Raw genomic sequence first — 56841 nt, 5'->3', positions numbered from 1 at the left:
ATCGATGCATTAGAAACGGCAACCTTTCTTCGATTTCGATTTGGATTTCGATTGGAACTGCTTCATGGACGTTGCGGAACCTCGCACCGGATGACGGCGCGGGCCGGACCGTGTACAAGGCCCGGCCATGCACGACCCGACTCCCCGCCGTCCCAGACTGATCGTCCTCGGCCTGGACGGCCTCCCGTACTCCACGGCCTGCCGCCTGTGCCGAGCCGGACATCTGCCCAACTTGGCCCGCATCGCCCTGACTCCCCAAGCCCGCCCCATCCTGGCCGAGCTGCCGGAACTCTCGCCGGTGAATTGGACCTCCTTTTTCACCGCCGCCGGGCCGGAGGAGCACGGCATTTTCGGCTTCACCCGGCTTGATCCCCAGGACTACGCGATAAGGTTCGCGGACTTCTCCCAGGTCCGGGCCCGGACCCTGTTCGACCGCCTGGGCGACCACGGCCTGACCAGCCGGGTGATCAACCTGCCCAACACCTATCCGGCCCGGCCCATCAAGGGCATGCTGGTGTCCGGCTTCGTGGCCCACGACCTGAACCTGGCGGTTTTTCCGCCCTTTCTGGCCCACCAGTTGCGCTGCGCCGGGTACGTCCTGGAAGCGGACACCACCCGAAGCGGTCCGGACCCGGGCTATCTGCTGTCGGAGCTTGACCGCGCCCTGCGCGGCAGGCGGGCCGCCCTGAACCTGCTTTGGCCCGACCTGGCCTGGGACCTGTTCGTCTTCGTGCTCACGGAAACAGACCGTCTGGGACACTTTCTTTTCCCGGCCCTGGAAGACCCCGCGCACCCCTGGCACGGCCCCAGCCTGGATTTCTTGCGCCGCTGGGACGAACTGGTGGGGGACGTGCTGGAGCGCTTTGCCGCGCTTCCGGAGCCCAAGCGGCTGCTGGTCCTGGCGGACCACGGCTTCACCGCCCTGACCATGGAGGCGGACCTGAACGCCTGGCTGCGGGAACAGGGCCTGCTGGTCACCGACGGACCGCCGCGCCACGAACTGGACGCCGGGATCATCTCCGCCCAAAGCCGGGCCTTTGCCCTGGACCCTGGCCGGATTTATCTGCATACTTCCCGCTTCGGCCGCGGCCGGGTCGGGCCGGACGAGGCCGCGAGCCTGGAAGAGCGGATCAGGGCCGGACTGACGCGCCTGGAGTGGCAGGGCCGACCGGTGATCCGCGACGTGCTTTCCTGGCGGGAAGCCTATCCGGAATGCGCTCCCGAAAGTCTTTCGGGCGTGACGACGCGAGGAGCGTCCCCGTCCGACCCGGCGGTTCCGGACCTGATCTGCGTCCCCCACCGGGGCTTTTCCCTCCGGGCCAAGTTCGACCAGACCCGCGTCTTCGGCAAGGAGGACCGCCAGGGCTGCCATACGCCGGACGATGCGTTTTTCTACGATTCCGACCCGCCCGAAATACAGCCCGGCGACGAGCCCGATACTCATTCCGGCCCAAAACGGGTCCGGGACGTGGGCCGGCTGGTCCTGGAGCACTTTGACGTAAGCCGCAAACTGATTCTTTCCCGGTGACAGTCCGTTGAAAAACCCTCAATTGCTGCGTCGCTGCAAAAAGTTCAAGCTCTCACGTATGAATAAATACGCTTCGACCTTGCACTTTTCTTGCTTCTTGCACTTGGGGTTTTTGAACGGACTGTGGATAAGGACATTTTCAACACTCAGCTGAGCCGGGACGCCAACCATGACCATCGACTTTCAAAAGCAGCTTAATCCGGCCCAGTGGCAGGCCGTGCACTCCAGCCAGGGGCCGCTCCTGGTCATCGCCGGGGCGGGCAGCGGCAAAACCCGGACCATCGCCTACCGCCTAGCCTACCTGGTCCGGCAGGGCGTGGCCCCGGAGAACATCCTGCTGCTCACCTTCACCCGCAAGGCGGCCCAGGAAATGCTGCACCGGGCCGCCCGGCTGATCGGGCGGGAACTGGGGGGCGTGGCCGGAGGCACCTTCCACTCCTTCGCCAGCTCGGTCCTGCGCCGCTACGCCCCGGCCCTGGGGTATCCGGACCGGTTCACGATCATGGATTCCCCGGACATGCGCGAGGTTCTCGGCCAAGTCCGCAACGATCTGAACCTGGGCAAGGGCGACAAGGCTTTTCCCAAAAAAGCGACCATTCTCGGGCTGATCAGCAAATCCCGGAACAAGGAAGTGGACCTCGCCCAGCTTCTGGAGCAGGAGTCGCCGCATCTGCTGCCCTATGCCGGGGACGTCCGGCTCATCGCCGAGGCCTATGCCGCGTTCAAGCCGCGCCACGGGCTGATGGACTACGACGACCTGCTCTTCAACCTGGAACGCCTGCTCCGGGAGCGGGAGGACCTGGCCGAATTCCTGCGCATGCGCCACGGCCATGTGATGGTGGACGAGTTCCAGGACACCAACAGGGTCCAGGCCCGGCTGGTCCAATTGCTGGCCGGGGACGGGCGGGGGATGATGGTCGTGGGCGACGACGCCCAGTCCATCTACGCCTTTCGCGGGGCCGAGGTGCGCAACATTCTGGCCTTCCCCAAGACCTATCCGGACACGACCATCGTCCGGCTGGAAGAGAACTACCGCTCGGCCCAGCCCATTCTGGATCTGACCAACGCCCTACTTAAAAACGCGACCACCAGATTTGAGAAGAACCTCTTCTCCCGGCGCGCCGAGGGCCCCAAGCCCCAATTGATCCACACCATCAGCGACCAGACCCAGGCCAAGGCCGTGGTGGACAAGATTCTGGAATTGTCCAGGGATTGCCGGCTGCGGGACATTGCCGTGCTCTTCCGGGCCGGCTTCCAATCCTATCCCGTGGAAATGCTCCTGAACAGGATCGGCCTGCGGTTTCGCAAGTTCGGGGGGCTGAAGTTCACCGAGGCCGCGCACATCAAGGACGTGCTGGCCTATTTGCGCCTGGTCGCCAACCCGGCGGACCTGCCCGCCTGGCAGCGGGCCGTGGTCCACGTCAAGGGCCTGGGCCCCAAGACCTGTACCGGGTTCTGCAAGGCCCTGCTGGAAGGCGACCAGAAGAAGGTCGCCCAGGTGGAGAAGAAGTTTCCGGACGTGGCCGCGGCCTTCGCCCTGATCAATGACCTGCGCCGGGAAAAGCCCGCTCCGGACGCGGCCCTGGAGCGGATCCTGGAATTCTACCGCCCCCTGTTTCAGGAGCGCTATCCGGACGACTACCCCCGCCGCCAGGCCGGGCTGGACCAACTCCAGCAGATAGCGGCGGGTTTCGACGACCTGGACGCCTTCCTGGCCGAACTGACCCTGGAAAGCCCGGAGGAGGGCGGCGAAGTGGATTCCGAGCAGGAGGATTACGTGGTTTTGTCCACGGTCCATTCGGCCAAGGGGCTGGAATGGAAGTCCGTGCTGATCATCGACCTGGTCAACGGCCGCTTCCCGTCCCGGCATGCCCTGGACAAGGCCGACGACCTGGAAGAGGAACGCCGCCTGCTCTACGTGGCCTGCACCCGAGCCCGGGACTATCTCGGCCTGTTCGTGCCCTCGTCGGTCTACAACCGCTTCCAGGGCGGCAGCGAACCGGCCATGCCGAGCCTCTTCGTCAGCGAACTGCCTCGGGAGTGCTATGAGGAATGGCGCGAAGACTACCTTGGAACCCTTAACCCCCGCGACGCAGCCAAGGCCGGCCGGTCCGGATCCCGCTTAGCCGCGCCCGAAACGTTCTCGCGGTCGGCTCCATCGGATCGTGGCGACGGCGAGGCTCAACCTTCCCATGCCCCCAAAGATCCCAAGACCTTCGGCTACTGCCGACACAAGATCTTCGGCCGCGGCAAAATCGTCGAATTCCTCCCCCCCAACCGCTACCGCGTCAACTTCACCGGCTTCGGCCTGAAGACCATCATGGCCGACTTCCTGACCATGGATGATTGAGGCGGGAAGCTTACCCGTTCTCCCCGCTCCGGTTCGCGCCCGAGGACGCCGGCTGCTCCATGGGCCGCAGCTTGGCCTTTTCCTTCCAGGCCATGATCGGAGTCAACGGCGCATCACCCACCAGGTCATACCGCACCCCGGCATACGCGCCGACAAAAGGCGGCCAGAGCCGGCAATTCAGCTTGCGCCAGCACGATTTGGCCGACCAGGTCCGCTGCGGGCCGATGAGCACGGATTGCGAAATCATGGGCCGCGGTCCGGCCTGTTTCCGAAGCAGGGCGCTGATTTCCCACCAGGAAAACCAGCGGGCATTGCGGAGAAAGCCGTTCCTTTTCCGCCGCAGTCCGCTGCGCCGGGCCAGGGCGTACAGGGAGTGCTTGTTCAGAAAGGTGACCAGGACGGCCTTCCGGGCCACGCGCAGGGCCTCTTGCAGCACCGGTTCCGGGTCTGGGCAGAATTCCAGCAAGGTCAGCAGGGCCACCACGTCGAATTCCTTGTCCTGAAACGGCAAATGCTCCGCCTGCCCCAGATGCAGCTCGGCCCGGTTCCCCAGTCGCTCCCGAGCCAGCTCCAGCATGGCCGGGGAAGCATCCAGCCCGGAGACGTCGAACCCGCTCTCCCAGAAAAACTGCAAAAACCGCCCCGGCCCGCACCCCACCTCCAACAGCTTCTGCTGTCTCCTGGTCCAGGGCGCCATGAAATGCTGCAACAGCCGTTTCTCCTGGGCCAGGGCAAAGGTCCCGGTCTCGGTCTCATGCCACCGGTCGTAAACCGCGGCCTGTTCCTTGTTGATGCGCTCGGTCAATACGAGGCTCCTTTCAGCTTGCACGGGTTATCGAGGGCACAAACCTCACCGCTCGGACACCGCCAACTGCGCTCCCAGCCCGGCGAACGCCGCCGCGAAACCCCGACGCAGCCAAGCCTGAACGCGCGGCGATTCGATGACCGCGCGGCGGAACAGGTGAGCCAGCAATCCATACACGACAAAAACCACGAAGGTCATTGCCATGAACACGGCGCTGAGGCCGAGCAGCTGCAACAGGGGCGCGCCCGCGCTGGCGTTGATGAACTGAGGCAGGAACGCCAAAAAGAAGATGGTCAGCTTGGGGTTGAGGATGTTCAGGAGAAACGCCTTGACGACCAAACCCAGCGATCCGCACCTTGCTCCAAGGGGCTGCGCGGCCAGGTCCGAGCGGTCGCGCCATGTGGCCACGGCAAGGTACAGCAAGTAGGCGACTCCGGCGTACTTGAGCAGTTGGAACGCCAGCGCACTGGTATGCATGACCGCGGCCAGACCGAACACGGTGGCCAGCAAGTGGGGCACGATGCCCAGAGTGCAGCCTACCGAAGCAAAGAAACTCGCCCGGCACCCGCGCGCAAGCCCCGTGGAGACCGTGAACACGACGCCGGTTCCGGGAATGAGGATGACGATCAATGATGTGATGAGGAATTCAGGGGTGAACATGTGAAGTGGTCTCCTTGACTCGCTGAGCACGGAACTGGACGCCACGCGGCGAACGCACCCGGCAGCCTACGGCCAGGATGGCGTCGAGCTTTTCCGAGTGCGCGGTGATCGGTGTATAAACCAATACGTCACCAAGCAGCCTGTCCGGGACTTCCTGAACCCAGATCAACCATTTTCCCGACTTCGGCAAAATGGTCCCCGATGGCATGACCGGATATCTCGCAGGCGGTCTTGGCCTTGGAGATCACGCTCTGGAAATTGTCCCATTTGCCGTAGCACAAGAGATGTTGCAGGTCACGGGCCAGCCAGCACTCCACGCCGTTATCCGTCTCTTAAGCGTGGCCCTCGAAGCTCTCGGTCATGGCGTGGATCAGGTCATTTTTCATTTCGCCGCCCTCCTTTGTCACTCATACGCCTTCAACACCGAAACCTTCCGCCGCCCGCTGGCCTACGCCGCATTCAGCGGCTTGTCCGCTGCAATGCTTTGTTATGTGATTTTTCATCTATGTATGTGCGCAACGAAGTCTCTTAAATCGGCTAGACGTGAATCCAACAAGGGTATATCAGTTAGCAGCTTGGTAACGAACTTAGGACCATGTGACCCAATTTCCGGACAGAATTTTTCTATTTCTCCCACTGGTATGACAAATATACCTAAATTCTCTAAAGCAGACTTGAGAGCTTTGTAGTCCGTTTGCGCTTGACCATTAGGAATCGCAATTTCACCAAATTTTTTAACCTCATTCCAAGCAGTGCCTTGCTTCATCAGTGCTGTTATATCGCCTTTCGGTAATTTTTCATTGCCTGCATTCTGCAACGTTTGGATTATTTCGGACTTTATGGTTTCTACTGATTTTGGCTTAATTCCACCTCTTACAGCAGAGTCGACTCTTTCCCACAAAACTTCGATATCAATCCAGTTTCCACCAAACGCTGAAACAGTGTTCTTGACTAAATCTCGCTCAGATAAGAAATCTATATCGAAAACGGCTTTGATTGGAACACCTATCTTTCTTAATACGTCGGCTACTTTAGGTATCCCATGTTTGCCGCCGGTGGGTACATATGAGGTATCTTTGAAAGGAGCTGCGCTGTTGCTATTAATGTAATCAGCAGCAGAATTAATTAGACGGCAATCACTATCATCTTCACATATAATTGTTTGCTCATGAAATATACCCTCTAGAGCATTGGAATATCTCAACTCTGGCTTTTCCCAAAGCTCTTTTATAGTCTCAGATGCAGCTTCGTATACAACATTAATATCACCTTCTCGTTGAATTCTTAATATTCGAACTCTACCTTTGGTTCCTTCTAAGAACCCCCGGAGAATATCACTGCTATGTGTTGCAACAATTAATTGCCCCTTAACTTCAGATGATAATGTCTCTCCCAGCTTTCTCATTTGAGGAGGATGCAAGAATGCTTCCGGCTCATCCAGAAGGGTAATATCTCTCTCTGAAGCAACTGTCTCAAATAGAATTCCAGCATAACTCTTTATGCCGTCGCCTTGCTTATCTAAAAGAGGGTTTCCACGAACTTTTGATACATAATCATTTCCTACGCGATCCACTATGTTTTCGTCATTCGGGATCTGCCCTACGTGGATTGGAAGCTTACTACCACCACGAAAATCAAACATCAAATCTCTTGAGAAAGCCTTTCTAAATAGGTCACTGACCCGCTTCATCAGTTCTTCGTCATCATAAAGAACATGCTGCGGCTTCGTTTTATGTTGACCTGGCGAAAGGCTATTTTGCTGATTGCAAATATTTAGTCGATCATTAGCAGCAATATTTTTTATACTACCAGCATGCAGACCATTAATTAGGTACGGATTGTTATCCCAGAAGCGAACGTGTGACCTGTGTATTAAGTAGTCGGACACCTGAAATTGCTCATTAATTAAATCTGCGTTTTTATTAAGGTACTCAAGAAGCTCTTTAGAGCTACCATTTTTATTGAGCTTTAAATCCTTAACAACCAGACACTGCTCCGCATTGCCGGATTGGCAGATTTGTACTACTTCTCTCAACGATTGAGATTTTCCGCTATTGTTCGGGCCTACCAGTATTACCTTTTCGTTTTCACTAAGCTCAACTTTATCTCCACCAGAGAAAGTGATTTCTGCTAATGTCGCCTTGGGCTTAATTGGCTCCAATTCTTCTTTTTCTGACACTACTTTTAAATCAGTCATCACTATCCCTTTCTTAACTTTCAGATTGCATCGACTCGCTGAACCACATAACAAGTGATTCTACAGTTTCCGGATAACCCCAAGATTCAGGTGCTGGGGGCTACCCGTGGTTTTCCAGAAATCGTTGAATCCGGTTCACCGAGGACCTCAACTTCCAATTAACCAACTGACAATTCAGATAAAACGATTGATATGATTGTCGCAACCATTTTTTACCTTCTTCCGCATATCATGTAAAAAAGAAGGTTATCCGGAAGACGGGAGATTCCAGATGGAGGCGATTCCTGCCGTGGCACGGGGGCAAGTTTGCTCTTGGTTCGCGCACCGTTCAAGCGACTGTCTCACCTTTAATGACCCAGAGGAACCCCGCTGCCCAAAGCACCATCGCCGCGCTGCGCGGCGATGATCAGATGCGCGCCGACCGTTCCATGCCTTCGATGATCTGCTGCACCAGGGCAGCCTTGGGGCGTTGGCAGACATTCTGCGTTTTGCGCGTCATGTTGAGTAATTTTACTCAATGCGATGCGCGATTCAAGTGACGATGCGGTCAAAATCTGCCATCACTTCCGCCCCTTCAGCAAATACCAGCGACGTTTATCCTCGGAAAATTTCTCGATAGCGTAGCGGAGCATGGTTCTGGGCATGTGCTGGTGGTGACGTCGCAGGAACTCCTCTTCTACTTCCGAATCCCGCTTGCCGATTTCCCTTAGCATCCAGCCCACGGCCTTGTGGATCAGGTCGTGGGCGTCGGAAAGGAGCATTTCGGCGATCTTCAACGTGTCGTCGAATTGGTGCTTCTTGATGAAGTGAAAGGTGGCCATGACCGCGATGCGCCGTTCCCAGAGGTCGGCGGAGCGGGCCAGATTGATGAGAGGATCGCGATTTTTGTCCCAGAGGTGGGCGCCGACCACGTGTTCGGCTGAGACGTCGACGAGGTCCCAGTTATTGATGTGGCGGGTATTGGCGAGATACAGGTCGAAGATTTCCTGTTTCTGGTCGGCGGTTCCGCGTTGATAATGGCCGATCAGGATGAGCAGGGCCAGGAGGCGCTCCTCATGGATTTCCGAGGTCAGGAGGGTTTGCGCGTCGGCCGGGGGCATGGCCCGGAACATCCGGGCGACCTTGCGGGTCGCGGGAACCCGGACCCCGATGAACCGATCCCCTTCCCCGTACTCGCCGGGACCGGTCTTGAAGAACCGTTGCAGATGCCTCGCGTCCGCTTCGCTGGAGAACTTTCGGAGTGCATCGCGGGCTTCATAAAGCATGTTTGTACCATTTCCCTGCTCTTCTCGTCCCACGTTGCGCGCCATGTTCAACGTCACATCAGACTACATGACGACATCGACACCGTATTCCTTGAAAACGGAGTCGTGGGTGACCACGGAGCGACGGCCCATGAGTGCCGTCGCGATAATCATTCTGTCGCAGGGGTCATTGTGGATCTGAGGGAGTTCAGTGGCCCGGATGCACGCTTCCAGGCCAAGGGGTAAAACGCTCAGGTCGTGGTGGTCGATAATCGCCGCAAACCACGTATCCAGGGAGGCCGGCAGGGTCAGCTTGCCCTTGCGTTGCTTGATCCCGATCTCGAACCCGGAAATCGCGCTGACATGCACGACGGGCTCGGCCTGAATTCGTTTCAGGGCGGATGCGGACAGCTTGCCTCCCCCTGAGCCAACCAAAGCAGGGCGCAGGTATCCAGGATCACCGCTGCTGCTCCGGCCATTCGTCGGGCGACAACGGCTCCACGGGATCGTAATCCAGGGTCAGGCTTCCCATGATCGGATGGGGGTGGGTCCGATCCCGATGCCGGTGCGGTACGAGGTCGGCCACGGCCTTGCCGTTGCGGCAGATCCTCACGGTTTGCCCTGTTTTTTCCACGTCCGCCAGCAACGCGGAAAGCTTGGTCTTGGCCTCATGGATGTTGACAATCAGCATTGAGTCACCTCCCAGAGCGAACGCCCCCCCATTAGTCCACCAGACTAACCTTGTCAATTTTGTCTTTATCGAGAAGGTGTTGTGGTAGCCGCGCCCGTTTTCTCCCCCCGCGCCGCCTGATGCTGCGCGGCCTGGTACATGAAGGTTCGAATGGCCACTTCGCGGTTGGGTTGGATGGCTCCGTCGTAGGAGGCGTCCAGGTAGGGGACGTTCATTTTCAGGAGCAGGGGCTTGAGGATGGCCGAGGTGATGGTGCTGGGCATGCAGGTGAAGGGGAAGACGTTGACCACGCCGTCGAAGTTGTCGTGCACGTATTCCAGCGCCCCGCCGATGCTCAGGGCCGCCTCGGTGCCGATGTCGAAGGTGAACAGGCTGTCGTTGTCCAGCTTGTCCTCCACCGTGGTGATGGCGTGATCGCCCTGGATGTCCAGGTGTTCCAGGGCCTTCTTGTAAACCTGATTCTGCCGCCAGCCCTGCCAGGCCATCTCGATCCGGCTGTCCGCCCACTTCCGAGTGGCGTCCACCAGAGCCCCGACGTCCATCCGCTTCCAGGCCTGCCGCCAGTCCTTGCGAATGTTCCGGTGTTGCTCAAAGGTCACGTAGTTCACCCATTCGCCCAGGGAGGCATCCACGACCTCCGCGCCGAAGCGCTCCAGCTCGCCGACGATGTTCTGGTTGGAATCCGGATGGGTGCGCAGGTAGATTTCGCCGACAATGCCGATCTTCGGCTTGCGGGGCTTGGACGGATCGATAAGCTCCTTGGCCCCGGCGGCGATTTTGCCCAGCAGCTCGTACAGGGCGTTGAAGTCCCGGGCCTCGCCGCGGCGCTCAATCAATTCGATCATCTCTTCCAGGGCCTTGGCCATGTAGGCGTCGGTTAAACCGGGTTCGCGCTCGTAGGGCCGTACCCGCCAGGTGATCCGGTCCAGAACGTCGGCCAGGATCGTGGCCACGTAGGCCAGGCGGCGAAACAGCTTGGCCTTGTCCCCGGGCAGGACCCCCGTGGAGGCGTAGCCGTCCGCCGTGGACATGTAGAGAATGGGGATGTCCTTGAACTCCGGGAAGCGGTCCAGAACCAGGCGGTGCATCTTGTTGTACATCCCGAAGCGACAGGGACCGTCGGCTTCGGGCATGAAGTAGACGTACTGGGTAACGTCGAAGGCCTCGCCCAACCGCTTCTTCTCCTCCTCCAGGAACCCGAGAATGTCCCCCAGGGTGACCTGACAGGGAAAGCACTCCTTGCCGGAGGTGAACTCCTTGCCCAGGTGCAAATGGGTGTAAGTGGGCATGACCACGGCCGGAACCCCGAAGGCCCGAAAGCTGGCGGCCAGCAGCCGGGAGCCGATGGGGGCCATGTCCGGGACCAGCAGGGTCCTGCCGGTGACGTCGAAGCGGCCGACCTTCTGGGTCATCCGTTCCGCGAAGGAGGAAGTCGGTTTTTCGGGGGGCATTTCCATGGTGGTGTCCGTTGTTGACTGATTGTTGAAATACTTTGATCTTCGGAAAAGAGGTTCACGTCGGGGAGATAATGCAATAGACTCTTGAGTAACTACATATTTATTTCGATACGTTTCAACACATCTTCGAGAGATATTTCAAAACTTTCCTCTACGTGATTATCCTTATGCCGGTGATGCGGAAATGAGGTGAGATGTGAATGATGCGGAGCGTTATCCCAGCGAGCAATCAGCGTTCCGTGTTCATCCTGCCAGTGATACGAATAATTTCGCTCTCTTTCATCACTGTATTCACGAACATGCAGAACGCTTTGATCATTAAAAACGATCCTCATTTTGAGATATGATCCCGTTGGCCATGTTTTGAAATCAAGAACAGTGTATGAAAAAATAAATTGAAGAGAATCAAGCAATTTGAAAATTGCCATCTTTTATCTCATTGATTTTTCTGTTTATATCTTTCAAGGAATTAACATAAGCCTTCCATTCAAGATAGTCGTCATAATACTCGAAATTTTCATCACCCTCAAAAACTTGACTTTTAAATGAGGAGATATCCGTTTTGTATTTCTTCTTATAAAACTCGATTCGCTCCTCCGTCTTGTGTTTCTCAGAAAACAAATCCCCTAACAGCAACATGGACACGTAATCTTTTTGTATCACCACCATTGCAAGCCTCCTTGGCGTTGCCACGCCTCACGATCTATCGTGCCGCTCGTACGTTCTTAACCACGTTCCGGAACGCCTCGATCCGGGTGAGCATGCCGGCTACGGCGCTGTGTTCGTCCAGTTCCAGGATCAGGAAGGGTTTGTCGCTGAGCACGTGGCCGTAGAAGTGTTCGATGAACGAGTCCGGGCCGCAGGAGAAGTTGGTCAGGTGCACCCCGAACCAGTTGGGGTTGCGGGCGATCTTTTTGGTGGCCCGCAGGATGCGGGCTCCCAGGCCCCAGTACATCCGGGGGAAGTCCTCCAGGGATTCGTCATCCACGTCCAGGAAGTCCAGGGGCAGGGCCTTGATGCCCAGCTTGGCCATCTGCCGACCCATTTGCAGGTTCAACCGCTCGTCGTACAGATTGTAGGGCCGCCCGGTGACGATCCAGACGGCCTCGTCGTCGGTGACCTGACTGAGTATTTCGCGGCCCCGGCGGCGCAGGTCGGCCTTGAACTTGTGCTGCTCGTCCCAGGCCCGGTGCAGGGCCCGGGTCACAACCGGCTTGGATGGGCGCAAAGACGGAGGCAGGCTGTCGTAGACCGCGTCCACCAGCATTTCCGGACCGTCCTTGAGGAACAGGGTGGGCCGGATGATCCGCTCGTTGTCGATGCGCAGGGCGGCCCGGACCAGGTACTGGGAGCTTTCCACCAGGGGGCAGAACTGGCCCTTTTCCTCTGGGTCCGCGGTGGCCATGTTGATCACGTTGGGCAGGAAGAGATAGTCCGCGTGCTCCAGAAGGTGATGCACATGGCCGTGGAACACCTTGACCGGAAAGCACATTTCCGCGGTCATGCTCTCCACCCCGGCCATGGCCATGGCCTGGGTGGTGGGCGGGCTAAAGACCGGGCGCAGGCCCATGCCTGTCAATAAATGGGCCCAAAACACCCCCCAGTCCAGGGAATGCAGGCTCAAGGGCACGCCGATCACCGGGCGGTCGTCCTTTTGCGTCCGCCCTTCTCCCAGATGCGCCCCGGCAGCCTGGACGGCGTCCCGGAACAGGTTCCAGCGCAACTGGAAATAGTCCGTCTCCTTACGCACCGCGGCCAGCGTGGTTTCGTATCGGCCGCAATCCCCGCCCCAGACGCTCTTGCGCCCGCCGAAATTGTAGATCTTCAGCTTGCACTCATTGTGGCAGTTCTTGTCCGCCCGACAGATGCTCTCCTTGAAGGCCACTTCCAGCCCGGCCAGGTGCTCCAAATCGCGCTGCTTTTCCTCCACCTTGCCGGCCTGGGCCAGTTCGCGTACGGCCAGGGCCGCGCCAAAGGCCCCCATGACCTCCCGGTGTTTGGGCACCAGGATGGGCTTGCCAGCCACCTTTTCAAAGGCTGCGACAATGCCCTTGTTCAGGGACGGCCCGCCCAGGAACATGATCCGCTGGCCGATGCGCCGGTTTTCCACCACCCGGTGCAGGTAGTTGCGAACAATGGCGTAGCACAGCCCGGCGATGAGGTCCTCCCGTCCCGCGCCCTTCTGGGCGTAGGCGGTCAAGTCGGATTCCATGAACACGGTGCAGCGTTCGGCCAGATTCACCGGGTTCTTGGCCGCCAGGGCCACCTCCTGGAACTCGCCGATGATGTTGATGTTCATCTTGTTGGCCAACTCGTGCAGGAAGCTTCCCGTGCCCGCGGCGCAGACCTTGTTCATCATGAAGTCCGTGGGGTGGGTCTTGTCGATGGCGATATACTTGGAATCCTGGCCCCCGATCTCAAAGATGGTGTCGATTTCCGGGTCCACGGCCACCGCGCCCCGGGCATGGGCCGTGATCTCGTCGATGACCAGATCCGCGCTGATGAAGTCACCGACCACGTTGCGGCCCGAGCCGGTGGTGGCCACGGCCTTGAGCTGGACGCGCGGGCCGACCTCGCCCTGGAGATGGCGCAACAGCCCCTGGGCCACCTCGATGGGTTTGCCCTGGGTGGGCACGTAGCGCTTGTGAATGATCCGGCCCTGATCGTCGATCAGGGCGTACTTGGTGGAGGTGGAGCCGATGTCCACGCCGAGATAGGCGTCAATGACTTCGTCGCCCTCGGGCAGGGGCGGCAGGGTGTTGTCCGGGTCAAAGTCGGTATATTCCAGGGAAAGCGGCTTGGCCCGACCAATGGCGTCCACCTTGGAAGCCGCCGGGGAGCGCAGCAGTCCGAGATCGACGCTGCTCTTGATCTTGCCGCGCAGGGATTGCAGGGCCGTGCCCAGGGCGCCCAGGGAAGCGTGGTGCTCCGGAACCGTCAGATTGGGGTAGTATTTGCGAAAAGCCTCAACCTGAAGCCGGTTGGAGGCCATGCCGCCGATGAAGACCACCGGCTCCACCAGTTCCCGGTTGGCCACGATGGTGCTCATATAGTTGGCCGCGGTGCCGTGGTGCAAACCGGCGATGATGTTCGGCAGAGTCTCGCCCTTGTTCTGGAGATGGATCATGTCCGACTTGGTGAACACGGTGCAGCGGCAGGCCACCGGGGCCGGATAGGTGCTGGTCGCGCCCAGGGCGATGAAGTCTTCCAGAACCTTTTGCAGCTTTTCCTGGTTCATGTCGAACTGTTCGCCGTACATGGCAAAGGTCAGCCGTTCGGCCTGCTGGTCGATGAACGAGCCGGTGCCCGAGGCGCAGGGACCGTTGACGTTGAAGGCGGCCAACCGCCACTGGCCCTGCTGATCGTAGTCCAACTCGAACAGGGCCGCGTCCTGCCCTCCGATGCTGATGATGCTGCGCACGCCGGGAGCGACCTTGGTCGTGCCGAGCACCTGGGCGATGGTCTCCACCTCGAAAGGCGCTCCCAGCAGCTCGCCGATGGCTTGGCCCTGGTTGCCGGTGAAAGAAATAGAGTGAATATCTTCCCGGGGAAAACGGCCGAGAACATCTTCCAGGACCCTGGCCGTTTCATCGAGAACCAGGCCGAAATGACGGCGGTACGGGGCTTCGTGAACAAGGGTTTCGGAATCGTCGAGAACAACGCAGTTGACGCTGACGGAACCGACGTCAACGCCGATATGATAAGCCATGGACGGGGTGCTCCTTGCAGGATTTGCGACATTCGGACAGAGGGCGACCATCACCCCCGAAGCCTTGATCTATAACCACGTCCCATGCTCCGGGCAAGTGCGAGGTGGAGTCAGGCGCACGAACATGGGACGAAAAGCCCCCGGCCTTGAAAAAGCTGGACAAGGGCGAGGAATCTCTTTTACAGCCGAGTAGGAGCGGAAACGGGGTTGACGAGAGGAAGGCGTCGCGCGTCAAAGCAAAGGACGAGAGGGGCAAAATGCAAGAAGAGGCTTTAGGATACCTGGATTATTTCGAGCTGGAACTGACCGGGGAGGGCATGCGAATCACGCTCGCGGAAGACGCTCCCCGTAAATTGCTGGACCTAGCCCGCGAGGTGTGCGGCTCGGACGAAGAAGGACTGCTGGTCTGCCTCTACGAGGCCCTGACCTGTATCGCCGAAGCCGAAACCGCGGAATATTGCGCCATCGACGAAAAGGTCTGTCCCGCGGACACGTTCCAGACCGTTGTGGAGGCGCTGCGGCGGGAGCGCTGAACTCCTCGTCTCGATCCTACGAGTGAACGGCGTCCCGTGGCCGAATCCGGGCCGCCAGGTACATGAACGGAGTGTCCAAAAGCCCGACCAGCAGCTTGATCAGGTACGTGCTGATCACGATCTGAATCCAGACGTCCATGGGGAAAATGCCCAGAAAGGCGATGGAGCAGAAGATCACGGTGTCCAGAAGCTGACTGACCAGGGTGCTGGCGTTGTTGCGCAGCCAGAGGTGCTTGCCGCCGGTGCGCGCCTTCCAGAAATGAAAGGCCCAGATGTCGTGCCACTGGGAGACGATGTAGGCGACCATGCTGGCCAGGACGATCCGGGGCAAGACGCCGAAAATGGCTTCCAGGTGAGGTTGGGCGAAGTCCGAGACGGCCGGGGTGAAGAACAGGGCGATCTGCATGTAGGTCACGGCCAGGATCAGGCTCAGGAAACCCAGCAACACGGCCTTTTTGGCCTCTTCCCGCCCGTAATGCTCGCCCAGCAGGTCCGTGGAGAAAAACACGCTGGCATACAGAATATTGCCCAGCGTGGTGGTCAGGCCGAACAGCTCGATGGTCTTGAGCACTTGAATGTTGCACAGGATCAGATTGAAGACGATCATGGCGAACAAGCCCTGCTTGCCGAAAAAGCGGAAGACCACCACGACCATGACCAAATCCAGAAAGGCGAATCCCAGCCAAAGTGCTTCGTTCATCGTATCCGTCCGTGTTCGCTTGGAATGCGCGGCATGACCGCTGAAAAAAAAGCACGAAAAAAAAGCACGGATGCGGCCATCCGTGCTTTCAAGGAAGCCAGGCACCCACAAGCAACTGTTACCGCTGCTCCCTCTCGGGCCTGACGGGGTTGGCAGCGCTTATGCCACCCGGCTTCCTTTCAAAATTTGAGCAAGCCCAAAAAAGTAATTTAGCAAACGCCGCTTCACCTGTCCACCTTCGATTTTTCGGCGTAACCGCCAATACAAGTTCGCCCTGCGCAGACATACTCAAGGAATTGACCCTAGACTGAACCCGGCTTAGGTTGCATTTTTTTCCAAGTCGGCGACGACTTGGAAACATCTTCCCCGACGATCGTTGCGAGAGACAACGTAAATACGGAGGCAAAAAACAATGCATGACGCGGATTTTGAAGCTCGGGTGGTGACCCGGGGGCGGCAGTTTTTCGGTTCCATCCAGGGCGAAGCGCCCAGCGTTTTCAACAAAGGATTCTGGACCGGCAAGGTCATGGACTGGGCCATGCAGAACGAGGACTTCAAGGTCCAGTTGTTCCGGTTCGTGGACGTGCTGCCGTATCTGAACACTTCCGAATCCTTGCAGCGTCATATTGAGGAATACTTCTCCGGTCAGGGGAGCGGGGACATTCCCGCTGTCCTGAAGTGGGGCGCGGAAAAGTCCGGTGGCTTGTTCGGGGCCTTCGCGGCCAAGGCCATGGGCAAGATCATCCGCTCCAATATTGAGGGCATGGCCCGTCAGTTCATTATCGGCCAGAACACCAAGGAAGCCGTTTCCAGCTTGCAAAAAATCCGCAAGGACGGCTTCGCCTTCACCGTGGACCTGCTGGGCGAGGCCACGGTCAGTGAGGAAGAGGCCCAGGCCTATATGGACGGGTACATGGAACTGCTGGACGCCCTGGCCAAAGTCCAATCTTCCTGGAAGCCCCTCACGTCCCCCGGCGGCGCGTCCCCGGACTTGGACTGGGGCCACACCCCCCGGCTGAACGTCTCTATCAAGCCCTCGGCACTGTACTCCCAGGCCAAGGCCGTGGATGTGGAAGACACTGTGCGGGGCATCCTCTCCCGGCTGCGGCCCATCTACGCCCGGGTCAAGGATCTGGGCGGCGCGCTGTGCATCGACATGGAATCCCTCAAGTTCAAGGAAGCCACCCTGGAGCTGTTCAAGAGGCTGCGCACCGAGCCGGAGTTCCGGGACTATCCGCATCTGAGCATCGTTCTCCAGTCCTATTTGCGCTGCACGGACGAGGACCTCAAAGACCTGATCGACTGGGCCAAGGCCCGGAACCTGCCCATCGGCATCCGCCTGGTCAAAGGAGCCTACTGGGACCAGGAAACCATCGTCGCGGTCCAAAACGGCTGGCCCGTCCCGGTCTGGACCAAAAAGCCGGAGACCGACGCGGCCTTCGAGCGCCACGCCCGGATGATTCTGGAGCAGCGGGATCTGATTTATTTTCAGTGCGGTTCCCACAACATCCGCTCCATTTCCATGGTCATGGAAACGGCCAAGGACCTCGGAGTGGCCCCGGATCGCTTCGAGTTCCAGGTGCTCTACGGCATGGCCGAACCCGTGCGCAAAGGCCTGAAGAACGTGGCCGACCGGGTCCGGCTGTACTGCCCCTACGGCGAGCTGCTGCCGGGCATGGCGTATCTGGTCCGCAGGCTGCTGGAAAACACGGCCAACGAGTCTTTCCTGAAGCAGAGCTTCGCGGACCAGGCGGACATGGACCGGCTGCTGGAAAACCCCCTCAAAACCCTGGAGCGGGACAAAGCCAGGGCCTTCACGCCGGAACCCGCCATGCCCGGCACGTCCACCGGCAAGCCCCTGGGCGTTTCCGTCTTCAAGAACATGCCCCTGGTGGATTTTACAGTGCCCGAGGCCCGAAGCGCCTTCCCCGAGGCCATTGCCAAGGTCCGCGCCCAAAAGGGAAAAAACTGGCCGGTGTTCATCGGCGGCAAGGAGATCTTCACCCAGGACCTCATTGCCTCCTACAACCCGGCGGACCCGGATGAAGTCCTGGGCCAAGTCTGCCAGGCCGGCCGGGAAGAAGTGGACCAGGCCCTGGATGCGGCCCGCAAGGCCCTGCCGGGCTGGCGGGACTCCTCCCCCGAAGAGCGGGCCGGGTATCTATTCAAAGCCGCGGACGTCTGCCGTCGCCGGGTCTATGAGCTATCCGCCTGGCAGGTGCTGGAGGTGGGCAAGCAGTGGGACCAAGCCTACAACGACGTGGCCGAGGCCGTGGACTTTCTGGAATACTACGCCCGGGAGATGATCCGCCTGGGCGTGCCCCGGAGGATGGGCAACGCTCCGGGCGAGGTCAACGAACTCTTCTACCAGCCCAAGGGCATCGCCGCTGTCATCGCGCCCTGGAACTTTCCCTTCGCCATTTCCATGGGCATGGTCTCCGCGGCCATCGTCACCGGCAACCCGTTGATCTACAAGCCCTCCTCCCTGTCCTCCCTGGTGGGCTACGGCCTGGTGGAGGTGTTCCGGGAGATCGGCCTGCCGGAGGGCGTCTTCAACTACTGCCCGGGCCGCAGCCGGGTCATGGGCGACTATCTGGTGGAGCACCCGGACGTGAGCGTCATCGCCTTCACCGGTTCCGTGGAAGTGGGACTGAGGATCATCGAAAAGGCGGCCAAGGTTCATCCGGGTCAGGACCAGTGCAAGCGGGTCATCGCTGAAATGGGCGGCAAGAACGCCATCATCATCGACGACGACGCGGACCTGGACGAGGCCGTGCCCCAGGTGATGTACTCGGCCTTCGGCTTCCAGGGCCAGAAATGCTCGGCATGTTCCCGGGTCATTGTCCTGGACGCCATCTATGACCGGTTCATGACCCGGCTCCGCGAAGCGGCCCTGGCCGTGAAGATCGGCCCCAGCGAACATCCCGGGAACTTCATGGGCGCGGTGGTGGATACGGGACAGCAGAACAATGTTTGGGCGGCCATCGAGACGGCCAAACAGGAAGGCCGGATCGTGGTCCAGCGCGAGGTCCCGGAAAAGGGCTGCTTCGTGCCCCTGACCATCGTCGAAGGCATCCGGCCCGAACACCGCACGGCCCAGGAAGAGATTTTCGGGCCGGTGCTGGCCGTAATGCGGGCCAAGGACTTCACCGAGGCCCTGGACATGGCCAACAACTCCCGCTTCGCCCTGACCGGCGGCGTGTTCTCCCGCAGCCCGAAACGCCTGGAACAGGCCAAACGGGAATTCCGTGTGGGCAACCTGTACCTGAACCGGAACAACACCGGCGCCCTAGTCTACCGCCAGCCCTTCGGCGGCTTCAAGATGTCCGGCGTGGGCTCCAAGGCCGGCGGACCGGACTATCTGATCCAGTTCCTGGACCCGCGAGTGGTCACCGAAAACACCATGCGCCGAGGGTTCGCGCCCATTGCTGGCGACGATGAATGGGTGGGATGAATATATGCCTAATCATACGAAAAAAATGATGATCGCCGTTTTCGGCCAGGACCGTCCGGGGATCGTGGCCCGGGTTTCCGGGCTGTTGGCCGAAATGGGCTGCAATATCGAAGACGCCACGCAAACCATTCTGCATGGCCGGTTTGCCGGAATGTTCGTGGTCCAGCCGGTTCAGGAGAGCCAGGGTCGGGAACAGGTTCTTCGAGCACTGGAGGATGGTTTTCAGGGGGAGGAGCTGACCTTCTGGGTTTCGCTCATGGAAGAAGCGACCCCGACCAAACCGGCCCAGGAAGCGACGGACCCGTTCGTTCTCACCACCATCGGCCCGGACCAGCTTGGCCTGGTGGCCGGGGTGACCGGAGTTCTGTCCCTGTTCGGCGTGAACATCACGGCCTTGCGGGCCAACGTCAAAACCGAGGATGTTTCACAGTGGGTAATGATCTACGAAGTGGACGTGCCCAAATCAGTGGATCGGCAGAAGTTCAGGGAAGCGCTCTACGGCAAGGCCCAGGAACTCGACCAACGCCTCAGCCTCCAGCACCGTGATATTTTTGAAACGGTGCATCGGGTTTGAACAATCCCTTATTCAGCCTATAGGAATCTCATCTCATGCTGACGGAAAAAGAAGTTTTGACCACGTTGGAAATGCTGCGCAACGAACATCTGGACGTGCGCACGGTGACTTTGGGGTTGAGCCTGTTTGATCTGGCTACCCATGACGCGGCCCGGTTTCAGGATCGGTTGCTGTCCCGGATCACCGGCATGGCCGCTTCGCTTGTGGACGTGTGCGACGAGGTGGGGGATATTTACGGGATTCCCGTGGTCAACAAACGCATTTCCGTCAGCCCCATGGCCGTGGTCGGCGCGCCGTTTTCCTCCCGGGAACTGGTCCAGATTGCCATGACCCTGGACCAGGCGGCCCAGGAAGTGGGCGTGGACTTCATCGGCGGGTTCAGCGCCCTGGTGGAGAAAGGCTTGGCCCGGGGCGACCTGAGCCTGATCGAGGCGGTTCCGGAAGCCCTGACCGCCACCTCACGGCTGTGCGCTTCCTTCAACGTGGCCACCACCGCCGCGGGGATCAACATGGACGCAGTGCTCTTGCTGGCCAAGACCATCAAGGCCGCGGCGGCCAGGACCGCGGACCAGGACGGCCTGGCTTGCGCCAAGATGGGCGTCTTCGCGAACATTCCCCAGGACGTGCCCTTCATGGCCGGAGCCTATCTGGGCGTGGGCGAGCCCAATGCGGTGATCAACGTGGGCGTGAGCGGGCCGGGCGTGGTCAAGCGGGCCTTGGAACGGGCCATGGAGGCCGACGACCATCTGGCCCTGGACGAGATTTCCGAGGTCATCAAACGCACGGCCTTCAAGGTGACCCGGATCGGTGAACTCATCGGCCGGGAGGTGGCCAAGCGATTGAACGTGCCCTTCGGCGTGGTGGATCTGTCCTTGGCTCCCACGCCCAACGTCGGGGATTCCGTCGGGGAGATCTTTCAGGTGCTCGGTCTGGCCCACATCGGGGCCCCCGGCTCCACCGCGGCTCTGGCCATGCTCAACGACGCGGTGAAAAAGGGCGGGGCCTTTGCCAGTTCTTCGGTGGGCGGATTCAGCGGGGCCTTCATCCCGGTCAGCGAAGACCTGAACATAGCAGAAGCCGCGGCCCAGGGACACCTGACCCTGCCCAAGCTGGAGGCCCTGACCAGCGTCTGCTCCGTGGGCCTGGACATGGTCGCCCTGCCCGGCGACACCTCGGCCGAAACCCTGGCCGCGATCATTGCCGACGAGATGGCCATCGGCGTGATCAACCGCAAGACCACCGCGGCCCGGCTGATCCCGGTTCCCGGCAAGAAGGCCGGGGAAAAAGCCTTTTTCGGCGGCCTGCTGGGCGAAGCCGTGATCATCCCCGTCCCCGGCTCCGGCGGCTCGGACCGGTTCATCAACCTGGGCGGACGGGTACCGGCGCCGTTGCAAAGCTTGGGGAACTAAACTTTCCTATTCAAAACGAATGCGGACCAGATTCACCCGTCACGCGGCGGGATGGGGCGCTGAACTCTGCCAGCGAGCCCAGGCTTCCCGGGCCCGCTGGGCCCGGAGGGCCTTGCGAAGGGCCTTTTTGCCGCGGGCTTTGAGTTCGGGCATCAGGCCGAAGTTGACGTTGGAGGGCTGGAAGTTCTTGGCCGGGGTGCGCAAGTGTCCCAGGAGCGCGCCCAGGGCGGTTTCCGGGGGCGGAGGCGGCAGAGCGCGGCCCTGGAGCTTGGCGGCCAGGGCGTGGCCCAGCCAGAGGCCGCAGGCCGCGGATTCCACGTAGCCTTCCACGCCGGTGATCTGGCCGGCCAGGAAGATTCCCGGACGGGAGCGAAGTTCCAGGTCCGGGGTCAAGGCCGAGGGGGCTTCGACGTAGGTGTTGCGGTGCATGCTGCCCAGGCGGAGGAATTCCGCCCGTTCCAGGCCGGGGATCAGGCGAAAGACGCGCTCCTGTTCCGGATAGGCCAGCTTGGTCTGAAACCCGACCAGGTTGAAGGCGGTCTTGTCCCGGTTTTCAGCCCGCAGTTGGACCACGGCGAAGGATTGGGCCCCCGTGCGCGGGTCGATCAGCCCCACGGGCTTGAGCGGGCCGAAGGCCATGGTCATCTCCCCGCGCTCGGCCAGGGTTTCGATGGGCAGGCAGGCCTCGAAATGCAGGGCCTTTTCGAAATCCCGGGCCGCGACCTTGCGCGCGGTCAGCAGTTCGGCGTGAAGTCGCCGGTACGTCTCCTCGTCCATGGGACAGTTCAGATAGTCGTGCTCCTCGGGATTGTATCGCGATCCCCAAAAAGCCACGTTCATGTCAATGGAATCCGCCGCCACGATGGGGGCGATGGCGTCGTAGAAATAGAGGTGGTCCGCCCCCACCGTCCGGCGCAAATCTTCCGCCAACTCTTCCCCGGCCAGGGGGCCGGCGGCGACGACCACGGCGTCCGCTTCCTTCAGCTTCGGATCATCCAAAGTCCGGACTTCCTCCCGAACCAGCGTGATCAACGGCTCGTCCTGGATGCACCGGGTGACCCACTCCGCGAACAGCTCCCGGTCCACGGCCAGGGCCTTGCCCGCCGGAACCCGGGTGGCCCGGGCAGCGGCCATGATCAGGCTGTCCAGATCGGTCATTTCCAGCTTGAGTAGTCCCACCGCGGATTCCGGCTCATCGGAGCGCAGGGAGTTGGAGCAGACCAGTTCGGCCAGATCCGGGCTGGAGTGGGCCGGGGAAAAGCGGTCCGGCTTCATCTCGAACAGGCGCACGGCAATCCCGGAGCGGGCCAGTCGCCAGGCGCACTCGCATCCGGCCAGCCCGCCGCCGACCACGGCCACGGTTCGCGGCTCGCTCCTCATGTCTTTTTCAGTCATTCGATACTCGCTTGCATCCTTTCAACAGGGCAAAATCCCATACCTTTCCCACCTTCGCACCTTCTCATTTTTTAACACTACAGCGACACTTCCATTTCCATCGTCTGACCAGATTTTTTTACCACAGGGCACACGGGGAACACAGGGAAAAGAGTTTTGGTTTGACGGAATATGTTCCCCGTGCCCCCCGTGTGCCCCGTGGTTAAACCATCTGCGGGTCGATTGGTGCATCAAAATGTCGTTGTAGTATTAACCTTCCCCCCGCTATTCATGGTGATAGCGTTCCAGCGCGCCGTCCGGGTTCACTTCCTTGCAGGTCCAGGAACCGGGTTGGAGGCTGTAGCGTCGAAGGGTCCAGTTCTCGTGGTCGATGCAGTCCACATACCCCTGGCCGCCATCCGCCAGGGCCGCGACAATCTCGTCCAGGTCCGGCTCGATGTCCAGGTACGAACCTTCGTATTCCACGTCCAGGCCGTCGCCTCCAGACGGAGAAAAGACGTCGGCGTTCAGCAGGCCATGCAACCTGGGCAATTTATTCGGGGCGATGCCGCGGATTTCGCCGAAAATGCGCAGGGGAAATTTCATGTGAGCCTCGTTTATTTTGCCTTGAAAACGGATAGGTCTTTTTCTAGATCTTCGTGGTCATCCGCCAAATTTATTTCCGAAAGTGAATCTGTCACCAACTCACCGGCAACCGGACCAGCTTGCGGGCCTTGTTCTGGAACAGGACGTAGCCCTTGTCCCGTCCGTGCAGGTAGAGGTCTCGAGTGATGGCCACATCATGGCGGCAATAGGCGATGATCTTGTCGATTTGTCCTTGCTTCCACCATTTTAGGGCATCCAGTCCGCTGCCCGATTTCGGAGCGTTCAAGGTGTGTCTGGCCAAGTGGTCCAGGGAAAGGCGGTAGCCCAGCCGCTCGTGGACCACCTTGAGCATGTCCAGGGTGGGCAGGGAGTAAAAGTCGGCGTCCAGGACGCCGCGGAGCACCTTATAGTCGAAATTCAGGATGTTGAAGCCTACCACCAGGTCGAATGTCCGCAGCTTTTCAGCCAGCCGGGGAATATCTTCCTGGAGATAGTCCAGAAAAGCGTCCTCCCTGGAGTCGTACAGCACGGCGCAGCTCACGCCCATCAAGTCCGTATGGTTCCAGCCGCCCACCTCCTGGGCCGAGTAACGGGTTTCGACGTCCAGCACGGCGAAATGGGCGGGCGAAGCTGGGGGGGGCGCGATCATGGTGTTTTTCCTCGGGGAGTTGGCGGATGGGTCAGGGGCCGCGGCGGGAACGGCGGCGTTGGGAAATTGGACTCCGGTAACGGCCCGCATCCCGGCCTTGACCGCGTTCCAAAGCCCTCCGGATCGTCCACTGGCCTCGGTACTGCCTGAAGAGACCCTTTCGTACCCAGCCCTTTGTTCCGAGGCCACGGACGTGGAGGGCGACGCCACGGCGTATCCGCCTTGATCAATCGAGACGGCTGCTCCCTGGTGAACCTGGGACGTCGATTGACGAGGCATTGTCGCAGCCCTTCCAGCTTGCCCGCCCAGGGCCTCCAGCACGGCCAGAGCGGCCTGTTTGTCGATGGGGCGGTTACCGGAGCCGCATTTCGGGGAGTGGACGCAGGCCGGGCAGCCGGTTTCGCAGGAACAGCCGCCCACGGCCTCCAGGGTACGTTGGAGCATGACCTCGGCCCGGGCGTAAGCCTGCCGGGTCAGACCAATGCCGCCGGGGGTGCCGTCGTAGACAAACACCGCGGCCCGGTCCAGGTCTTCGTGCAGGGGCGTGGAAATTCCGCCCAGGTCATTGCGATCCGTGAGAATCAGCAGGGGCAATATCCCGATGCAGGCGTGCTCCAGGGCGTGGATCCCGCCCATGAAATGCATCTGGCGGTCTTCCAGGGAGCGGCGCACCGTTTCCGGTATGACCAGCCAGATGCCCTCGGTCTCGAAAACCTGCTCCGGCAGGTCCAGGTCCACCACTGCCAGCAGTTTATGGCCGCGCAAGGCCCGGCGCTCGAAGGCCGGGTAGCGCTGGGTGATTTCCAGTCTCCCCAGGTGGATGGTTGTGTTCCAGAGCGGCCTGGAGGCCTGGGTGTCCAGAATGCGGGTGCGCTTCTCGCCCCGGACCCGGGTGAAGTAGTTTACCTTGGCCGGAAGGACGAACACCGAGCCGGTTTGCAGGTCCAGGCGCTCCACCAGATAGGTCCGGCCCTGATGCAGGTAGACCGCGCCTGGGTGGGCATCAGTGCAGACCCGGTGCCAGTCCATCAGCCCGATCTGTTCGCCGGTCTCGCCATGAAAGATCAGCAGGCTCCGGCCGCTGCCGCGAAGGCCGACCTCCCGATGCGGGTTCTCGTCCGGGCAGATCATCCTGCGCCGGTCTGCTGTGAGCAGCAGTTTGCCCCGGCTGACCAATGCGTCGACGCGCTCGCGGACGTGTTCCGCCAGTACCAGGGGTTCGTCCAGGTCCAGGGGCAGGTCCGCCGCGGCGCAGAGCAGATGCTGTTCCATGATCGCCGGGTTGGCCGGGTTGAGCACCGCGGCTTCCGGCGGACTGGCGAAGAAGACGTCCGGATGACGGATGAAAAACTTGTCCAAGGGATTTTCGTAGGCCAACAGGGCCACGGCGGATTCCTGGCCACCACGCCCCACCCGCCCGGCCCGCTGCCAGGTGGCCATGATCGAGCCGGGGTAACCCACCAGCAGGCACAGATCCAGATCCCCGATGTCGATGCCTAACTCCAGAGCACTGGTGGAAATCACCGCCAGAATCCGACCCGAGGCCAGGTCCGCCTCGATCCGGCGGCGCTCCTTAGGCAGGAATCCGGCCCGGTACACGCCGATCCGATCCCGAAATTCCTTCAGCCGCTGGGCCGACCAGATGCCCAGAAGCTCGGTCATCTTCCGCGATCCCGTGTAGACTATTGTCCGCAAGCCCTGGACCAAAGCCTGCTCCAGGAGCGTCAGGGCGGTCCGGGACGGCCCCTCGGCCGCGTCCAGAAAAAGCACGTGCTTGCGGCCCTGGGGCGCGGAACTGTCGGCGATCAGCTCCGCGACCCGTCCGGTCAGTTCACTGGTCAGCTCCACGGGGTTGTGGATGGTGGCGGAGCAGCAGACATAGGTCGGCCTGGTTCCGTAATGAGCGCAAATCCGCTCCAGGCGGCGAAACACCCAGGCCATGTGCGAGCCCATCACCCCTCGGTAGACGTGGACCTCGTCAATGACCACGAAACGCAGGTTCCGGAACAAATCCCGCCAGAGATGATGGTGGGCCAACAGGCCCAGGTGAAGCATGTCCGGGTTGGTGATCAGGATACGGGGCGGTTCCCGGCGGATCCGGGCGCGATCCTGGTTGTCCGTGTCTCCGTCGTACACGGCCATGGATGGCCGGCGTTCCCGGGGCCAGCCGCCGACCATCTCCCGCAGCCCGGCGTGTTGGTCTTGGGCCAGGGCCTTGAGCGGAAACAGGTACAGGGCCCGGGCCGCTGGGTCGCGGTAAAGAGCCTCCAGCACCGGCAGGTTGTAGATCAGGCTCTTGCCGCTGGCCGTGGGCGTGGCCACCACCACGTCCCGCCCGGCCCGGATCCGGCCCACGGCCTCGGCCTGATGGGCGTACAGCCGGGTCACGCCCAGCCCGGCCAGGCAGTCCGAAAACCCATCCGGCAGATCCTCGGGCAACGGCGCGAACCGGCCCGCCCGCTCCGGCAGCACCTCATGGTGGACCAGGCAGTTGGCGGGCAGGCTCTGGGCATGTTCAATGCCCTGGATGAACGTGAAAATGGGCGAGGGAGAGGTCACGTCAAGGTCGGACTTTACTCGTCCGCTCGGCTCTCATCCAGCGGGATCGAATCGTCGTACAATGTTTCCGGAGCGACATCGATTTCACCTGGCCAGACGAGAGTTCCGTAGTCGACGCGGACACGCCGGAAAACAGCCGGAGAAGCAATCCGGTTCCAGGGCTTCATTCTCAGCAGAGGACGCATATCGAAACGGCGGCATTCGCCGTTACTGAACTTCAAGTCCAGAACATACCCGGGTCGAGGCTCGACGGAGAGGACATCGAAAAGCATGGCGGACCTCACTGTAATGGAGGAATACGAAAAGGTTGCTCACCGCTGACAGCCAACTCCCAATTGACCATCAGCGCTTCCTTGTGGATCTCGATCCACGCCTGAACCATTCTGAGCTGCTTGTTCGGCAATGCGCCTTCGATAATCATCCCTTCTTCAATTGAGACAGCCGCCTCATCCCCCTGGTAGCGGACATGGACATGCGGAAGGTGATGACGTCGATTGTCCCGATAGTACATCAACACCAGGATGCCGTAAAACATGCTGATCGTGGGCATGGTTTCTCCTTCGCGCCAGCCAAGCACCACTCACGGAATAGTGGACAGCCCGGCGAATTTGGGTTCGTGCAGGGGCAGGAGGATGTCGGCCAGGCCCTTGACCCGGACCATCTGGTCGTAGGCCAGGCAAGGGTTGATATTCGTGCCGGGCGGGATGACTTCCATTTCCATGGCCTTCACGGACTGGGGAGGATTCAGGTTTTCGTCGATGACGCAAAATCCGGTGATGGCCGCCCGTCCGGATGGCGTGTCCACCAGCACGGTCAGGCCGCCTTCGGTGTGGGCAGGGGTGTGGATCACGGAAATACCGGGCAGGATTTCCTGGTCTTCGGTGACGACCCGGAACCTGTCGGCATCCTCAACGTCCTCGATGAACTCCTCGTTGTATCTATAATCCAGGGGATGGGGGTCGTGGATGCGCTCCAGCTCCTTGGCGTGGACGTGAAATACGGCGTTCGTGCACTTGAAGTCGTTTTCGCAGTGGTCGTTGTGCAGGTGGGTGTGGATGACCACGTCCACGTCCTCCGGCTTCATCCCGTACAGGGCCAGCCCTTCCTCGAAGGTGTGAATTTTCCCGCCGATGGCCTGCTCCCTGTCCGCGGACTGAACCGGGCTCATTTCTCCGGTATCCACCAAAACCTTGGGCTGGGACGGGTCATCCACCGGCTCCAGGTACCAAACGTAGATCGGGATGGTGTAGGGTCGGCCATGGGCGTGCTGATAGGTCATCATGCCCTGGTCAAAAACCTTGCTGCCCACGACGATGGGGTGAATGCGCCAGGATTGTCGATTGCTCATGCTTGCATCTCCCGTGATCTGAGTAGGTTGAAAACCGAGACGGATTCGAGGGAAGCCGCCCGCCGTCCGCTCGTTTTATTACTCCGGAAGGAGAGGCGGGGCAAACAGGCGGCCCGCGGCCTTGCGGCGGCGGGCAAAGCGCTTATACTCTCCGGCATGCAAGAGCAAAACGCAACCAACTTCGGGCAAGGCCATGGCGAGGGCGCTTCGGAAGGGCTGTTTCGCCACGAGGAGCTGGAACGCTATGCCGACGTGCTGCTTTGGGCCGTGGAACGCTCCCGGGGCAGGCCTCTGCAGAACTCGGAAACCGTGCTCATCGAATACGACGGCTTGGCCAGGAAGCTGGTCGAGGTACTCTACACCCGCATTCTGGAGCGTGGCCTGGTCCCGGTGCAGCATCAACGGTCCACCCCGGCCATGGAACTCAGCTATCTGCGCCTGGCGAACAACAAGCGGTTGAGCATGGTCGCCCCCGGCGAATCGGAACGCCGGAGCGGAGTGAACGGCCTGATCCGGATTCTGGCCCCGGAATCCCTGACCCACCTGGAGGGCGTGACCCCGGAAATTTTGGTCCGCCGGGACGCGGCCCGGGACCCGCTCCGGGAAGTGCTCTACTTCCGCGAACTTGGCGGGCAAATCGGGCGGACCGTGGCCGTGTACCCCACCCCGGCTCTGGCCGAGGCGGCGGGTCTGACGCTTCAGGAGTACGCGTCCCGGGTGCGCAAAGCCTGCATGCTGGGCAGCGACGATCCGGTGCGGGACTGGAAGCGGTTCGCGCGGCAGCAGGCGACGGTTCTGGAATGGTTGAACGGGCTGTCCATCCGGCGGCTGCACGTCCAGTCGGCCCGGGTGGATCTGCGTCTGCGCCTGGGGGAGCATAGGCTCTGGCTGGGTCTGACCGGGCGGAACATGCCCAGCTATGAAGTCTATACGTCTCCGGATTGTCGGTTCACCGAGGGAGTATTTCAGTCCGACCAGGTGATCTATGTGGGCGGAACTCCAGTGGAGGGCGTCCGCCTGGCGTTTCAGGCGGGCCGGGTGATCAGCGTCAAGGCCCGCAGCGGCGCGGATCGGCTGCGGCGTTTTCTGGCCCTGGACGACGGGGCCTGGCGGGTGGGCGAATTTTCCCTGACCAGCCGGGAGCACTCCCGGATCGCGGAATATATGGCCAACACCCTGTTCGATGAGAATATCGGCGGCCCGGAAGGCAATAGCCACATCGCCCTGGGGTCCTGCCATCCGGACGCCTTTGCCGGAAGCCCGGCGGACTTCGTGCATGCGCTGCGCCGGGAACTGGGCTTCAACGAATCCACCCAACACTGGGATCTGGTAAACACCGAGCAAAAACGGGTCACCGCCACCCTGGCCGACGGCAGCAGCCGCGTGATCTACGAAGACGGGGCGTTCACGGCCTGAGCCTTTTTCAACCGCTCCTCGCGGACCAGGGCCAGGGCGATGTCCAGATCGTACAGGGCCAAGGGAGAATCCCCCTTGCCCGCATACTGGGCCGCGGCCTGCTCCACGACCTCGTACGGCAGCCAGTCGTGTTGCTCCCACACCCTGGGCCGCTCCTGGTTCCACAGTCGAAACTCCACGTTTCCGGCCCGTTCGCGAACGTACATCCGTTCCTTCTTGTTGCCCGGCACCGGGTAATAGTAGAGTCCTCGCGCATCCTGCATGCTTATCGCTCCTTCGCGTTGTTCTCGTTGATGATCTGAGCGTCGCCGCGCGGCGACGCTCTTCGCCGCGATCAACTGTCGGCATGTGACTCAAATCCTGCCACATTCCCCCAAAAGAAAAAAGAGGGACAGATGGGTTATGGCGGCGCTGACTCCGACGTCCAGCTCAGACCCTTCTGATATTGTAGACGGACCGGCCCTCGGCAATGATCACCTCCGGAGCGGTGGAGGCGTAAACCACGGTGGAGACGTTGCCCACCCGGTTGCCCAGCATTCTGATCCGGGAGTGGGCGATGATGTCGCAGGCCACGGCCGGCTTGAGGTAGTCCACGCGCAGGTCGATGGTGGCGACCCGGTCCTTGATGCTGCCGGTGCTCCAGACCGCGAATCCGCCGCAGGTGTCGATCAAGGCGGAAATCACGCCGCCGTGCAGGGCTTGGCGGCGGGCATCGCCCTGAAGTTCCGGCCTGTACGGCAAGAGCAGGCGGCACTGGCGATCCCCGAGGTCCAGCAGCCGGATGCCCAGATAGGCGTTGAAGGGGATGCCGTTTTCGATCAGATCGCGAAACGCCCGCAACTCTTCCGGATTCATACCGACCTCGCGTCAGATTCATTCGACCCCGCCGGTTTCGTGGCGGTTCCATGGAAAATATGCCCAGCCAGCCACCACTTCCGGACCACGGTCGTCTCCAGAGTGGTCAAACGAAAACCGCTCCTGGTCAATAAGCCCGAGATATCCCTGTTCAGGTGGCATCCGCCGGCCAACCGCTTCCAGATCGGGGTCAGCCGGTCCTGCCAGCGACGCACGGCCGGGTCCGGCGCGGCCCCGTGCTCGCAAAAGATCAGCGTCCCTCCCGGCTTGAGCACCCGACACATTTGCCGCAACCCCTCTTCCGGCGAAGCGACGCTGCAAAGCGTGAAGGTCATGACTATCGTGTCCATGCTCGAGCTCTCCAAGGGGAGTCCTTCCACGCTTCGGTTGATCCAGTGTGGAACGACCGGGCCGGAGCGGGCCGCGCGGGCCGCGATGCGGAGCATTTCCGGGGATGGATCAAGCCCCCAAAGCTCAGTTACCGCAACCGGATTATAATATTGCAGGTTCAGGCCGGAGCCGACCCCGACCTCCAGAACGCGGCCCAGGGCAGGTGGGATGATTCGCGCCCGCAGGCGACGGATCGACCCTTTACCGCAGGTGGCGTGAATCAGCCGGGGAAGAACGGTGTTGGCGTAGAATCCCATGATCGTTTGGTCTGATGACGGGACTGGGCCGCATCAATAAACAAAGTCCGCGGTCTCGATCCGGTCGTATCCGTCATGTTCCGCAGAACGTTTTGTAGGGTTCGGCCAAGGCTGGAGGCGGCAAGCGGTAGTCGGGGTCAACGGGATCAACGTACGGCTGGACCAGGACGTCCAGCAACCGGTGCGTCACGGACATGTCGCCGTGGAGCACCGCGGCTTCCAGGGCCTCCTCCACGCGGTGGTTGCGGGGAATCACGGCGGGATTATTGGCGCGCATCCGTTCACGGACGGACTGTATGGCTCCCGAGGACTCCGGCTGTCGATCCAGCCGCGCCCGCCAGCGCGCCAGCCATCCCGTAAAGGCCTCGTCCTGAAACAACGGCAGGCGTTCCGGGTGCTCATCGGCAAGATCGCGCAGGGTGTTCGTGTAGTCCAAGCCGTGTTGATGCAGGAACGTCAGCAGGTCTTGGATCAAATCGGCGTCTTCGTTCTCGATCGTGACCAACCCCAGCTTGGCCCGCATCCCCTTCAGCCAATGATCGCGGTAGGCGTCGGGGAAGGATTCCAACACCTCGTTGGCCAAGTCAACGGCCTTCTCCCGGTTCGCATCCAGCAGCGGTGCCAGGGTCTCGGCGAAACGGGCCAGGTTCCACTGGGCGATCCGGGGCTGATTTCCGTAGGCATAGCGGCCTTGCTGGTCGATGGAACTGAACACCGTCGCCGGGTCATAAGCGTCCATGAAGGCGCAGGGGCCGTAATCAATGGTCTCTCCGCTCAAGGCCATGTTGTCCGTGTTCATCACTCCGTGAACGAATCCGACAAGCATCCATTTCGCCACCAGCGCGGCCTGGCGCTCCATCACCGCCCGCAGGAGGGCCAAGGACGGATTATCGGACGGCTCCAGCTCGGGGTAGTGGCGGCTCAGAGTGTAGTCCGCGAGGGTCCGGACATGCTCCGGCGCTCCTTGGGCCGTGAGATACTCGAACGTGCCCACGCGAATATGGCTGGACGCGACCCGGGCCAAAATCGCCCCGGTCAGTTCGGTTTCCCGGAATACCGACTCCCCGGTGGCCGTCACGGCCAGGGACCGGGTGGTGGGCACGCCCAGGGCGTGCATGGCCTCGCTGACGATGTATTCCCTGAGCATCGGCCCCAGCGCCGCCCGGCCATCGCCGCGGCGCGAGTACGGGGTCTGCCCGGAGCCTTTGAACTGGATGTCGAAGCGTTCGCCGCGCGGGGTGATCTGCTCCCCCAGGAGGATGGCCCGGCCGTCGCCGAGCATGGTGAAATATCCGAACTGGTGACCGGCGTAGGCCTGGGCAATGGGTTCCGCGCCAACGGGAAGCCGGTTGCCGGAAAAAACCGCCGCGCCATCCTTCCCGGAGAGAATCTCCCCGTTCAGACCCAGAAACTCGGCCAAAGCGCGATTGAAAAGCACCATCCGAGGCGAGCGCACCGGAACCGGAGACAGCCGGGAAAAGAACATCTCCGGCAACCGGGCATAGCTGTTGTCGAACCGCCACCCTTCGGGGTCTCCGGCAAGCGCTCCGGACGCATGATCATGTGTGGCCATGTCGTTCCTTTGGAATCAACGGATTATTTTGCATTTCGGAACTATGCATCCTCGATCCGAGGTGTCAATGCGGTTGTGGCTGGTTTTTCACTTCAGCCGTAAAAAACCTCCATCCTTCCGGCATGACCCTTCAATATAATTCTTGACTTCCCAACCTCTCCTGGGGAAATAAGCGCGGTTCATGTTTTCTTGCCGGGTCCGCCCGTAGGAGATAGAAGGTCGGGCTGTCTCGGTATGCGGAAATGGTCGTGCATGTTGATTGTCCACCTTGTTACCGATTGGAGGAGCAGATGAAAGGCAAAATACTGGTTCTGGCGGCCGCGGCGGTTTTTTTCTGGACCGGGACCGCTTTGGCGGACGTCCTGGAAAACATCAAAGGTAAGGGCTACATTTCCTGCGGCGTTGCAGGCAGGGTGCCCGGGTTCTCCGTGCCGGACGAGCAGGGTGTCTGGAAAGGCCTGGACGTGGACTACTGTCGAGCCCTGGCCTCGGCCGTGTTCAATGATCCCGAAAAGGTCCGCTTCGTTCCCCTGACCACCACCGAACGCTTCACCGCGGTGCAGACCGGAGAAGTGGACGTCCTTTCCCGGAACACCACCTGGACTTTCCAGCGGGACGTGGAACAGGGCATCGATTTCGCGGGGATCATCTTTTTCGACGGCCAGGGCTTCATGGTCAACAAGAACCTGGGCGTGACCAGCGCCAAGGAACTGAACGAAGCCTCCATCTGCATCCAGATCGGCACGACCACGGAGATGAATGTTTCCGACTATTTCGCGGCTCATGGCATGACCTACAAGCCCGTAGTCTTCGAGAGCGCGGACGAGGCCACGGTGATCTACGACACCGGACGCTGCGACGTGTACACCACCGATGCCTCCGGGCTGGCCGCCCGGCGGACCACGCTGTCCAACCCGGAAGATCACGTCATCCTGCCGGAAATCATTTCCAAGGAGCCCCTGGGGCCCTCAGTGCGCCAGGGCGACCCCCGCTGGAGCAAGATCGCCCGCTGGACCCTCTTCGCCTTGATCAATGCCGAAGAGTTGGGCGTGAATTCCCAGAACGTGGATGAAATGCTGGAGTCGGCCAATCCCAACGTCAAACGACTGCTCGGCCAGGAAGGCAATTTCGGCGAACAGTTCGGGCTGACCAATGCCTGGGCCTACCAGGTCATCAAGCACGTGGGCAATTACGGCGAGATCTTCGAACGCAACGTGGGACCGGCCACGGCCTTGAAGCTGGAACGCGGCCAGAACGACCTCTGGACCCGTGGCGGTCTGCTCTACGCTCCCCCGATTCGCTAACAGGCTGTTGAAAAATCCTCGCTGGCTGCGTTGCATCAAAAAGCTCAAATCCTCACGTATGACCAAATACGCTTCGGCCTTGATCTTTTTTTGCGCCTTGCCAGCGAGGTTTTTGAACAGCCTGCGAGTCAGACTTTGTCAGCTTGTTTAATCGCTTTCGAAAAGGCCGCCTCGCCTCGACGAGGCGGCCTTTTCGCTTGGTTGAGGTTGGAATTTACCGAATATGAACATCACTTTCGCGGCATACCGCCACGTGCCCTGAACCCCGCCCATCCTCATGTCCTCCCTCGCTCCCAAGACGTCCCCTGACCCGGCTCGCCCGTCCCGGCTCGCCGGTCTAGCCGGGCTTGCGAACAACCCCGCGTTCCGGTCCGCGCTGGTCCAGTTGCTGGTCTTTGCCGCGGTGGTCGCGGGGTTGATCTGGGTGGTCTCCACCACGGCGGACAACCTGAAGCGGGCCGGGATCTCCTCGGGCTTCGGTTTTCTGGGCCAGACCGCGGGCTTCGAGATCAGCCAGACCCTGATCGAGTACTCCCGGTCCAGCACCTATGCCCGGGTGTTCTGGGTGGGCCTGTTGAACACCCTGCTGGTCTCGGTGATCAGCATCACGGCCTCCACCCTGATCGGCTTCGTGGTGGGCGTGCTCCGGCTCTCCTCCAACTGGTTGGTTTCGAGCCTGGCCGCGGCCTATATCGGCCTGATCCGGAACATTCCCCTGCTCCTGCAGATTCTGTTCTGGTACATCGCCATCCTGATGCCGCTGCCCGGCCCGCGTCAGTCCTACAGCCTCTGGGAGACCTTCTTTCTCTGCAACCGGGGGGTGATCCTACCCCGACCCGAATTTCATCCCGGATCGTGGCTGATTCTCGCCTTCGCCCTCCTAGCCGTCCTGGCCGTGATCGCCCTGGTCCTCTGGTCCAGGCGCCGCCAGCGCCTGACTGGCCAACGATTTCCGACCTTCGCGGCCTCCCTGGGCCTGCTGGCGGTCCTGCCTCTGCTGGGCGCGTCCCTGGCCGGATTCCCCCTGACCTGGGTGATTCCGGAACTGCGCGGCTTCAATTTTCAGGGCGGCATGACCCTGCTGCCGGAACTGATCGCCCTGATCCTGGCCCTGACCCTGTACACCGCCGGATTCATCGCCGAGAACGTCCGGGCCGGGATCCAGTCCGTGGACAGGGGCCAGGAGGAGGCCGCCGCGGCCCTGGGGCTGCGGCCCGGCACGATCATGCGCCTGGTGGTCATCCCCCAGGCCATGCGGGTGATCATCCCGCCCCTGACCAGCCAGCACCTGACGTTGGTCAAGAATTCCTCCCTGGCCGTGGTTATCGGCTACCCGGATCTGATCTCGGTCTTTGCCGGCACGACGTTGAACCAGACCGGGCAGGCCGTGGAAATCATCGCCATGACCATGCTCTTCTATCTGACCGTGAGCCTGCTCATTTCCCTGTTCATGAACTGGTACAACAAGCGGATGGCCCTGAAGGAGCGGTAGTCCATGTACGTGAAGACCACCCGTCATCCGGACCTGCCGCCGCCCCTGTCCGAGGTCGGGGTCCTGGGCTGGCTGCGCAAGAACCTGTTCTCCTCCTGGCTGAACTCGCTGACGACCTTGGCCGCGGCGGGCCTGCTCCTGGCGGCTCTGCCGCCGATACTGAACTGGGGCCTGTTTTCGGCCAACTGGATCGGCCAGACCAAGGACGCCTGCCTGCCGCCCCAGGGCAATCCGGACGGAGCCTGTTGGGTGTTCATCCGGGTCCGCTTCGACCTGCTGATGTACGGCTTTTATCCCTTGGCCGAACGCTGGCGGGTCGTTTTGACCTTCTTGCTGCTGGTTGGGCTGGGCGGACCGTTGATCCTTTCCACTCTCCTGCCTTTCCGGGAGCGGATCAAGCAAAGCCTGTTGCTGCTCTTGCCGCTGGCCGTGGCGGCCTACAGCCTCGTGTTCCACGGCATTCTCCCCGGTCTGGCGGCCTTGGGTTTGCTCCTGGTTCCGGAACTGCTCGGCCGGGCGTTCAAACGCAAGCTGCTCCCGCCGGCCATGCCCCCCTGGCTGCGCCAGGCCGTGTTCATCGGTGTTCCGATCCTGGTCTGGTTTGTCGTGAGCAGGGCGATGCAGAGCCTGGACCCCGGCGCGGCCGGCCCCATGGCTCTGGCCGCGGGAAGCCTGGCCTTTCTCATCTTTGCCCTGTCCGGCCGGTCCGTGACCTCCTGGCGGTTCGCCCTGCTGTTCACCCTCTATCCCTGCGCCGCCTATCTGCTGCTCCTGGGCGGAGGGCTGGGACTGCCCCTGGTGGAGACCGACCGCTGGGGAGGCATGTTTTTGACCCTGGTCATCGCCGGGATCGGCATCGCCGTCTCCCTGCCCGTGGGTATTCTCCTGGCCCTTGGTCGGCGCAGCCGGATGCCGGTGATCAAGGCCCTGTGCGTCAGCTTCATCGAGTTCGTACGCGGGGTACCCTTGATTTCAGTGCTGTTCATGGTCTCGGTGATGCTGCCCCTGACCCTGCCCCAGGGCGTACATTTCGATAAATTGCTGCGGGCCCTGATCGGGGTATCCCTGTTTTACGCGGCCTACATGGCCGAGGTGGTCCGGGGGGGCCTGCAGGCCATCCCCAAGGGCCAGTACGAGGCGGCCGAAGCCCTGGGCCTGCGCTACTGGAAGTCCATGCGCCTGATCATCCTGCCCCAGGCCCTGCGGCTGGTCATTCCGGGGATTACCAACACGTTTCTGGGCCTGCTCAAGGACACCACCCTGGTGGCGGTGATCAACCTGATGGACATTCTGGGTATTCTGAAAAGCGCTCTGGCCGACAGCAACTGGCTGGGCTACACCAAGGAAGCCTATGTCTTCGCGGGCCTGGCCTTCTGGCTGCTCTGCTTCGCCCTGTCCCGCTACTCCATGCACCTGGAAAGGCGGCTGAAGACGGACAGATGACGAAGCGAACCGTCGTCGCGGATGAAGAAACGTTGAGGAACGGAAAAACGAAATGGAAATGAACGAACACGCGTCAGCGGACATGGTCATCCGGATCGAAGGGCTGCACAAGTGGTTCGGCCCGTTTCACGCCCTGAAGGACATTCATCTGGACGTGGCCCGGGGCGAGCGGGTTGTGATCTGCGGTCCCTCGGGCTCCGGCAAGTCCACCCTGATCCGGTGCATCAACCGCCTGGAAATCCATCAGCGCGGTCGGATTCTGGTGGACGGGATCGAGTTGACCGACGATCTGAAACGCATCGACCGGGTGCGCCGGGAAGTGGGCATGCTGTTCCAGAACTTTAATCTTTTCCCGCACCTGACGATCATGGAAAACTGCACCATGGCCCCGCTCTGGGTGCGGCGCATGCCCCTGGAAGAGGCCCGGAAACAGGCCATGCACTATCTGGAACGGGTGCGCATCCCGGATCAGGCGGACAAATATCCGGCCCAGCTCTCCGGCGGCCAGCAGCAACGGGCGGCCATTGCCCGCTGTCTGTGCATGAGTCCGAAAATCATGCTTTTCGATGAGCCCACCAGCGCCCTGGACCCGGAAATGATCAAGGAAGTCCTGGACGTGATGGTGGACCTGGCCAAGTCCGGAATGACCATGCTTTGCGTGACCCACGAAATGGGCTTTGCCCGGGAAGTGGCCGACCGGGTGGTCTTCATGGACGACGGAGAAATCATCGAGGCCAACACGCCGCTGGAATTCTTCAGGAATCCGCGCACGGACCGGGCCAAGCTGTTTCTTTCCCAGATCCTTTCGCACTGAGGCAATTTTGCTTTCAAGAAGATATCTCTTGGGCCAATCGACATTTGAGTCAGGATCGAAATCGGTATCGAAATCGGAATCTATCAAAAAAAGTCAGTCATCACTATGTATTGGAATGTTTTTGTTCAAGAGCGATTTCGATCACGATTTCGATTTCGAGCAAGAGCCCGCCGCGAATCTCCGTCAGAACGCCTGTCCGTTGAAAATACAGGCCGCTCCGATCACCGCCAAAATCGCGCCCAGCCAGGCCGGACCGGCCGGGCGTTGGCGGGTGGCGACCCAGAGAATGGGCAGGATCAGCACCGGGGAGGTGGCGGACAGGGTGGACACCACCCCGGCCGTGCCCCGGGCCAGGGCGGCCAAAAGAAAGGTCATGCCCAGGGCCATGCCCACCAGACCGCTGAGCGCGGTCAGACCGGCTATTTTGGGCGTGATTTTGGCCGGGGAATGGAACATGGAGGACGGTAGAAGCAAGGTTGCGGAGAGGGCCAGGGCCGCGGTGCCCACGCGCAGGGCCGAGGCCGCCACCGGGTCCACGCCCGAGGCCAGAACGGGCTTGGCGATGATCGTGGACACGGCCTGGCACAGGGCGGCCCCCAGGCCGATGAGCACGCCCACGGCCAACCGGCCGCGAACCTCCTCGAAAGCATGCCGCGCCGCCGCCTCGCTCCTGAAGTGGATGGCCATGACCACCCCGATCATCACCAGGATGCATCCAACCAGGGTGAGCGGGGACATTCGCTCGCCCAGAATGAGGATGCCCAGCAGCGCGGTCATGGGGGCGTTGGTGGCGAAAAGGATTCCGGAACGCCTCGGTCCCAACCGGCGCAAGGCCGCGAACAGGGCCGTGTCCCCCAGGAAGATGCCCACCATGGCCGAGACAACCAGCACGGAGGAGTGTTCCAGGGTCAGGCTCCACCAGCCCCCGGTGACCAGGGCGGCCAGGGCGAGCATCACGAAGACCATGGACATGCGCAGGCGATTGAAAGGCAGAGCACCCAATTCACGGGCCGGAACCAGGGCGATCAGTCCACCGAAGGACCAGCACAAGGCGGCGCAGAGCGCCAGAATTTCAGCGGGAACCATGTCGATCCTTTTCGGGCCCGAGAAGCTACGGGGGAAGCCGCTGGGGTAGCAGCGGGGGGAACCGCGTTACATATCAGACTTGAAAATCCGGGCTTCGTACGCCCAACCACATCAACCGTCAACGACGCTTTCGCGAGGAAACAATGCGGATCGGCATTCCCAAGGAAATCAAACCCCAGGAAGGACGGGCGGCTCTGCTGCCCAGACAGGTTCAACGACTGACGCGGGCCGGACACGCCGTGCTCGTGGAATCCGGCACGGGCTTGCTGGCCCGCGCTTCAGACCAGGATTACGAGGCGGTCGGTGCCACGGTGCTGCCGACGGCCAAGGAAATTTTCGACTCGGCCCGGTTGATCGTCAAGGTCAAGGAGGTTCTGCCGCCGGAGTACCCGCTGCTCCGGCCTGAACATATCATCCTGACCAACATCCACGCGGCCATGAACAAGGAGGAGCTGGACGTCTTTCTCCGGGTCGGCCTGATCGCGATATCCGCGGAGAACACGCACCGCTTCGGCTCGCCCAACTGCGTCCTGGCCGGAGAAGTGGGCGCGTTGGAGGCCGTGCGGCTGTGCCTGGCGACCTACGGCGGCACGGGGCGGCATTTCATGGGCCACTTCGGAGAACCCGCCCTGAAGGCGTTGGTTCTGGGGCTGGGCAACGTGGGACGCGGGGCCGTGCGCACCCTGTTGGGGCTGGGGGCCACGGTGATCGGACTGGATGTTTTCGAGGGCGCGCGCAAGGCCGCGGCCCTGGACTGGCACGACCGGAACCTGCTTGTGGGGGATGTGACCGAGCTGGAACGCCACCTGGAGGATGTGGACGCGGTGGTCAACTGCGTGCTCTGGCCCAAGGAGCGGCCCGACCACCTGATCACCCGGGAAATGCTGGGCCGACTCAAGCCCGGGGCCGTAATCGTGGACATTTCCTGCGACCGGGCCGGGGCCATCGAGACCAGCCGCCCCACCACCTGGGCTGATCCGGTCTACGAGGTGGACGGGGTGCGCCATTTCTGCGTGGACAACATCCCGGGCGCTGTCCCGGTCACGGCCTCGGCCGGGTACGGCGAAGCCCTGCTGGACAAGATCCTGGCCATCGCGGCCAAGGGCGTGGTCCAGGCCTGCAAGGACGACCCCTGGCTGGCCCGGGGCCTGACCTGCGCCAAAGGCACGCTCCTGCTGGAAGAGGCGGCCCGCTACCAACAGCGGGATTTCACCCCGGTACAGACCTGGCTTGAGGCCGGTCCAATGGGATAATTGGCGTGTCAATTGGCGTGATGATGGACTGAATGAAACACCAGGCGACCGAGAGGGCTCCTGAAGGGCTCCGCCCAAGGCNNGCCTTGGGCGGAGCCCTTCAGAATCCACACCGAATCAGTAATGATACCTGGCCTGAAGAAAATCGATCCGCTCATCCCGGACCAGATAAACAAGGCGGTGCTCTTGGGTGATGCGTCGGGACCAAATGCCTGAGGCGAGATGTTTGAGGGGTTCGGGTTTGCCGATGCCCTGGAACGGGTCACGGAGGATCGCGTCCACGAGATCCAGGACGCGCAGGGCCGTCTTGCGGTCAGTTTTGACCCAATGGCGCAAGTCTTCTCGAAATTCCGACTGAAAAACGGTGATTCGCGGCTTACTCCGCAATGCCGACCTCGGCTTTGAGTTGCTGGAGCGTACCCCCCTCGCCTTCGTCGTCCAGGGCACGGTTCAAGGCAGTAACCAGACGTCTGGCGTTTTTTGCGGACCGCAACAAGTGGGCCGTTTCCATCAAACCGGACAGTTCGTCCACGGCGATCAGGGCGACATTTTGCTCTTTGCGGCGAGTGATGATGACGATTTCACGATCTTCGGCAACCGTGTCGCAGAGTGCGCTAAAATTGGCCCTGGCATGAGTATAGGTGGTTTGCAGCATGGCTGACCTCCTGTTGATATTGTACAGGAATCCTGTACGAGTTCATAAAAACTTCGTCAACCAATTTTCAAGCCATCCCATTTCTCGCTAATGAAAAACCTTATGAAGGAAACAGAGTCCCGGAGTGATAGAGCTGGATCCGCTCGCGTACCATGTTCTGAACTTCTTCAACGGCAGTTTCCAGCCAGACCAGGGGATTCTTCGCTGCATCCCGGCTCTGCCCCTTCTCAATCCCCCGGGCCAGGGTGCGCAGGATTTCCGTATGCACGTTCACTTTGCACACGCCGCTCCGCAAGGCTTGCCTGAGCAGGTCTTCCGACAGGCGGCTGGCTCCGTGCAGAACCAGCGGGACGGACGTCCTGACGGAAAGTTCGGCCAGCAGGAAGATGCGCTCGGCGTATGCGGAATGCGGGAGCCCCTTGGGGACCGAAAAGGCCAGAAAGTCGACTTTGGTCCGCTCCAGAAAATCCAGCACAGGAGGCAGATCCTCGGCTTGGACGAGGAGCGGGCCGTATTCGCCTTCGATCTCGGCCCCGGCTTCGTGGGCCAATTCACCGGCTTCGTGGGCCAATTCACCGGCTTCGTGGGCCAATTCACCGGCTTCACGGGTCAACCGAACATTCTCCTCCATGGCCAGGCTGGAACCGTCGAACATCACCGACGGCAAGCCCAGTTCCAGAGCTTCCCGGATTCCGTTCAGAGTCCGACCGTGGTTTAAATGCACGGCCAGAGGCACGTCCGCTTTCCGGGCCATGAACAAGGCCGCGTGGGCCAGGGGACCGAATTTGCCATGTCCCAGGTCATGCTTATCCAGAGAAACGACGGCGGGCCTGCCTTCCGCCTCCGCCGCAGCCACCACGGCCAGGAGGCTTTCCAGATTATAGACGCTGAAACAGCCTACCGCCGCTTCCGGGGGAAGGCCGCTCAGGCATTGGCTGAGATTGCAAAGCGGCATGAAGGGCCTCAATAGAAAACGGGGCGACGGATTAAACCGCCGCCCCTTGCTGTTTTTTGGCTTAGTGTAGGCTTTTAAGCGCTCTCATACAACCGGGTGAAAATGAACTCCCGATGTCCCAGGGCCTCGGCGGCGGTCAGGCGGCCGTTGGCCGTGCGCAGGGTCATGTCGATGAGTTTGTCGCCGGCCTGATCCAGGTTGATCTCCCGACGCACCAGACCGGACACGTCCACGTCGAAGTGCTCGCTCATGGTCCGCAAGGTCCGGGGGTTGGAGCAGAGTTTGATCACCGGGAGGATCGGGTTGCCGATGATGTTGCCCTGGCCCGTGGGGAAGTGATGGACCACGAAGCCGGCGGCGGCGCACAGGGTGACCATTTCCGCTGCCGCGGAGGAGGAGTCCATGAACCAGAGGCCGGGGCCGGTGGGCGTCTCGGCCTTGTCCAGGCAGCCGACAACAGGGGCCTTGGTGCCGATCTTCTGGATGTTGCCCAGGGCCTTTTCCTCGATGGTGGTCAGGCCGCCCTCGATGTTGCCCTTGGTGGGCTGGGAGTCGGACAGGTCGCTGGTTTTGTGATCGTCCACGACTTTGGCGTAGCGGTCGAAGAAGTACTGAAACTGCTTGCGCACCTCGTCGTTGACGCAGCGCTCCAACACCAAGTGCTCACCGCCGGTCAATTCCGTGGTCTCGCCGAAAAGCAGGGTTGCGCCCTTTTCGTAGAGCTTGTCGTAGGCATTGCCCACCGTGGGGTTGGTGGCGATGCCGGACGTGGTGTCGGACTCGCCGCACTTTGTGGAAATCCACAGCTCCTTCACGTCGCACTCGGTGCGCTGGATTTCGCTGGCCCACTGCACGTATTCCATGGCCTTGCGGGACGCGGCGCAGATGGTGTTGAAGTCCCCGTTCTGCTCGATGGCGAACCCGGTCACTGGCTTGCCGGTCTTGGCAATGCCTTCCACGACCCGGTTGGTCCACTGAGGCTCAATGCCGATGACCACCACGGCGGCCACGTTGGGGTTGGAGCCGGTGCCGATCAGGGTCCGGAAATGCAGCTCCAGGTCCTCGCCGAACTGCAAACGGCCGTAGGCGTGGGGCAGGGCCAGAGTGCCCTTGACGTTGTTGCCCACTGCCTCGCAGGCCGAGTTGGACAGGTCGTCCAGGGGCAGGATGATCACATGGTTGCGTACTCCCACCCGGCCGTTTTCACGACGATATCCGAGAAACTTGGTCTCCATGACTTACCACCTTTTGGTTTTGATGTTGTGAACGTGGGCATGTTCGCCTTGTTTGATGGGCGCGATCACTTTCCCGATGTCCGTGTTGTACTTGATGACCGTGTCGCCCACGGCGAAATCCTTGAGGGCCAGCTTGTGGCCGATGGGGATGTCATTGAGAACCTTTGTCTTGACGGTCTGGTCTTCCTTCATCACCCAGCCGGTAATCTCCTGACCAGCCTTCACTCCCTCCACCACAACGACGCCCACGCCGTCCGCGGCTTCGTGCACAAGATAATCGATAGCCATACTGGCCTCCTTCAAGTGGTTGATACATCATTCCCGCGAGTAGGGCGTTACGCCCCGCTCTCCTGCCGGCCATCCGGCTCCATCCTTTCCATAATGTTCCAACGCCTCACCCTCCGGTGAAGCCGCGTCGTCTCGCGACGCCCTTGGCCTTGCCCTGGGTCTGGTCCTGGGTCTGGCCCTGGGTCTGGCCAAGGAAATATCAACTGTCCCGGGTATGCAGGCTGACCGTGGAGAAACGCATCTCAACCAAGTCGGCCATCAGCAGATTGCCGCGCAACGCGGAGGGAATCCCGAGCAGGATATGAATCAGCTCCGTTGCTTGCAGGGAGGCGGCCAGGGCCACCGTGGAGCAGGGATTGCCCTGAAGCTGTTCCACCGAAGGCCCAGCGCCGTTGCTCATGAATTCGCCCAGCCCCGGTTCTCCGGGCCACGTGCTGCCCACCAGCACGTTCCAGCCGGACACCGCGGCGGAAACCAAGGGGATCTCGGCTTGAGCGGCCATGGTTTGCAGAGCGCGACGATGCAACGCCCCCCCCAGACAGTCGGCCACGGCCTGAGCCCCGTGCAGCCGGTCCAGAGTCACTTCCTCGGCCACGGCCAGAACCTCGACCAAGGGGTTGATCTCCCCGGCTCGGGCCTGGGCTGCCTGCGCCTTGGACCGGCCCATGGTCCGTGTTGTGGCCAAGAGTTGGCGATTGGCGTTGCTCGGTTCAAAAACGTCCGGGTCAATGGCCGTGATCCGGCCCACTCCGCTCCGAACCAGGGATTCCAGAACATGCCCGCCCAATCCGCCGCATCCGACCAAAACCACGTGCGCCCGGGCCAGGGTGGCCTGATCCGAAGGGCTCAGACACTGACCGTTGCGCTGGTAGCGCAAGGGCATTTCTCCGTGCTCCAGGGCCAGCAGCACTTCCTGGCGGATAGTCCGACCGGACGCACGGGCGCGTTCCAGAATGGCGCTGTCCGTGAGCTTGTTTTGCGTGTCGGATCGCGTCATGGCCTCTTACTCCTCCCCTGCCGTGGACCGATAAAAATAGGTGGTGTTGGCGTTGGGCACCACGGCAATGCGTGGAAATCGGCCTTCCGGATACGTTGCCAGCCACCCGTCCAACGCGGCTTGCGCCTCGCCCTTGGCCAGGTGGCACGCGGCCAACGTCTCGGCGTCCAGTTCCGAGTGCACCACTACGGTGAACCGGGTCAGGGTGCGGCTGAACAGAAACGCCTTGTGCGCGCCCATGCGAAATCCCTGTTCCGCGAACTCGCGCATCTGTTCCACCGGACACGAAAACCGCCGGACGTAGTCCTCGTAGTGCGGGTCGCCCACCCCTTGGCCGCAAGCGGCCAGGAGCAGAATCCTCCCGCCTTCTTCCGCGCACTGGGAGGCCATGTTCAGCCCTTTCTGAGCCTGATACAGACAGATATCCTTGGGGTCCCCGCCACAGGAGGCGATGACGATTTCAAAGGGCCGGTCCAGGGGCAGGCCGTAAACCTGTTCCGTAACAGCGGCTCCGGCCCGCAGCGCGGCCTCGGGCTCGCCCACGAACAGCCCCACGGCCTGTTTGGCTGGATTCAGGCAAACGTTCACGGCCAGATCGATCCCGATCATCCGCCCGGCCTCGTTCAGGTCCAGCCGGGTCGGATTGTCCGCGATGTTCCCGACCCGGGCCGCGGGATCGGCCATCAGGGAATGGTTGCGCTCGATCATGGCCTTGGACGCGCAGCCGATGGTGATGCCTTTGGAGCCGCCGGTCATGCCCTGGAACTGGTGCGGATCGACCATGCCCACCACGATCTTCAAGTCCGCCTCGCCGATGGCCGCGTTGACCTCCACCGGCGTTCTCCGTGAGGTCGTCCCGAAGGACGTCATGGGCGAGGTCAGGGCGTCGTGGGCCACCACGGCGCAGCCGTGCAGATCCTTCGGCAGAATGCGGCCCATCTGGGCCACGTCCGGGGCCGGATGCAGCCCGCCGCCCACCACCACGGACACGTTCTCCGGGCGCAGTTCCGGCCACGCTTGGAAAATCCGCTTGAGCAGCACCGGGAGCAGCTTTTTCAACGGCGCGGGCCTGGTCTCATCCGGAACGGCTATGGCCACACTCGAGGGCCTGGGCCGTTGCTCCAGGGGCAGGGCGTCCAGTGGGGCGTCCAGGGCTTGGTGCAGGGCCACGGCCGGATCGCTGATGACCGGCAGATCCCGAGGGGTCATCACCACCACTTCGGCTTGGTCCGGCAGCCGAAGCGTTCTGGTTCCTTTTCCGTACTTGAGCTGAATCTCCATGATCTCATCCGCCGCAAATGTAAGGGCAAAGCGAAACCGAGGCCTTGTCCGGAAGTCTGGTTTGCAATGTGGCCATATGACCGTTGACAAAGGCGAACATCACCTGATCCTCACGCAGTCCCAACTGATGAATCAGCTCCGCCAGGGTGCAGCCTTCCGGAATGGGATACGCTTCCGGATTCGCCGGCGCATGATCCGCCAGAATCGACTCCAGCCGCACCCTGACAGTTACCTTCGCCTCTTCGGCTCGTCCTGCTCCCTGTCCGTTATCGCCCATCATCTTCTCTGCCACCCTCTGACTTCACACCAGCCAATCCAAACTCAGCCTGTACAGCGTCCCCTTGCTGGGTACGCCGTTCTCGTCCCAGCCCATCATGGCGTAGTACAAATCCACGGCCTGCTGGAAGGAATCCGGGTCAATGGTCTGGCCCTTGAGCACGCCGTCGGGCAGCGGTTCAAACATCCGCCGGAAGAGCTTGTCGTCCTTGCTGGTCATGCCCTCGCGGACATTGAACATTCGGGCCAGGACTATGGAGCGCTCGGCCGCCAGCATCAGTTCATGCAGGCTGGTGCGCCAGCCGGTGATGGCCTCCACGGCCTCGCCCAGCTTGTCGTAGGTCATGGAAAACAGGGGGGCGACCACGAAATTGCATAGCCCCAGGGTGTTGTTCATGGCCCAGGTCTTTTCCCCGGCAATGAAGTAGCGGACCTTGTCCGGCCCGTTGTCCAAAGCCTGAGGGGCGACGAAGATGCCCAGCGGGTTGACCAGCTTCACGCCCTCGCCCTGAAAGGGCACTTCGTGGGGGGCTTCGATGTGGTCCGCGCCCGTGGGGGACAGGGCGAAGCCCAGGCCCACGCCGGTCTTGCCCCGGGGGTCGTGAAAAGCCGGTTCCTGGCCCTTGACGTGAAAGGCGTATTCCTCCGCGCCCTTGCCGATGTGCTGGGCCGCGCGCTTGACGCCTTCGGCCAGAATGTCGCCGATCCCGTCACGAGACGCGATCTTCTCCACCAGCTCCAGCATGCCGGGTCCGTCGCCAAAGGTGATGGCCCTACCGCCCAAGTTATCGGCGGTCAGAATGCCCTTTTCCGCCAGTTCCATGGCCATGGCCACCACAGCGCCCGTGCCCACGGTGTCCAGACCCAGGGCGTTGCAGCGCTCATGGCCCTTGCAGACCGCGTCCAGGTCGCCCACCCCGCACATGGAGCCCAGGGCGGCCAGGGTTTCGTATTCCGGTCCGCCGTAGCGCTTCTCCGAGGTGTTGTTCACCTTGCGCTTGCAGGCCACGGAGCATTTGTAACAGGTGTGCGTGCCGTCCTGGATCTTTTCGTAGCCGTCCCAGCCCAGTTTGGCCGCGTCCTCGAACTGGCAGTCCTTCCAGTTGCGGGTGGGCAGAATACCGGAGTTCTGCTGGGCCATCAGGTGCTGGACCGTGCCGAACTTACGCATGTTCACCGAAGGCATATGCTCGCCGATGCGGGCCCGGTGCCATTTGTTCAGCTCCTTGAGAGCCTCCGGGGCGGCCAGGGTCATGCTCGCCGTGTCCCCTCGCGCCACAACGGCCTTCAGGTTCTTGGAGCCCATTACCGCGCCCATGCCGCAGCGGCCGTTGGCATGGGCCAGCTCATTGATCACGCAGGCCAGACGGACCATCTTTTCCCCGGCAGGCCCGATGGAGGCGATGCGGACCTTCTTGTCGCCCAATTCCTCGCGAATGGCGTCCAGGGCCGGAGCGTTTTCCAGGCCCCAGATCCCACCGGCGTCCCGCAGCTCCACCTGGCCCTTGTTGATCCACAGATAGACCGGCCTGGGGGCCTTGCCGGTGAAGACCACGGCGTCGAATCCGGCATGCTTCAGCTCCGGCCCGAAATACCCCGCTGCCTCGGATTCCCCGAACCCGCCGGTCAAGGGGTTCATGGCCGCGACGGTGTAGCGGTTGAAGCCCGACAGGCCGGAACCGCAAAGCACGGAAGCTGCGAAGACCAGGACGTTGTCCGTCCCCAGGGGATCGGCTTTGGGCGGAATGAGCCTGAGCATGTACCAGGAGGCCAGGGCTCCGCCGCCCCAGTAAGTGCGGTACCAGGCCTCGTCATGCTCATCCACGGACCAGGTTTGATTGGTCAGGTCCACGACGAGAATTTTTCCATTGTAACCAAACGGCATGTACGGACTCCTTGAGTGTTGTTTTCGTTCCGGGTTCGTTGCTTGCTGTTATCTGGCGACGTACCCCAGGAAAATTTCGGGCAGGATGGTGGAGATTTTCGGGAAAAAGGAAATCAACAAGATGCAGGCGAACAGAGCCACCAGATACGGCAGCACCCCCACCGCGATCCGCTCCACCGAAACATTGGCTATTCGCGAGGCCACAAAGAGGTTCACCCCCAGCGGCGGCGTGGACAAGGCCACTTGGTTGGTCAGCACGAGGACCACTCCAAAGTGAATCGGATCAATGCCCAGCATGTGGATCATGGGCATGAGCACCGGCACGAGGATAATGATCGTGGACAGCGTTTCCATGAACATGCCCAGAATGACCAGCACGCCGACGATCATCATCAGAACCATGAACGGATCCTCGGAAACCCCCAGGACCAATGCGGCAAGACGCTGCGGCGCCTCTTCGAAGGTCAGAATGCGACCGAACAGGGTGGAGGTGCCCACGATGAGCAGCACCGCGCCGCAGATCAGGGAGCCTTCCAGCAGTGATTTGTAAACCGCGGAGAATGTCAGGGCGCGATTGATCACAAACCCGACGAACAGGGCCCAGGCAATGGCCAGGACCGAGGCTTCCACGGGAGTGGCCAGCCCGGTGTAGATGGAACCCAGGATGATTATCGGCGTGATCAGCGAGAAAAAGCTTTTTACGCAGGTGCGCAAGAAGGTGCCGAGATGAAATGGCGCGACCTCTTCGGACCGGCCAAACCCGTTTTTCCGGGCCACCAGCCACGCGGTCATGCACATGGAAAAGCCGACGATGAATCCGGGCAGAAACCCGGCGGTGAACATGGCCGTGACCGAGACGTTGCCCAGGATGGCGTAGATGATCATCGGGTTGCTGGGCGGGATCAGCAATCCGATGGTTCCGCCCGATGAGGCCACGGACGCGGCGTAATCCTTGCTGTAGCCGCTCCGGATCATCGCTGGAACCAGGATAGTGCCCACTGCGGCCACCGTACCCGGGCCGGACCCGGAAATGGCCGCGAAAAAGGTGCAGGCCAGAATGGTGGTCACGCCCAGGCCGCCGTGCATCCGGCCCACCAACTGCTTGACCACGTCCACGATCTGCTTGGTGATGTTGCCGTACTCCATCAGGGTTCCGGCGATCACGAAGCAGGGAATGGCCAGCAGAGGAAAAATATTCAGGCCGTCAAAAATGGAGTTGTGGATTACGGACATGGGCAGATACCCCCCGTAGATCAGGGCCACGGCTGAAGCCACGGCCAGGCTCATGAACACGGGCATGCCCAACAGGAACATGGCTCCCAGGGACAGGAGGACCATTGCCAAGACACTGATTTCCATGTCGTTTCCTCCTTGATCCTATTGAACCTGTTCCACCAGCGACAGGAGCGTCCCCCGCCGCCAATGCGTTATGTAGCCTTCAATGATCCGCCAACTCATCAAGGCGAAGCCGAAGGGAATGATCATTTCCACGTAGGCCCGGACAATGCCCAGGACCGGCGAGAGTTCCGGAAACAGCAAATTGCTCTGGATCACGTTCCAGCTCAACCAGGCGATATAAAGGTTGAAACAGACCCAGAGCAGATCCGTGAACATCCGAAACGCCAAGCGGACTTTCAGGGGCATGAGCAGGTACTGGGCCGTGATCCGAACGTGGGTTCCGTGCTTGGCCACCAGGGCCGCGCCCACGAACACCGTCCACAGAAAGGAATACCGGCTCAGCTCTTCGGTCCAGGCCATGCCGGACCCGGTGGCCCAGCGCACCCCGACCTGGATCATCAGACAGGCGACCATGGTCCCCACGCTCAGGGCGCAGAATACTTCCTCGAAATTGTCATAGACGTAACGTAGACTTTTCAAAAACATGGTCGCCTGCCTCCTTGTTCGACGATTTTGATTAGTCGGCCATGACCGCCAGGGCCTCGTTGATCACTTCCTCGCCGCCCACCTGCTCGTGGAATCTGGGCCACAGGCCGCGGGCTCGCTCCATCCAGACGTCCTCGTCTTCCAGCTCATGGAGTTCCATGCCGTTGTCCAGGCACGCCTGCAGAGCGAGTTGATCCTGCTCCGCGGCCCATTCCCACTCATATCGGGCGGCATCAGCGGCAGCCTTGGTGATCAGGTCTTTCACGGGCTGATCCAAACCCTGAAACCAGGCCTCGCTGACCAGCATCGGGCCGACCCAGAGCAGATAGTGCAGCTGGGTGATGTATTTCTGGACTTCCCAGAACTTCTGGTCCCGGTTCACGGCGTGAGGGTTTTCCTGGCCGTCGATGACTCCCTGCTGCAGGGCGTTGAAGGTTTCGGTCCAGGCCAGGGGATGCGGTTCCACGCCCCAGGAGCGGAAGCTCTCCATTTGGATTTCCACCGGGGGAGTCCGAATTTTCAAGCCCTGGAGATCCCCGATGGTGGTCACCGGGCGCACGGAATTGGTCAGGTGGCGATATCCGCCGATCAGCCAGGACAAGGGCCGGGTGCCGCTCTGCTGGGCGATCTTGTCGGCCATCTTGGCGTTGAAGGGCTCGTCGCTGAGCAGGGTGTAGGCCGTGTCGATGCCCGGGAACATGTAGGGCAGGTAGTAGATGTTGGCCTGAGGGGCGAAAGGGGTCAGATTGCCCACGGCCAGAACGGCCAGGTGGATTTCCTGGGTCCGCAGCTGGCGGACATTGGCCTGCTCGTCGCCCATGGAGCCGCCGTAAAAGGTCTGGACCTTGATCTTGCCGTCGGACTCGGCCTCCACGATCTCCTTGAATTTGTTGATGGCCGTCACGTGCAGGCTGCCGTCAGGGTTGGCCGTGGCCGCCCGGATGGTCATGCTGGGGTAGTCGGCCGCTGACGCCGGGAATGCGCCAAACAACAGGGCCAGGGACACGATGGTCAGAAGCACTCGTTTCATTCCGTCTCTCCTTCGGTTGGGGGGTTGCTATGCCTTTCCACCGGACCGGCACGCGCCGATCCGGGATTTCGCCATTGTCAGCACGAGACAGGCGGGGCAGGTCCCTACTTGCCGACGGCCTTGATCACCGCATTGCAGTCCTCTTTGCCGAATCCCTCGGCGCTGGCCTGCTTGTAGTACTCCAGGGCCGCTTCCATGGCTTTCAAATCCTGACCCCAGACTCGGGCCATTTCCAGGCCGAGACGAACGTCCTTCAGGGCCAGATCCAGGCCGAAGCGCGGCGCATAGTCGTCGTTGGCGATCCACGGGCCGCGAACATCCATCTGAAAGCTGCGCGCCCCGGTGTCCGTGAGCAGTTCCAGCAGCAGCTTGCGATCCAGCCCGGCCTTGTCCCCGACCCGGATGCCTTCGGCCAAGACGGCCAGATTGGTCATCCCGATCATGTTGGAAATCAGCTTCACGGCGCAGGCCGCGTCAACGGAGCCCACGTAGTTGGGAATGCCGATGATCTTGAAAATGTCGCCGAGTTTGTCCACCAAGGCCTTGTCTCCGCCGATAAACATGGGCTCCTCGGCCTTTTCAGCATGGGCAGGGGTCTTGCCCAGAGTGCACTGGAGGTAGCCCAGGCCGTGCTTCTCAGCCGCGGCCTTCAACTCGTTGGATGTGCCGGGATCTATGGTGGACAGCTCAATGTGCGTGGCCCCTTTTTTCATCTTGGCGTACAGGCCGCCGTCTCCGAGCATCACGCCCGTAACGTGTTGGGGCAGGGGCAGACTGGAGAAAACCACGTCGCAACCGCTCAAGTTCGAGATATCCGTGGCGGCCTTGCCGCTTGTCCCCGCGTCCAGGGTCCGTTGAATGGCCTCGGCGCTCAGGTCGTACACCAGAACGTCCTTCCCGGCGCGAATCAGGTTCCTGGCCAAGGGGCCTCCCATGAGGCCGGCACCGATGAATCCAATCTGCATGATACTCTCCTTTGTCGGATGAAATGGTTTATTTCCGTGATAAGCGCACTGGACTCCGGGCGTCCACGCCACATGCATTCACGAAACCATTACAGCAAAGACCATTCCAAGCTGAACCTTTTTGTAACATTTCAAGTAACATTATGATATAAAAAATAAAAATATTTGCATTCGCAACAATTTCGTCTTTTTTCGTGCCCACATATAGACGAGAAAGCCCATTTACGGGTATAATCGGGCACCCATCCAGAAAAATCCTCCACCATGCAGCAAAAAGAGGCAGCATGCAGAAAAGCAAAACCCAGCGTCTCGTCGTTTCCCACGTCTTGAGCAAGGAATTGGTCATGGAACTCGCCAGGGCCACCTCCCGATCGACCTTTTTCCAATCCCTTTCGCGCCTGCTCCAACAGCAGTTCAACTTCGACCGACTGTGCATCAATCTTTACGACCCCAACAGTGAAATGCTCAGCTATTTTTCCGCGGCCGAGGGGACGATGGTCAATTCCCTGTCTCCCGTGCGCAAGGCTGAGCAGAACACCGTGGCCGGGCACGTGATCGCCACGCGCAAGCCGGTGGTGATCACGGACATTGCCCAGCATTTCGCCGAATCCGTGCTCCATCCCATGGCCGAAGCCGGGCTGAGCACAACCATGGCTTTTCCCTTGATCCTCAACGACGAGATTGTCGGCACCCTGCACTGCTCGTTTGTGCGCAAGCCGGACAATCTTTACGGAATCATGGAGTTGTTTCTGGAACTCAGCCCGTATGTGGCCGTCTGCCTGGGAGCCCTGCTGGCTTTGGAACACCTGGAACAGGGAGGAACGCCAAGCCCCCTGCACTTGTCCTGTCCGCTTCCCGAAGCTAACGAGACCTTCATTTTCGAGAGTCCAAAGATGCGGCGCTTCATGGCCATGGTGAACAAGGTTGCCCAACTGGACATCCCGGTATTGTTACTGGGTGAAACCGGAACCGGGAAAACCCACCTGGCCCGGTACATCCATACAGTCGGCAAGCGCGCCAAGCAGAATTTCGTCCGGGTCAACTGCCCGGCCTTGTCCACGAGCCTGTTTGAAAGCGAGATTTTCGGGCATGCCAAGGGCGCGTTCACCGGAGCGTCCACCAAGCGGATCGGCAGGATCGAACTGGCCCACGACGGGACCCTGTTTTTGGATGAAATAGCGGAATTGAGCCAGGAGATGCAGAGCAAGCTTCTGCATGTTCTGGATGAGCAGTGTTTCGAACGGGTCGGTGAAAGTGCGTCCCTGTCCGTGGACGCCCGCCTGGTGACCGCGACCAACGTGGACGTCCAGCAGAGCATGACCCAGGGCAAATTGCGCCGCGACTTCTATTATCGGCTCTCAGCATGCACGCTGGAGCTTCCTCCATTGCGTGAACGCCCGGAGGACATCCCGGTGCTGGCCGGGTTCTTCATCAACCAGCTTTGCGCCCAGCACGGCCTGCCCAAGCCGGGCATGACCATGGAGATGAAGAATTGCCTGCTGGAGCACCACTGGCCGGGCAATATCCGCGAACTGCGCAACGTTCTGAGCAAGATCCTGCTCCGGAACTGTATTTCTGGGGAACTGACCACCGAGGATATCCGCGAGGTCCTGAACAAAGAGGGTGACGACATTCAAAAGCTGGAAAGCCTCCAACCCGCCACCAGGGAAGCCGCTTCGGGAAACGATTCGCCCCGGACGGCGCCGGAGCCCCCCAGCTCCGGGCCGGACAGTCCCGCACGACTGGAGGACCTGGAGCGCCGACATATCCTCGAAACCCTGCGCCAAACCCGCGGCGTAGTCTCCGGCCCCAAAGGCGCGGCGGCCCTGCTCGGCCTGCCCCGCTCCACGCTCCAGCACCGAATGCGCAAGTTGGGGATTGATTGGAGCAGAGGGAAACGGTAACGCGCTTGGAAAAGAAATCACTCAAAGGAGAACGTAACATGGAGACCAACACCGACCAACACGATACCGGCGGCCCCCAGGGCCATGTTCAACGGCTGTGCGAATTCGCCCTGGAGCGCGAGGACATCAAATGGCTGGTGCAGGGGCTGCCCAAAGACGGAGCCGTGGACCCGAACACGGCGGAATATGAACTGCAACTGCTCAAGATCGTGAGCATCGGTTGGGGCATCTCCTATTTTTTACAGGAGGACCCGCTCAAGGACGAGATTTTGGAGCCGTACTGGCGGGCAGTCCGGGAATTCGCCGAAAACCTGTCCCAGACCACGTCCCTGCTCATCGGCAAGGACATCGAGTATTTCGAGGCGATCAAGGCCCGGCTGAACACCTATGTCCAGGCCATGACCGCACTGACCGGCGACGCCGATCCGACCCAGGCCATCGGTCCGGCCTTCGCGCGGTGCTGCGGCCGCGAGGACGATCCCTTCGCCGTGCTGGCCGGCGCCAAGCTCTTCGCCAACACCATGGCCCACACCCGGACCTACCTGGCCAAGGCGGTCAGTGAAGATGAGCGGACCGGTGACGGCGGAGTGCAGTAGGCTTCGCTAACGCGTGAACTGAAGAATGCGTGGGGGCAGCTCCGACTCCGCGGGCTGTTCAAAAACCACGATGGCAAGGCGCAAAAAAAGTTCAAAACCGAAGCGTATTTGTCATACGTGAGGGTTTGAACTTTTTGCCGCAACGCAGCCAGCGGAAATTTTTCAACAGCCCGCTAGGACCGGAGCCGCCGCTTGTCCCCTACCCGCACGGTCATCTTTTCCTTGTCCAGATACTCCAACAGCGGGATGGCGAATTTGCGGGACAGGCCGGTGACGGTTCGAAAATCCGAGGGTTCCATTTCCGGGTTGTCCCGGAAAAAGCCCCTGACCATCTCCCTGATCCGCTCCAGGGCCTGTGAGGTAAAAAACATCTCCTCCTTGACCTTGACCAGCTCGCCCTGTTCCTGAAGCAGGCGGAAGACCGGAGCTGCCTCCTTCATCTCCAGGTTCAGGGGACCCAGGACGTCCTTGACGTTGGGCGGGGTCAGGCCGCCCTGGTCGTAGGCTTGGAGGATCGTCTCGCGCAGTTTGGCCTGGTCCGAGGCCAGGGAAACCTTGTGCTCGGGGAGGCGGAACAGGTCGCCGTCCGCGGCCAGGGTGCCCTGCTTCAATGTCCGCTCCAGGACGAAATGAAACAGCTTGGGATGCAGTTTCCGCCCCCAGCCCGAGGCCAGTGCCCCGCGGGAAACGCCCTGCTTCATGGGTTCCTTGCGGTGAAACTCCCCGACGTGCTCCACGATGCCCGCGCAGAGTTCCTGGGTCAGCCGACCATGGACATACGTCCGGTCTTCCCGTTCGAACAGAAAGGCCTCCTGCCTGCCGCCCAAGAGTTGGAGCTGCTTCTCCAATTCCTTGGTTTCCAAGCAGGTCAAGGCCCGCAACTGTCCGAAGGTCAATCCGGACAATCCAGCCAGTTCGAGCTGAAGCAGGATGCGCTGATCTCCCTGGGCCCCGGCCAGTTCTCCCAGCCGACCAACGGTCGCCGAATGGCGCTTGACCTTGCGGCCCAGAGGATTGACCAGCTTGCCGCCGGCCACGGTGCGCAGCGGCGAGAACGAACGCAGCACGCAGCGGTCTCCGTACATCCCGACCATGGGCTCATCGAATCGGACCTGGGTCATGGCCGTCTGGCCCGGTTCCAATTTGTCCCGGTCCAGAAAATAGACCCTGGCCAGAATTTCCCGGGTGCCGTGGTGAAAGTGAATCTGAGTGCGGTGTTTCAGAGCCTTGGGCGTGGAAGGCAGGCAGGTCAGCTCCAGGTCCCAGGTGGTGCTGGGAAACAGGGTGCCGGGATGCGTCAGGACCATGCCTCGCTCCAGGTCTTCCACCTCCAGGCCGTGCAGGTTCACCGCCGTACGCTGCCCCACCTCGGCCCGCTCCTGAGAGTCGCCGTGGACCTGCAAGCCCCGGGTCTTGCTTTTCAGGCCCTTGGGCGCGATTTCCAGATCGTCGCCCACCTTGAGCGCCCCGGAAATCAGGGTTCCCGTGGCCACGGTGCCGTGCCCGCGCATGGTGAAGATCCGGTCCACGGGCAGCCGGAACACATCCGAGCGGGGCTCCCGGTGAAACTCTCCGGCCAGTCCGCCGATTTCCAGCCGCAATTCGTCAAGCCCGATCCCCTTGTGCGCGGAAACCGGCATCATCGGGGATTCGGCCAGAAACGTAGGCTCCAAAAAAGCGCGCACGTCCTCCTGGACCAGCTCCAGCCACTCCTCCTCCACCATGTCCACCTTGGTCAGGGCCACCAGCCCGCGCCGGATGCCCAGCAGCGTACAGATTTCCAGGTGTTCACGGGTCTGAGGCATTACGCCCTCGTCCGCGGCGATCACCAACAACACGAAGTCGATCCCCGCGGCCCCAGCCACCATGTTCTTCACGAACCGTTCGTGTCCGGGCACGTCCACCACGCCCAGCCGGACGTCGCCGGGCAGATCCAGAAACGCGAAGCCCAGTTCGATGGTAATGCCGCGCTTTTTCTCCTCTTGTAGTCGGTCGCAGTCGATACCGGTCAGGGCCTTGACCAGACTGGTCTTGCCGTGATCGATGTGGCCCGCGGTGCCCATGATGATCGCCATGCGGATTATTCCTCCGTAAAAAATTCGGCTGGGTGTAACTGCTTAAAAAGGCGGGGCATTACCTGAAAGCCCCGTTGCCTGTGGATTCCCGCCTGCGCGGGAATGACTTGAAATGGCTCGTTCTTTCAAGCTCGTCATGCCCGCGAAGGCGGGAATCCAGGTCATGCTTGCCACTATTTTTTGAGCAGTTACGGCTGATTGACGCATCACGCCGCTACTCCGGCAACGTGATCAGTTCCGGGTGCATGGCGTCATCCTCGATGCGGATATAGGCCATGGAAATCGGCAGGGAGAACCGTTTCGGCCCAATGCTGCCCGGATTGAGATACAGCACGCCGTCCTTGTAGGCGATGTCCGGGGTGTGGGTATGGCCGTGGATCACGGCGTCCACGCCCGCGGCCTTGGGGTCCAGGTCCAGTTCGTACAGGTCGTGAAGCACGTAAAAGCGTTTCCCGGCGAATTCCACGGCCTCGGTTTTGGGCATCGGTTCTCCTGCAACGGGCCGATCCATGTTGCCCCGGACGAAGATGGTGCGCCGGACAGTCTGCAAGGCGTCGAGAATCTCCCGGCCGCAGACGTCCCCGGCATGAAGAATCAGCTCGCAGCCTTGCAGCGCGGCCAAGGCGCTGGGCCGCAACAGGCCGTGGGTATCCGAGATCACGCCGACGAGTCGACTCATCCTCAAGCTCCTTGTGAGTTCCTTTTCATTTCCTCGGAACGACTTCGATTTCAAACAACACCGGCCACAGCTTGCCGGTCACGAATATCCTCTGCTTCTCCGGGTCGTAGGCGATTCCGTTGGGCACGGCTTCCGAAGATCTTCGCCGCGGCCCGAAAATCCCGCTCAGATCGACCCGGGCCATCACGTGCCCGTCGCCTGGATCGATACGGACCATCTCGTCCGTGGGAAAAATCTTGGCCCAGATCTCGCCCTCGATGTATTCCAGCTCGTTCAGTCCGCGCAGGGGCCGACCCTGGTCATGAACCGCGATCCGTCCGGTTTCCTGGAAGGTGTACGGATCAAGACGACGCAAGACATGGGAGCCGTCACTGAGGATCAGCCCCTGTTCGTCCTGGGTCAGCCC

General features: G+C 61.1%; 53 protein-coding genes and 1 other RNA gene (1 of these 54 cut by a window edge). 14 read left to right on the top strand and 40 right to left on the bottom strand.

The window, feature by feature from the left end:
• Nucleotides 1-127 precede the first annotated feature (127 nt).
• Nucleotides 128-1528 carry an alkaline phosphatase family protein gene (locus GY33_RS0113870; RefSeq protein ID WP_031387908.1) on the top strand — a complete coding sequence of 467 codons (1401 nt, stop codon included), beginning with the start codon at nucleotides 128-130 and terminating at the stop codon, nucleotides 1526-1528.
• Nucleotides 1529-1697: 169 nt separating this feature from the next.
• The gene (locus GY33_RS0113865) at nucleotides 1698-3878 is read left to right on the top strand and encodes an ATP-dependent helicase (RefSeq protein WP_031387907.1); all 2181 of its coding nucleotides are present in this window, start codon (nucleotides 1698-1700) and stop codon (nucleotides 3876-3878) included.
• 10 nt (nucleotides 3879-3888) lie between these two features.
• Here GY33_RS0113865 and GY33_RS0113860 read toward each other — a convergent pair whose 3' ends face one another.
• The 11 genes from GY33_RS0113860 to GY33_RS0113805 form a co-directional block, all read right to left on the bottom strand.
• A complete protein-coding gene (locus GY33_RS0113860; RefSeq protein ID WP_035272222.1) occupies nucleotides 3889-4683 on the bottom strand; it encodes a class I SAM-dependent methyltransferase in 795 nt (264 codons plus the stop codon).
• A gap of 45 nt (nucleotides 4684-4728) precedes the next feature.
• A complete protein-coding gene (locus tag GY33_RS0113855) occupies nucleotides 4729-5343 on the bottom strand; it encodes a LysE family translocator (RefSeq protein ID WP_031387905.1) in 615 nt (204 codons plus the stop codon).
• Between the two features lie 128 nt (nucleotides 5344-5471).
• Nucleotides 5472-5660, bottom strand: coding sequence for a hypothetical protein (locus tag GY33_RS0113850; RefSeq protein ID WP_031387904.1), 189 nt, complete (start codon nucleotides 5658-5660; stop codon nucleotides 5472-5474).
• A 182-nt stretch (nucleotides 5661-5842) separates the two neighbouring features.
• Nucleotides 5843-7540: an ATP-dependent nuclease gene (locus GY33_RS0113845; RefSeq protein WP_031387903.1), complete on the bottom strand. Its 1698-nt coding sequence runs from the start codon at nucleotides 7538-7540 to the stop codon at nucleotides 5843-5845.
• Between the two features lie 560 nt (nucleotides 7541-8100).
• Nucleotides 8101-8805, bottom strand: a complete 705-nt coding sequence (locus GY33_RS0113835; protein ID WP_031387902.1) for a DNA alkylation repair protein — start codon at nucleotides 8803-8805, stop codon at nucleotides 8101-8103.
• Between the two features lie 63 nt (nucleotides 8806-8868).
• Nucleotides 8869-9219 (bottom strand): type II toxin-antitoxin system VapC family toxin, encoded by a 351-nt coding sequence (locus GY33_RS19310; protein ID WP_161788480.1) that lies wholly within the window; start codon nucleotides 9217-9219, stop codon nucleotides 8869-8871.
• Nucleotides 9220-9241: 22 nt separating this feature from the next.
• The gene (locus GY33_RS19305; RefSeq protein WP_035272220.1) at nucleotides 9242-9475 is read right to left on the bottom strand and encodes a type II toxin-antitoxin system Phd/YefM family antitoxin; all 234 of its coding nucleotides are present in this window, start codon (nucleotides 9473-9475) and stop codon (nucleotides 9242-9244) included.
• Nucleotides 9476-9540: 65 nt separating this feature from the next.
• On the bottom strand, nucleotides 9541-10932 hold the full coding sequence (locus tag GY33_RS0113820; protein ID WP_031387901.1) for a CoA activase: 1392 nt from the start codon (nucleotides 10930-10932) through the stop codon (nucleotides 9541-9543).
• 92 nt (nucleotides 10933-11024) lie between these two features.
• A complete protein-coding gene (locus GY33_RS20625; protein ID WP_084185179.1) occupies nucleotides 11025-11360 on the bottom strand; it encodes a toxin-antitoxin system TumE family protein in 336 nt (111 codons plus the stop codon).
• On the bottom strand, nucleotides 11338-11601 hold the full coding sequence (locus GY33_RS0113810; protein WP_031387900.1) for a hypothetical protein: 264 nt from the start codon (nucleotides 11599-11601) through the stop codon (nucleotides 11338-11340). The genes GY33_RS20625 and GY33_RS0113810 overlap by 23 nt, the downstream gene beginning before the upstream one ends.
• Nucleotides 11602-11635: 34 nt before the next feature.
• A complete protein-coding gene (locus tag GY33_RS0113805) occupies nucleotides 11636-14641 on the bottom strand; it encodes an acyl-CoA dehydratase activase (RefSeq protein ID WP_035272217.1) in 3006 nt (1001 codons plus the stop codon).
• Between the two features lie 257 nt (nucleotides 14642-14898).
• Here GY33_RS0113805 and GY33_RS0113800 point away from each other — a divergent pair, with 257 nt between their 5' ends.
• The gene (locus GY33_RS0113800; protein WP_035272215.1) at nucleotides 14899-15174 is read left to right on the top strand and encodes a hypothetical protein; all 276 of its coding nucleotides are present in this window, start codon (nucleotides 14899-14901) and stop codon (nucleotides 15172-15174) included.
• Nucleotides 15175-15190: 16 nt separating this feature from the next.
• Here GY33_RS0113800 and GY33_RS0113795 read toward each other — a convergent pair whose 3' ends face one another.
• Together GY33_RS0113795 and ffs are read right to left on the bottom strand one after the other, a co-directional pair.
• On the bottom strand, nucleotides 15191-15874 hold the full coding sequence (locus GY33_RS0113795; RefSeq protein WP_031387897.1) for a queuosine precursor transporter: 684 nt from the start codon (nucleotides 15872-15874) through the stop codon (nucleotides 15191-15193).
• Nucleotides 15875-15959: 85 nt separating this feature from the next.
• Nucleotides 15960-16055, bottom strand: an RNA gene (gene ffs / locus GY33_RS20620) — signal recognition particle sRNA small type.
• Nucleotides 16056-16286: 231 nt separating this feature from the next.
• Between ffs and pruA the strand changes: the two genes are divergently transcribed.
• The 3 genes from pruA to GY33_RS0113780 are packed head-to-tail and all read left to right on the top strand — an operon-like array spanning nucleotide 16287 to nucleotide 21311.
• On the top strand, nucleotides 16287-19328 hold the full coding sequence (gene pruA / locus GY33_RS0113790) for an L-glutamate gamma-semialdehyde dehydrogenase (protein ID WP_031387896.1): 3042 nt from the start codon (nucleotides 16287-16289) through the stop codon (nucleotides 19326-19328).
• A 4-nt stretch (nucleotides 19329-19332) separates the two neighbouring features.
• Entirely contained in the window at nucleotides 19333-19902 is a 570-nt protein-coding gene (locus tag GY33_RS0113785; protein WP_031387895.1) for a glycine cleavage system protein R, read from the top strand.
• Nucleotides 19903-19937: 35 nt separating this feature from the next.
• On the top strand, nucleotides 19938-21311 hold the full coding sequence (locus GY33_RS0113780; protein WP_031387894.1) for a PFL family protein: 1374 nt from the start codon (nucleotides 19938-19940) through the stop codon (nucleotides 21309-21311).
• Nucleotides 21312-21350: 39 nt separating this feature from the next.
• Here the strand turns inward: GY33_RS0113780 and trmFO are convergent, their stop codons facing one another.
• From trmFO to GY33_RS0113750, 6 genes are all read right to left on the bottom strand, one after another.
• A complete protein-coding gene (trmFO, locus tag GY33_RS0113775; RefSeq protein WP_235185529.1) occupies nucleotides 21351-22706 on the bottom strand; it encodes a methylenetetrahydrofolate--tRNA-(uracil(54)-C(5))-methyltransferase (FADH(2)-oxidizing) TrmFO in 1356 nt (451 codons plus the stop codon).
• Between the two features lie 264 nt (nucleotides 22707-22970).
• Nucleotides 22971-23291, bottom strand: coding sequence for a hypothetical protein (locus GY33_RS19945; RefSeq protein ID WP_051822647.1), 321 nt, complete (start codon nucleotides 23289-23291; stop codon nucleotides 22971-22973).
• Between the two features lie 91 nt (nucleotides 23292-23382).
• Nucleotides 23383-26499, bottom strand: a complete 3117-nt coding sequence (locus GY33_RS0113765) for a DEAD/DEAH box helicase (RefSeq protein WP_031387892.1) — start codon at nucleotides 26497-26499, stop codon at nucleotides 23383-23385.
• Between the two features lie 14 nt (nucleotides 26500-26513).
• Nucleotides 26514-26771: a DUF2442 domain-containing protein gene (locus tag GY33_RS0113760; protein WP_031387891.1), complete on the bottom strand. Its 258-nt coding sequence runs from the start codon at nucleotides 26769-26771 to the stop codon at nucleotides 26514-26516.
• Nucleotides 26772-26779: 8 nt separating this feature from the next.
• Nucleotides 26780-27049 carry a DUF4160 domain-containing protein gene (locus GY33_RS0113755; protein ID WP_031387890.1) on the bottom strand — a complete coding sequence of 90 codons (270 nt, stop codon included), beginning with the start codon at nucleotides 27047-27049 and terminating at the stop codon, nucleotides 26780-26782.
• Nucleotides 27050-27079: 30 nt separating this feature from the next.
• Nucleotides 27080-27847 (bottom strand): N-acyl homoserine lactonase family protein, encoded by a 768-nt coding sequence (locus tag GY33_RS0113750; RefSeq protein ID WP_031387889.1) that lies wholly within the window; start codon nucleotides 27845-27847, stop codon nucleotides 27080-27082.
• A 156-nt stretch (nucleotides 27848-28003) separates the two neighbouring features.
• Here GY33_RS0113750 and GY33_RS0113745 point away from each other — a divergent pair, with 156 nt between their 5' ends.
• Nucleotides 28004-29263: an aminopeptidase gene (locus GY33_RS0113745; RefSeq protein WP_161788479.1), complete on the top strand. Its 1260-nt coding sequence runs from the start codon at nucleotides 28004-28006 to the stop codon at nucleotides 29261-29263.
• Here GY33_RS0113745 and GY33_RS0113740 read toward each other — a convergent pair.
• The 4 genes from GY33_RS0113740 to GY33_RS0113725 all read right to left on the bottom strand — a co-directional run bounded on the left by GY33_RS0113740 (nucleotide 29236) and on the right by GY33_RS0113725 (nucleotide 32338).
• The gene (locus tag GY33_RS0113740; RefSeq protein WP_051822645.1) at nucleotides 29236-29526 is read right to left on the bottom strand and encodes a hypothetical protein; all 291 of its coding nucleotides are present in this window, start codon (nucleotides 29524-29526) and stop codon (nucleotides 29236-29238) included. The two genes, GY33_RS0113745 and GY33_RS0113740, sit on opposite strands and share 28 nt — an antisense overlap.
• 166 nt (nucleotides 29527-29692) lie before the next feature.
• The gene (locus GY33_RS0113735) at nucleotides 29693-30118 is read right to left on the bottom strand and encodes a PaaI family thioesterase (protein WP_031387886.1); all 426 of its coding nucleotides are present in this window, start codon (nucleotides 30116-30118) and stop codon (nucleotides 29693-29695) included.
• Nucleotides 30115-30765, bottom strand: a complete 651-nt coding sequence (locus tag GY33_RS0113730) for a class I SAM-dependent methyltransferase (RefSeq protein ID WP_035272213.1) — start codon at nucleotides 30763-30765, stop codon at nucleotides 30115-30117. The genes GY33_RS0113735 and GY33_RS0113730 overlap by 4 nt, the downstream gene beginning before the upstream one ends.
• A gap of 73 nt (nucleotides 30766-30838) precedes the next feature.
• On the bottom strand, nucleotides 30839-32338 hold the full coding sequence (locus GY33_RS0113725) for a protein adenylyltransferase SelO (protein WP_031387884.1): 1500 nt from the start codon (nucleotides 32336-32338) through the stop codon (nucleotides 30839-30841).
• Between the two features lie 290 nt (nucleotides 32339-32628).
• Between GY33_RS0113725 and GY33_RS0113720 the strand changes: the two genes are divergently transcribed.
• The 4 genes from GY33_RS0113720 (at nucleotide 32629) to GY33_RS0113700 (ending at nucleotide 37391) form a co-directional block, all read left to right on the top strand.
• Nucleotides 32629-33642, top strand: a complete 1014-nt coding sequence (locus GY33_RS0113720) for an amino acid ABC transporter substrate-binding protein (RefSeq protein WP_031387883.1) — start codon at nucleotides 32629-32631, stop codon at nucleotides 33640-33642.
• A 277-nt stretch (nucleotides 33643-33919) separates the two neighbouring features.
• Nucleotides 33920-35134: an amino acid ABC transporter permease gene (locus GY33_RS0113710; protein ID WP_031387882.1), complete on the top strand. Its 1215-nt coding sequence runs from the start codon at nucleotides 33920-33922 to the stop codon at nucleotides 35132-35134.
• A gap of 3 nt (nucleotides 35135-35137) precedes the next feature.
• The gene (locus GY33_RS21090; protein WP_031387881.1) at nucleotides 35138-36577 is read left to right on the top strand and encodes an amino acid ABC transporter permease; all 1440 of its coding nucleotides are present in this window, start codon (nucleotides 35138-35140) and stop codon (nucleotides 36575-36577) included.
• Nucleotides 36578-36635: 58 nt separating this feature from the next.
• A complete protein-coding gene (locus GY33_RS0113700; RefSeq protein ID WP_035272291.1) occupies nucleotides 36636-37391 on the top strand; it encodes an amino acid ABC transporter ATP-binding protein in 756 nt (251 codons plus the stop codon).
• A gap of 183 nt (nucleotides 37392-37574) precedes the next feature.
• On the opposite strand, the gene GY33_RS0113695 is transcribed toward GY33_RS0113700, so the two are convergent.
• Nucleotides 37575-38477 (bottom strand): DMT family transporter, encoded by a 903-nt coding sequence (locus GY33_RS0113695; protein WP_031387879.1) that lies wholly within the window; start codon nucleotides 38475-38477, stop codon nucleotides 37575-37577.
• 143 nt (nucleotides 38478-38620) lie between these two features.
• Here GY33_RS0113695 and GY33_RS0113690 point away from each other — a divergent pair, with 143 nt between their 5' ends.
• The gene (locus tag GY33_RS0113690) at nucleotides 38621-39730 is read left to right on the top strand and encodes an alanine dehydrogenase (RefSeq protein WP_051822644.1); all 1110 of its coding nucleotides are present in this window, start codon (nucleotides 38621-38623) and stop codon (nucleotides 39728-39730) included.
• A 117-nt stretch (nucleotides 39731-39847) separates the two neighbouring features.
• Here GY33_RS0113690 and GY33_RS0113685 read toward each other — a convergent pair whose 3' ends face one another.
• From GY33_RS0113685 to GY33_RS0113625, 13 genes are all read right to left on the bottom strand, one after another.
• Nucleotides 39848-40177: a Txe/YoeB family addiction module toxin gene (locus GY33_RS0113685; RefSeq protein ID WP_326923848.1), complete on the bottom strand. Its 330-nt coding sequence runs from the start codon at nucleotides 40175-40177 to the stop codon at nucleotides 39848-39850.
• Entirely contained in the window at nucleotides 40107-40385 is a 279-nt protein-coding gene (locus tag GY33_RS0113680; RefSeq protein ID WP_031387876.1) for a type II toxin-antitoxin system Phd/YefM family antitoxin, read from the bottom strand. The genes GY33_RS0113685 and GY33_RS0113680 overlap by 71 nt, the downstream gene beginning before the upstream one ends.
• A 100-nt stretch (nucleotides 40386-40485) precedes the next feature.
• The gene (locus GY33_RS0113675; RefSeq protein WP_031387875.1) at nucleotides 40486-41340 is read right to left on the bottom strand and encodes a class II fructose-bisphosphate aldolase; all 855 of its coding nucleotides are present in this window, start codon (nucleotides 41338-41340) and stop codon (nucleotides 40486-40488) included.
• Nucleotides 41341-41414: 74 nt separating this feature from the next.
• The gene (locus GY33_RS0113670; RefSeq protein ID WP_031387874.1) at nucleotides 41415-42575 is read right to left on the bottom strand and encodes a UxaA family hydrolase; all 1161 of its coding nucleotides are present in this window, start codon (nucleotides 42573-42575) and stop codon (nucleotides 41415-41417) included.
• Nucleotides 42576-42578: 3 nt separating this feature from the next.
• Entirely contained in the window at nucleotides 42579-42863 is a 285-nt protein-coding gene (locus GY33_RS0113665) for a UxaA family hydrolase (protein WP_031387873.1), read from the bottom strand.
• A 199-nt stretch (nucleotides 42864-43062) separates the two neighbouring features.
• Entirely contained in the window at nucleotides 43063-43860 is a 798-nt protein-coding gene (locus GY33_RS0113660; protein ID WP_031387872.1) for a HesA/MoeB/ThiF family protein, read from the bottom strand.
• A gap of 6 nt (nucleotides 43861-43866) precedes the next feature.
• The gene (locus GY33_RS0113655; RefSeq protein ID WP_031387871.1) at nucleotides 43867-45141 is read right to left on the bottom strand and encodes a nickel-dependent lactate racemase family protein; all 1275 of its coding nucleotides are present in this window, start codon (nucleotides 45139-45141) and stop codon (nucleotides 43867-43869) included.
• A gap of 4 nt (nucleotides 45142-45145) precedes the next feature.
• Nucleotides 45146-45433 carry a MoaD/ThiS family protein gene (locus GY33_RS0113650; RefSeq protein ID WP_235185528.1) on the bottom strand — a complete coding sequence of 96 codons (288 nt, stop codon included), beginning with the start codon at nucleotides 45431-45433 and terminating at the stop codon, nucleotides 45146-45148.
• A 9-nt stretch (nucleotides 45434-45442) separates the two neighbouring features.
• Entirely contained in the window at nucleotides 45443-47302 is a 1860-nt protein-coding gene (locus tag GY33_RS0113645; protein ID WP_031387869.1) for an aldehyde ferredoxin oxidoreductase family protein, read from the bottom strand.
• A 48-nt stretch (nucleotides 47303-47350) separates the two neighbouring features.
• Nucleotides 47351-48661 (bottom strand): TRAP transporter large permease, encoded by a 1311-nt coding sequence (locus GY33_RS0113640; RefSeq protein WP_031387868.1) that lies wholly within the window; start codon nucleotides 48659-48661, stop codon nucleotides 47351-47353.
• Between the two features lie 18 nt (nucleotides 48662-48679).
• Nucleotides 48680-49186, bottom strand: coding sequence for a TRAP transporter small permease (locus GY33_RS0113635; RefSeq protein ID WP_031387867.1), 507 nt, complete (start codon nucleotides 49184-49186; stop codon nucleotides 48680-48682).
• A gap of 31 nt (nucleotides 49187-49217) precedes the next feature.
• A complete protein-coding gene (locus GY33_RS0113630; RefSeq protein WP_031387866.1) occupies nucleotides 49218-50216 on the bottom strand; it encodes a TRAP transporter substrate-binding protein in 999 nt (332 codons plus the stop codon).
• Between the two features lie 104 nt (nucleotides 50217-50320).
• On the bottom strand, nucleotides 50321-51181 hold the full coding sequence (locus tag GY33_RS0113625; protein WP_031387865.1) for an NAD(P)-dependent oxidoreductase: 861 nt from the start codon (nucleotides 51179-51181) through the stop codon (nucleotides 50321-50323).
• A gap of 284 nt (nucleotides 51182-51465) precedes the next feature.
• Between GY33_RS0113625 and GY33_RS0113620 the strand changes: the two genes are divergently transcribed.
• Together GY33_RS0113620 and GY33_RS0113615 are read left to right on the top strand one after the other, a co-directional pair.
• Nucleotides 51466-53085, top strand: coding sequence for a sigma-54-dependent Fis family transcriptional regulator (locus GY33_RS0113620; RefSeq protein ID WP_031387864.1), 1620 nt, complete (start codon nucleotides 51466-51468; stop codon nucleotides 53083-53085).
• 38 nt (nucleotides 53086-53123) lie between these two features.
• A complete protein-coding gene (locus GY33_RS0113615; protein ID WP_051822642.1) occupies nucleotides 53124-53681 on the top strand; it encodes a hypothetical protein in 558 nt (185 codons plus the stop codon).
• Nucleotides 53682-53854: 173 nt separating this feature from the next.
• On the opposite strand, the gene selB is transcribed toward GY33_RS0113615, so the two are convergent.
• From selB to GY33_RS0113600, 3 genes are all read right to left on the bottom strand, one after another.
• On the bottom strand, nucleotides 53855-55756 hold the full coding sequence (selB, locus tag GY33_RS0113610; RefSeq protein ID WP_031387862.1) for a selenocysteine-specific translation elongation factor: 1902 nt from the start codon (nucleotides 55754-55756) through the stop codon (nucleotides 53855-53857).
• A 214-nt stretch (nucleotides 55757-55970) separates the two neighbouring features.
• Nucleotides 55971-56435, bottom strand: a complete 465-nt coding sequence (locus GY33_RS0113605; protein ID WP_031387861.1) for a metallophosphoesterase family protein — start codon at nucleotides 56433-56435, stop codon at nucleotides 55971-55973.
• Between the two features lie 25 nt (nucleotides 56436-56460).
• Nucleotides 56461-56841 carry the final stretch of a glutaminyl-peptide cyclotransferase gene (locus GY33_RS0113600; protein ID WP_152555199.1) on the bottom strand. It continues 426 nt past the right edge of the window, so the window shows 381 of its 807 coding nt (coding positions 427-807); the start codon falls outside the window, past its right edge; it ends in the stop codon at nucleotides 56461-56463.

Source organism: Desulfonatronum thiodismutans, from assembly GCF_000717475.1.
In the GTDB taxonomy this organism is placed as follows: Bacteria; Desulfobacterota; Desulfovibrionia; order Desulfovibrionales; family Desulfonatronaceae; genus Desulfonatronum; species Desulfonatronum thiodismutans.
The sequence above is the reverse complement of the archived record's forward strand: the minus strand, read 5'-3'. Positions and strand labels throughout refer to the sequence as shown.

Bases quoted from the DNA above. Each gene is read 5' to 3' on its own strand.
- GY33_RS0113665 (WP_031387873.1), bottom strand. From the start codon at position 42,863: ATGGCTATCGATTATCTTGTGCACGAAGCCGCGGACGGCGTGGGCGTC.
- GY33_RS0113625 (WP_031387865.1), bottom strand. From the start codon at position 51,181: ATGCAGATTGGATTCATCGGTGCCGGCCTCATGGGAGGCCCCTTGGCC.
- GY33_RS0113805 (WP_035272217.1), bottom strand. From the start codon at position 14,641: ATGGCTTATCATATCGGCGTTGACGTCGGTTCCGTCAGCGTCAACTGC.
- GY33_RS0113700 (WP_035272291.1), top strand. From the start codon at position 36,636: ATGAACGAACACGCGTCAGCGGACATGGTCATCCGGATCGAAGGGCTG.
- GY33_RS0113720 (WP_031387883.1), top strand. From the start codon at position 32,629: ATGAAAGGCAAAATACTGGTTCTGGCGGCCGCGGCGGTTTTTTTCTGG.
- GY33_RS0113810 (WP_031387900.1), bottom strand. From the start codon at position 11,601: ATGGTGGTGATACAAAAAGATTACGTGTCCATGTTGCTGTTAGGGGAT.
- GY33_RS0113735 (WP_031387886.1), bottom strand. From the start codon at position 30,118: ATGAATCCGGAAGAGTTGCGGGCGTTTCGCGATCTGATCGAAAACGGC.
- GY33_RS0113855 (WP_031387905.1), bottom strand. From the start codon at position 5,343: ATGTTCACCCCTGAATTCCTCATCACATCATTGATCGTCATCCTCATT.
- GY33_RS0113750 (WP_031387889.1), bottom strand. From the start codon at position 27,847: ATGAGCAATCGACAATCCTGGCGCATTCACCCCATCGTCGTGGGCAGC.
- trmFO (WP_235185529.1), bottom strand. From the start codon at position 22,706: ATGACTGAAAAAGACATGAGGAGCGAGCCGCGAACCGTGGCCGTGGTC.
- GY33_RS20625 (WP_084185179.1), bottom strand. From the start codon at position 11,360: ATGGCAATTTTCAAATTGCTTGATTCTCTTCAATTTATTTTTTCATAC.
- GY33_RS0113740 (WP_051822645.1), bottom strand. From the start codon at position 29,526: ATGCAGGATGCGCGAGGACTCTACTATTACCCGGTGCCGGGCAACAAG.
- GY33_RS0113645 (WP_031387869.1), bottom strand. From the start codon at position 47,302: ATGCCGTTTGGTTACAATGGAAAAATTCTCGTCGTGGACCTGACCAAT.
- GY33_RS0113760 (WP_031387891.1), bottom strand. From the start codon at position 26,771: ATGCTTTTCGATGTCCTCTCCGTCGAGCCTCGACCCGGGTATGTTCTG.
- GY33_RS19945 (WP_051822647.1), bottom strand. From the start codon at position 23,291: ATGAAATTTCCCCTGCGCATTTTCGGCGAAATCCGCGGCATCGCCCCG.
- GY33_RS0113660 (WP_031387872.1), bottom strand. From the start codon at position 43,860: ATGACGCGATCCGACACGCAAAACAAGCTCACGGACAGCGCCATTCTG.
- GY33_RS0113870 (WP_031387908.1), top strand. From the start codon at position 128: ATGCACGACCCGACTCCCCGCCGTCCCAGACTGATCGTCCTCGGCCTG.
- GY33_RS0113730 (WP_035272213.1), bottom strand. From the start codon at position 30,765: ATGGGATTCTACGCCAACACCGTTCTTCCCCGGCTGATTCACGCCACC.
- GY33_RS0113795 (WP_031387897.1), bottom strand. From the start codon at position 15,874: ATGAACGAAGCACTTTGGCTGGGATTCGCCTTTCTGGATTTGGTCATG.
- GY33_RS0113690 (WP_051822644.1), top strand. From the start codon at position 38,621: ATGCGGATCGGCATTCCCAAGGAAATCAAACCCCAGGAAGGACGGGCG.
- GY33_RS0113695 (WP_031387879.1), bottom strand. From the start codon at position 38,477: ATGGTTCCCGCTGAAATTCTGGCGCTCTGCGCCGCCTTGTGCTGGTCC.
- GY33_RS0113605 (WP_031387861.1), bottom strand. From the start codon at position 56,435: ATGAGTCGACTCGTCGGCGTGATCTCGGATACCCACGGCCTGTTGCGG.
- GY33_RS0113820 (WP_031387901.1), bottom strand. From the start codon at position 10,932: ATGGAAATGCCCCCCGAAAAACCGACTTCCTCCTTCGCGGAACGGATG.
- GY33_RS0113785 (WP_031387895.1), top strand. From the start codon at position 19,333: ATGCCTAATCATACGAAAAAAATGATGATCGCCGTTTTCGGCCAGGAC.
- GY33_RS21090 (WP_031387881.1), top strand. From the start codon at position 35,138: ATGTACGTGAAGACCACCCGTCATCCGGACCTGCCGCCGCCCCTGTCC.
- GY33_RS0113710 (WP_031387882.1), top strand. From the start codon at position 33,920: ATGTCCTCCCTCGCTCCCAAGACGTCCCCTGACCCGGCTCGCCCGTCC.
- GY33_RS0113745 (WP_161788479.1), top strand. From the start codon at position 28,004: ATGCAAGAGCAAAACGCAACCAACTTCGGGCAAGGCCATGGCGAGGGC.
- GY33_RS0113680 (WP_031387876.1), bottom strand. From the start codon at position 40,385: ATGCTGCAAACCACCTATACTCATGCCAGGGCCAATTTTAGCGCACTC.
- GY33_RS0113675 (WP_031387875.1), bottom strand. From the start codon at position 41,340: ATGCCGCTTTGCAATCTCAGCCAATGCCTGAGCGGCCTTCCCCCGGAA.
- GY33_RS0113800 (WP_035272215.1), top strand. From the start codon at position 14,899: ATGCAAGAAGAGGCTTTAGGATACCTGGATTATTTCGAGCTGGAACTG.
- GY33_RS0113835 (WP_031387902.1), bottom strand. From the start codon at position 8,805: ATGCTTTATGAAGCCCGCGATGCACTCCGAAAGTTCTCCAGCGAAGCG.
- GY33_RS0113655 (WP_031387871.1), bottom strand. From the start codon at position 45,141: ATGGAGATTCAGCTCAAGTACGGAAAAGGAACCAGAACGCTTCGGCTG.
- GY33_RS0113670 (WP_031387874.1), bottom strand. From the start codon at position 42,575: ATGGAGACCAAGTTTCTCGGATATCGTCGTGAAAACGGCCGGGTGGGA.
- GY33_RS0113845 (WP_031387903.1), bottom strand. From the start codon at position 7,540: ATGACTGATTTAAAAGTAGTGTCAGAAAAAGAAGAATTGGAGCCAATT.
- pruA (WP_031387896.1), top strand. From the start codon at position 16,287: ATGCATGACGCGGATTTTGAAGCTCGGGTGGTGACCCGGGGGCGGCAG.
- GY33_RS0113755 (WP_031387890.1), bottom strand. From the start codon at position 27,049: ATGCCCACGATCAGCATGTTTTACGGCATCCTGGTGTTGATGTACTAT.
- GY33_RS0113640 (WP_031387868.1), bottom strand. From the start codon at position 48,661: ATGGAAATCAGTGTCTTGGCAATGGTCCTCCTGTCCCTGGGAGCCATG.
- GY33_RS0113725 (WP_031387884.1), bottom strand. From the start codon at position 32,338: ATGGCCACACATGATCATGCGTCCGGAGCGCTTGCCGGAGACCCCGAA.
- GY33_RS0113780 (WP_031387894.1), top strand. From the start codon at position 19,938: ATGCTGACGGAAAAAGAAGTTTTGACCACGTTGGAAATGCTGCGCAAC.
- GY33_RS19305 (WP_035272220.1), bottom strand. From the start codon at position 9,475: ATGCTGATTGTCAACATCCATGAGGCCAAGACCAAGCTTTCCGCGTTG.
- GY33_RS0113630 (WP_031387866.1), bottom strand. From the start codon at position 50,216: ATGAAACGAGTGCTTCTGACCATCGTGTCCCTGGCCCTGTTGTTTGGC.
- GY33_RS0113620 (WP_031387864.1), top strand. From the start codon at position 51,466: ATGCAGAAAAGCAAAACCCAGCGTCTCGTCGTTTCCCACGTCTTGAGC.
- selB (WP_031387862.1), bottom strand. From the start codon at position 55,756: ATGGCGATCATCATGGGCACCGCGGGCCACATCGATCACGGCAAGACC.
- GY33_RS0113865 (WP_031387907.1), top strand. From the start codon at position 1,698: ATGACCATCGACTTTCAAAAGCAGCTTAATCCGGCCCAGTGGCAGGCC.
- GY33_RS0113615 (WP_051822642.1), top strand. From the start codon at position 53,124: ATGGAGACCAACACCGACCAACACGATACCGGCGGCCCCCAGGGCCAT.
- GY33_RS0113635 (WP_031387867.1), bottom strand. From the start codon at position 49,186: ATGTTTTTGAAAAGTCTACGTTACGTCTATGACAATTTCGAGGAAGTA.